Origin of the sequence: Clostridium sp. AM33-3 (assembly GCF_003480315.1) — a bacterium.
GTDB lineage: Bacteria > Bacillota > Clostridia > Lachnospirales > Lachnospiraceae > Brotaphodocola.
Map to the genome: position 1 here is coordinate 1 of NZ_QUIV01000024.1, position 46,085 is coordinate 46,085.

The 46,085-nt window shown below is 50.1% G+C and carries 47 protein-coding genes and 5 pseudogenes; 16 read left to right on the top strand and 36 right to left on the bottom strand.

Annotated elements, in window-relative coordinates:
• The first annotated feature begins 498 nt into the window (after window positions 1-498).
• The 9 genes and pseudogenes from DW819_RS12475 to DW819_RS12515 all read left to right on the top strand — a co-directional run.
• Window positions 499-1,008 carry a sigma-70 family RNA polymerase sigma factor gene (locus tag DW819_RS12475; protein ID WP_105116765.1) on the top strand — a complete coding sequence of 170 codons (510 nt, stop codon included), beginning with the start codon at window positions 499-501 and terminating at the stop codon, window positions 1,006-1,008.
• 94 nt (window positions 1,009-1,102) lie between these two features.
• Window positions 1,103-1,528 (top strand): sigma-70 family RNA polymerase sigma factor, encoded by a 426-nt coding sequence (locus DW819_RS12480; protein WP_000323895.1) that lies wholly within the window; start codon window positions 1,103-1,105, stop codon window positions 1,526-1,528.
• 83 nt (window positions 1,529-1,611) lie between these two features.
• Window positions 1,612-2,086 (top strand): annotated as a pseudogene (locus DW819_RS12485) (sigma-70 family RNA polymerase sigma factor).
• 154 nt (window positions 2,087-2,240) lie between these two features.
• Window positions 2,241-3,266: an AAA family ATPase gene (locus DW819_RS12490; RefSeq protein WP_001170964.1), complete on the top strand. Its 1,026-nt coding sequence runs from the start codon at window positions 2,241-2,243 to the stop codon at window positions 3,264-3,266.
• A gap of 524 nt (window positions 3,267-3,790) precedes the next feature.
• Window positions 3,791-4,756: a MobV family relaxase gene (gene mobV / locus DW819_RS12495; protein WP_001820668.1), complete on the top strand. Its 966-nt coding sequence runs from the start codon at window positions 3,791-3,793 to the stop codon at window positions 4,754-4,756.
• An 8-nt stretch (window positions 4,757-4,764) separates the two neighbouring features.
• Window positions 4,765-5,619, top strand: coding sequence for a ParB/RepB/Spo0J family partition protein (locus DW819_RS12500; RefSeq protein WP_000743700.1), 855 nt, complete (start codon window positions 4,765-4,767; stop codon window positions 5,617-5,619).
• A gap of 45 nt (window positions 5,620-5,664) precedes the next feature.
• Window positions 5,665-5,895, top strand: coding sequence for a PC4/YdbC family ssDNA-binding protein (locus tag DW819_RS12505; RefSeq protein ID WP_001206986.1), 231 nt, complete (start codon window positions 5,665-5,667; stop codon window positions 5,893-5,895).
• A 71-nt stretch (window positions 5,896-5,966) separates the two neighbouring features.
• Window positions 5,967-6,158 carry a hypothetical protein gene (locus DW819_RS12510; RefSeq protein ID WP_001820669.1) on the top strand — a complete coding sequence of 64 codons (192 nt, stop codon included), beginning with the start codon at window positions 5,967-5,969 and terminating at the stop codon, window positions 6,156-6,158.
• A gap of 54 nt (window positions 6,159-6,212) precedes the next feature.
• Window positions 6,213-6,404: pseudogene (locus DW819_RS12515) on the top strand (recombinase family protein); the annotation flags it as partial.
• A 63-nt stretch (window positions 6,405-6,467) separates the two neighbouring features.
• Here the strand turns inward: DW819_RS12515 and DW819_RS12520 are convergent.
• From DW819_RS12520 to DW819_RS12560, 7 genes are all read right to left on the bottom strand, one after another.
• Entirely contained in the window at window positions 6,468-8,144 is a 1,677-nt protein-coding gene (locus DW819_RS12520) for a recombinase family protein (RefSeq protein WP_002569190.1), read from the bottom strand.
• A 100-nt stretch (window positions 8,145-8,244) separates the two neighbouring features.
• Window positions 8,245-8,472, bottom strand: a complete 228-nt coding sequence (locus tag DW819_RS16080) for a transposon-encoded TnpW family protein (protein WP_004613661.1) — start codon at window positions 8,470-8,472, stop codon at window positions 8,245-8,247.
• A gap of 417 nt (window positions 8,473-8,889) precedes the next feature.
• Window positions 8,890-9,150, bottom strand: a complete 261-nt coding sequence (locus DW819_RS12540; protein WP_002569189.1) for a helix-turn-helix domain-containing protein — start codon at window positions 9,148-9,150, stop codon at window positions 8,890-8,892.
• A complete protein-coding gene (locus DW819_RS12545) occupies window positions 9,131-9,571 on the bottom strand; it encodes a sigma-70 family RNA polymerase sigma factor (RefSeq protein WP_002569188.1) in 441 nt (146 codons plus the stop codon). The genes DW819_RS12540 and DW819_RS12545 overlap by 20 nt, the downstream gene beginning before the upstream one ends.
• A gap of 101 nt (window positions 9,572-9,672) precedes the next feature.
• Window positions 9,673-9,858, bottom strand: a complete 186-nt coding sequence (locus tag DW819_RS12550; RefSeq protein WP_009243795.1) for a hypothetical protein — start codon at window positions 9,856-9,858, stop codon at window positions 9,673-9,675.
• A gap of 250 nt (window positions 9,859-10,108) precedes the next feature.
• A complete protein-coding gene (gene rlmN / locus DW819_RS12555; RefSeq protein WP_002569187.1) occupies window positions 10,109-11,098 on the bottom strand; it encodes a 23S rRNA (adenine(2503)-C(2))-methyltransferase RlmN in 990 nt (329 codons plus the stop codon).
• A 23-nt stretch (window positions 11,099-11,121) separates the two neighbouring features.
• Window positions 11,122-11,301: a cysteine-rich KTR domain-containing protein gene (locus tag DW819_RS12560; protein WP_118733573.1), complete on the bottom strand. Its 180-nt coding sequence runs from the start codon at window positions 11,299-11,301 to the stop codon at window positions 11,122-11,124.
• A gap of 384 nt (window positions 11,302-11,685) precedes the next feature.
• Here DW819_RS12560 and DW819_RS12565 point away from each other — a divergent pair, with 384 nt between their 5' ends.
• From DW819_RS12565 to DW819_RS12580, 4 genes are all read left to right on the top strand, one after another.
• Window positions 11,686-12,039 (top strand): helix-turn-helix transcriptional regulator, encoded by a 354-nt coding sequence (locus DW819_RS12565; RefSeq protein ID WP_002569186.1) that lies wholly within the window; start codon window positions 11,686-11,688, stop codon window positions 12,037-12,039.
• Between the two features lie 268 nt (window positions 12,040-12,307).
• Window positions 12,308-12,637 (top strand): plasmid mobilization relaxosome protein MobC, encoded by a 330-nt coding sequence (gene mobC, locus DW819_RS12570; RefSeq protein ID WP_002569185.1) that lies wholly within the window; start codon window positions 12,308-12,310, stop codon window positions 12,635-12,637.
• On the top strand, window positions 12,598-13,944 hold the full coding sequence (locus tag DW819_RS12575) for a relaxase/mobilization nuclease domain-containing protein (RefSeq protein WP_118398072.1): 1,347 nt from the start codon (window positions 12,598-12,600) through the stop codon (window positions 13,942-13,944). Before mobC ends, DW819_RS12575 begins: the two co-directional genes overlap by 40 nt.
• A gap of 63 nt (window positions 13,945-14,007) precedes the next feature.
• On the top strand, window positions 14,008-14,259 hold the full coding sequence (locus DW819_RS12580; RefSeq protein WP_002585088.1) for a helix-turn-helix domain-containing protein: 252 nt from the start codon (window positions 14,008-14,010) through the stop codon (window positions 14,257-14,259).
• 177 nt (window positions 14,260-14,436) lie between these two features.
• Here the strand turns inward: DW819_RS12580 and DW819_RS12585 are convergent, their stop codons facing one another.
• The 29 genes and pseudogenes from DW819_RS12585 to DW819_RS12725 all read right to left on the bottom strand — a co-directional run bounded on the left by DW819_RS12585 (window position 14,437) and on the right by DW819_RS12725 (window position 42,884).
• Window positions 14,437-14,802, bottom strand: coding sequence for a cysteine-rich VLP domain-containing protein (locus tag DW819_RS12585; RefSeq protein WP_004081250.1), 366 nt, complete (start codon window positions 14,800-14,802; stop codon window positions 14,437-14,439).
• Window positions 14,799-15,005: a transposon-transfer assisting family protein gene (locus tag DW819_RS12590; protein WP_002569181.1), complete on the bottom strand. Its 207-nt coding sequence runs from the start codon at window positions 15,003-15,005 to the stop codon at window positions 14,799-14,801. Before DW819_RS12590 ends, DW819_RS12585 begins: the two co-directional genes overlap by 4 nt.
• 2 nt (window positions 15,006-15,007) lie before the next feature.
• Entirely contained in the window at window positions 15,008-15,958 is a 951-nt protein-coding gene (locus DW819_RS12595; protein ID WP_097771228.1) for a hypothetical protein, read from the bottom strand.
• Window positions 15,959-15,961: 3 nt separating this feature from the next.
• Complete coding sequence (locus tag DW819_RS12600; RefSeq protein ID WP_097771229.1) at window positions 15,962-20,248, bottom strand: antirestriction protein ArdA; 4,287 nt, start codon at window positions 20,246-20,248, stop codon at window positions 15,962-15,964.
• Window positions 20,249-20,487: 239 nt separating this feature from the next.
• Entirely contained in the window at window positions 20,488-22,578 is a 2,091-nt protein-coding gene (locus DW819_RS12605) for a DNA topoisomerase 3 (RefSeq protein WP_097771230.1), read from the bottom strand.
• Between the two features lie 16 nt (window positions 22,579-22,594).
• Window positions 22,595-22,783 (bottom strand): hypothetical protein, encoded by a 189-nt coding sequence (locus tag DW819_RS12610; RefSeq protein WP_097771231.1) that lies wholly within the window; start codon window positions 22,781-22,783, stop codon window positions 22,595-22,597.
• Window positions 22,780-23,481, bottom strand: a complete 702-nt coding sequence (locus DW819_RS12615; protein ID WP_097771232.1) for a DUF4366 domain-containing protein — start codon at window positions 23,479-23,481, stop codon at window positions 22,780-22,782. Before DW819_RS12615 ends, DW819_RS12610 begins: the two co-directional genes overlap by 4 nt.
• Window positions 23,474-23,752, bottom strand: coding sequence for a DUF4315 family protein (locus DW819_RS12620; RefSeq protein WP_016289910.1), 279 nt, complete (start codon window positions 23,750-23,752; stop codon window positions 23,474-23,476). The genes DW819_RS12615 and DW819_RS12620 overlap by 8 nt, the downstream gene beginning before the upstream one ends.
• 42 nt (window positions 23,753-23,794) lie before the next feature.
• The gene (locus DW819_RS12625) at window positions 23,795-25,864 is read right to left on the bottom strand and encodes a CHAP domain-containing protein (protein WP_097771233.1); all 2,070 of its coding nucleotides are present in this window, start codon (window positions 25,862-25,864) and stop codon (window positions 23,795-23,797) included.
• Between the two features lie 35 nt (window positions 25,865-25,899).
• Window positions 25,900-26,859 carry a site-specific DNA-methyltransferase gene (locus DW819_RS12630; protein ID WP_097771234.1) on the bottom strand — a complete coding sequence of 320 codons (960 nt, stop codon included), beginning with the start codon at window positions 26,857-26,859 and terminating at the stop codon, window positions 25,900-25,902.
• The gene (locus tag DW819_RS12635) at window positions 26,856-29,294 is read right to left on the bottom strand and encodes a VirB4-like conjugal transfer ATPase, CD1110 family (RefSeq protein WP_118398078.1); all 2,439 of its coding nucleotides are present in this window, start codon (window positions 29,292-29,294) and stop codon (window positions 26,856-26,858) included. The genes DW819_RS12630 and DW819_RS12635 overlap by 4 nt, the downstream gene beginning before the upstream one ends.
• A complete protein-coding gene (locus DW819_RS12640) occupies window positions 29,245-29,646 on the bottom strand; it encodes a PrgI family protein (RefSeq protein WP_118398081.1) in 402 nt (133 codons plus the stop codon). Before DW819_RS12640 ends, DW819_RS12635 begins: the two co-directional genes overlap by 50 nt.
• Before the next feature lie 178 nt (window positions 29,647-29,824).
• Complete coding sequence (locus DW819_RS12645; RefSeq protein WP_118398084.1) at window positions 29,825-30,694, bottom strand: VirB6/TrbL-like conjugal transfer protein, CD1112 family; 870 nt, start codon at window positions 30,692-30,694, stop codon at window positions 29,825-29,827.
• 19 nt (window positions 30,695-30,713) lie between these two features.
• Window positions 30,714-30,809: pseudogene (locus DW819_RS16140) on the bottom strand (Maff2 family protein); the annotation flags it as partial.
• An 85-nt stretch (window positions 30,810-30,894) separates the two neighbouring features.
• Complete coding sequence (locus tag DW819_RS12655; protein ID WP_002594230.1) at window positions 30,895-32,520, bottom strand: recombinase family protein; 1,626 nt, start codon at window positions 32,518-32,520, stop codon at window positions 30,895-30,897.
• A 127-nt stretch (window positions 32,521-32,647) separates the two neighbouring features.
• Entirely contained in the window at window positions 32,648-32,842 is a 195-nt protein-coding gene (locus DW819_RS12660) for a transposon-encoded TnpW family protein (protein ID WP_002594231.1), read from the bottom strand.
• Window positions 32,839-33,693, bottom strand: a complete 855-nt coding sequence (locus DW819_RS12665) for an ATP-binding protein (RefSeq protein ID WP_002594232.1) — start codon at window positions 33,691-33,693, stop codon at window positions 32,839-32,841. The genes DW819_RS12660 and DW819_RS12665 overlap by 4 nt, the downstream gene beginning before the upstream one ends.
• Entirely contained in the window at window positions 33,690-34,430 is a 741-nt protein-coding gene (locus DW819_RS12670; protein WP_002594233.1) for a replication initiator protein A, read from the bottom strand. Before DW819_RS12670 ends, DW819_RS12665 begins: the two co-directional genes overlap by 4 nt.
• A gap of 130 nt (window positions 34,431-34,560) precedes the next feature.
• Window positions 34,561-34,947, bottom strand: a complete 387-nt coding sequence (locus DW819_RS12675) for a cysteine-rich VLP domain-containing protein (protein ID WP_002594234.1) — start codon at window positions 34,945-34,947, stop codon at window positions 34,561-34,563.
• A complete protein-coding gene (locus DW819_RS12680) occupies window positions 34,937-36,562 on the bottom strand; it encodes a relaxase/mobilization nuclease domain-containing protein (RefSeq protein ID WP_002594235.1) in 1,626 nt (541 codons plus the stop codon). The genes DW819_RS12675 and DW819_RS12680 overlap by 11 nt, the downstream gene beginning before the upstream one ends.
• On the bottom strand, window positions 36,534-36,929 hold the full coding sequence (locus DW819_RS12685; protein WP_002594236.1) for a plasmid mobilization relaxosome protein MobC: 396 nt from the start codon (window positions 36,927-36,929) through the stop codon (window positions 36,534-36,536). The genes DW819_RS12680 and DW819_RS12685 overlap by 29 nt, the downstream gene beginning before the upstream one ends.
• A 627-nt stretch (window positions 36,930-37,556) precedes the next feature.
• Window positions 37,557-38,045, bottom strand: coding sequence for a hypothetical protein (locus DW819_RS12695; protein WP_002569239.1), 489 nt, complete (start codon window positions 38,043-38,045; stop codon window positions 37,557-37,559).
• Between the two features lie 224 nt (window positions 38,046-38,269).
• On the bottom strand, window positions 38,270-38,464 hold the full coding sequence (locus DW819_RS15970) for a hypothetical protein (protein ID WP_243025847.1): 195 nt from the start codon (window positions 38,462-38,464) through the stop codon (window positions 38,270-38,272).
• A gap of 175 nt (window positions 38,465-38,639) precedes the next feature.
• A pseudogene (locus tag DW819_RS12705) lies at window positions 38,640-38,768 on the bottom strand (Maff2 family protein); the annotation flags it as partial.
• 407 nt (window positions 38,769-39,175) lie between these two features.
• Window positions 39,176-39,346 (bottom strand): hypothetical protein, encoded by a 171-nt coding sequence (locus tag DW819_RS15730; protein WP_181975800.1) that lies wholly within the window; start codon window positions 39,344-39,346, stop codon window positions 39,176-39,178.
• The gene (locus tag DW819_RS12710; RefSeq protein WP_118733574.1) at window positions 39,333-41,141 is read right to left on the bottom strand and encodes a VirD4-like conjugal transfer protein, CD1115 family; all 1,809 of its coding nucleotides are present in this window, start codon (window positions 41,139-41,141) and stop codon (window positions 39,333-39,335) included. Before DW819_RS12710 ends, DW819_RS15730 begins: the two co-directional genes overlap by 14 nt.
• On the bottom strand, window positions 41,138-41,614 hold the full coding sequence (locus DW819_RS12715; RefSeq protein ID WP_118399232.1) for a PcfB family protein: 477 nt from the start codon (window positions 41,612-41,614) through the stop codon (window positions 41,138-41,140). The genes DW819_RS12710 and DW819_RS12715 overlap by 4 nt, the downstream gene beginning before the upstream one ends.
• A gap of 41 nt (window positions 41,615-41,655) precedes the next feature.
• Window positions 41,656-41,877 carry a DUF5348 domain-containing protein gene (locus tag DW819_RS12720; RefSeq protein ID WP_002569164.1) on the bottom strand — a complete coding sequence of 74 codons (222 nt, stop codon included), beginning with the start codon at window positions 41,875-41,877 and terminating at the stop codon, window positions 41,656-41,658.
• A 23-nt stretch (window positions 41,878-41,900) separates the two neighbouring features.
• Window positions 41,901-42,884 (bottom strand): DUF6017 domain-containing protein, encoded by a 984-nt coding sequence (locus tag DW819_RS12725; protein ID WP_118399233.1) that lies wholly within the window; start codon window positions 42,882-42,884, stop codon window positions 41,901-41,903.
• Between the two features lie 326 nt (window positions 42,885-43,210).
• Between DW819_RS12725 and DW819_RS12730 the strand changes: the two genes are divergently transcribed.
• The 3 genes and pseudogenes from DW819_RS12730 to DW819_RS12740 form a co-directional block, all read left to right on the top strand.
• Window positions 43,211-44,854, top strand: coding sequence for a recombinase family protein (locus tag DW819_RS12730; protein ID WP_004607528.1), 1,644 nt, complete (start codon window positions 43,211-43,213; stop codon window positions 44,852-44,854).
• A gap of 59 nt (window positions 44,855-44,913) precedes the next feature.
• Window positions 44,914-45,132, top strand: coding sequence for a macro domain-containing protein (locus tag DW819_RS12735; protein ID WP_347560204.1), 219 nt, complete (start codon window positions 44,914-44,916; stop codon window positions 45,130-45,132).
• Window positions 45,133-45,431: 299 nt separating this feature from the next.
• Window positions 45,432-45,800 (top strand): annotated as a pseudogene (locus DW819_RS12740) (hypothetical protein); the annotation flags it as partial.
• Window positions 45,801-46,085: the final 285 nt, after the last annotated feature.

The following is a 46,085-nucleotide window of genomic DNA, read 5'->3' on the forward strand; positions in this document are numbered from 1 at the left end:
CGGAGGCGGCTGTCAATTCGACATAATTTTCTTGTGATACTTTACCGTACATGAGCATTTGTTTCGTATTTGAAAGAACAAACTCACCAAATAAAAAAAACGATATTCGGGTGGGTTATTTTGTTATACCCTAAATTACCCTCTGAATTTGTTTTTAAATTTGGAGGGATTTTTTTATGTCCTTTTTTCGGGCAGTTATCTATCTGCTCATACGAAGCAAAATTTATCAATACATAGCATATCAGAGAACGGCAGGAAACCAGTTAAAAAAATTTCTGCCAGTGCAACGGTACTTCTCACCTTGAAAGTAGAAGTACAATCTCCATACAATAGAATTACTATTTCCTATAACCGTAAAGGTCACAGAGCCTTTGCGGTTTTTCTTTTGTCGATTTTTGTTGGAAAGTGCCGTAGGGCTGTTTCTGATATGCGGTGTCGTTCTCCGCCTCTCCATCTGGATTTTTTACATTTCAAAAATTCAGATGGGAGGTATTTATGGTGAAATATGCACCAAGAAAGGTATATATCAGAGAAAGTGGCGGCTATGTGGAATTATCCTACACGGAGTTCTGCCGTTGCAGGGAATCCGACCAGACCTATATGGACAAGCTGTTTATCCCCATTCAAGGCTGTCTGCTTGAAGTCGTGAGGGAGCAATACACAGACTTCTACCGTGACAAGGAACGGTGGCGTTATCTGCAAAAATTAGATACAAAGAATAGACTGCTATCTCTCGACGGATTTACGGACAGCGAGGGGAATCCTCTGGACTTTATCACTGATGAAGCGGTGGACATTGCAGAAACCGTTGTCAATGCGGTCATGGTGGACAGGCTGAAAGCCGCCCTGCCTTTGCTGTCGGATAGTGAACAGGAGCTGATACAGGCAATCTTTTTTGACGGACTTTCCGAGCGTGAAGTCGGGGCGAGGTTGGGCATAACCCAGAGCGTTGTAAACAAACGCAAAGCCAGAATCCTAATAAAACTAAGAAAGATAATAGAAAATTAAAATTTAAGGCGTTCAGCCCCCTTGTTTTTTCCTTTGGGAAGATGAGGGGGCTTTTCTCTGCCCTCTCAATCAATTCTGATTGGAGGAAGTAAGAATGGCATACAACCACGGACGGGAGGACAGGAAATGGCGTATCTGGAAAGAAGCGGAGGAAAAGCTGCTGCGTGAGTGCGGCGTTGATGAAGCGACCATTGAGCAGATACGCATGGCGGACAGGGCAGACTTCAATTCCAACAGGCGGTTTTACCGATGGACGAATGACGTTGCGGAATATCTTGAGGACATGGCAGGCAGGGAGCGGCAGGCGGAAGTGGGTACGGTTGCGGAGTTACTGGAAGAGATTGAGAGCGAAAATCTCTATCAAGTATTAGTCACGGTGGACGGGCGTACCTTGAAAATCGTCCTGCTGAAAATGCAGGGGTATTCCACAAAGGAGATTGCCCCGCTTGTGCATTTGACGACTGGTGCCATCTATGCGAGGTTAGACCATCTGCGGAAGAAGCTGCGGAAAATTTTATAGCTTCTAAAACAGCCTGCCATCCTGCGGGCTACTGGGTGAGGGATGGAAATCCCCTCACTCATTTTTTGCAGGAGGACAACAGGATGGCATACAGGGTTAAGGCATACACGCTTCGGGAGGAATCCACGGAAAGCGGCACAAGGTATTTTATCAGCTTTAAGGACGGGCAGGGCAAATCCCACGAGTTGGAAGTGTCGGAACAGTTCTTTATGGAGTTTCGGCAGATGGAGCGCAGGAACAGGAATCTTTTCTAATGGGACGAGCGGCACAGGGAGTTTAACGAGGTATGGGACGAAACCCTTTACAGACGGGCGTTGCGTGTGCCTAAGAGCCTTGATGAACGCATGGTTGAGGAAGAACGGAATGAAACGCTCTATAAGGCGGTTGGGAGCCTTCCAGAGATACAAAGGCGGCGTTTCCTGCTCTACTACGAGTATGAGTTCAATTTTTACCAAATCGCCGCTATGGAGCATTGCACCGCTTCGGCAATACAGAAATCTGTTGCGATTGCAAAGGAGAAAGTAAAGGCGGAAATTGAAGAAATATCTCCAACCGTGACCGACACCGCCCGAAAAAGAAATCTGTTTTTTATTTGTGTGGGATTGGCGGCATTACATACTCTCACTTTTTTCCGTGGGAGTAAATCTATTTTTAAGGAGGTCAACGCCTATGTGCAACGAAAACAAAGACACCGCCCGAAAGGAGGAAAGCCATGCAGAAGTTACAGACAGTCAACGCCGAAACGCTCCTTTATGAACCGCTTGAGAAACCATCCTTTGTGGTGGACAGCCTTATCCCGACAGGCTTATCGCTGTTCTGCGGCTCACAGAAGATAGGCAAAAGCTGGCTCATGCTGAAGCTATGCTTATGCGTGTCGCAGGGAATCCCTTTATGGGATATGCCGACAATGGAGGGCGATGTGCTTTACCTCTGCCTTGAGGACACGTTCTGCCGCATACAGGACAGGTTATTTCGTTTGACGGACGAAGCAAGCGGGCGGCTCCACTTTGCCGTGGCAAGCTGCAAGCTGTCAGACGGTCTTATCGTGCAGCTTGAAGATTATCTGAAAGATTACCCAGACAGCAGGCTCATTGTCATTGATACCTTGCAGAAAGTCCGTACAGCTTCAAAAGACAATGCCTATGCAAGCGACTATGGGGACATCTCCCTCATCAAAGACTTTGCCGACAGGCACTCTCTGGCGGTCATTGTCGTACACCACATCCGAAAGCAGAATGACAGCGACGTGTTCAACAAGGTGTCTGGGACGACAGGATTAACGGGGAGTGCGGACGCTACCTTTGTTCTGGAAAAGGAGAAACGTGCGTCTGACACCGCCAAGCTGTATGTGACGGGCAGGGACACGCCTTATCAGGAATACACGCTGCGTTTCCGTGATTGCCGTTGGGAGCTTGTGGAGCGGAAAACGCAGGAGCAGCTTGCGAAAGAAACGATACCAGATGTCCTTTTTCGGTTGGTGGATTTTATGAGGGATAAGGAAGAATGGATAGGCACGGCAACGGAACTGTTAGCCGCTATGGGGGAAACGGAAACCATACCCACGGTGATTACGAAATGGCTGAATGAATACCGCACCACATTTTTAAGCGAGAACCGTATCTGCTACCAGTACAGCCGCAGGAAAGACGGCAGGCGGATTGCCCTTGCAAGGAGGGCGGGTGACAGCGGTGATGGTGGTGACAGCGATATTAGGATACCCCCCTGTTACTGTCATTGACGCTTAAAGCCATGTAAAGCTGGCGGCTCTGCCCTGCGGGTGACAGCAGTGACGGTGGTGACAGTGATTTTAGGATACCCTGCCGCTGTCATCCCTACGGGAGAACACCCCGTAAACGCAAAATGCAGGCGTGAGATTTACTCGCCCTTTTCGGTCGTGTAAAACCACCCCTGCGGTCAGAAAAATCATTCCGATTTTTCCGACTGCGTTTACAGGGTGTAACACACTACACTTTGCCCTGCAAAGTCGTGTGCCAGACGTTCCCTCTGGACTCCCTTAAGGCAGGGCTGTGCCCTGCTATCCTACGCCTTACGGCTTCGGATAAAAGAATGGCGGCATGACGGTGACGGCTCTTGCGAGGGGGGTATCCCAAAAACACCGTCATCATCGACATGACCGTCATGCAGGGGGTGAGGGTGACAGTTGCGGCAGTCGGCAGGGGGTATCCCAAAACTGCTGTCACCACCGTCACCGCTGTCACCCCAAAGGACGGTCACCCGCCGAAAGAAAGGAGGAATCCGCCTATGCCTTATGCAATCCTGCGTTTCCAGAAACGAAAAGCGGGCGGCGTTGCGGCTTGTGAACGCCACAACGAGCGGAAGAAAGAAGCCTACAAAAGCAACCCAGATATAGATATGGAACGCTCTAAAAACAATTACCATCTCATAGCACCACCAAAGTACACCTACAAGAAAGAGATTAACCGCATGGTAGCCGAAGCGGGGTGCAGGACAAGGAAAGACAGCGTGATGATGGTGGAAACGCTCATCACAGCTTCACCAGAATTTATGAACCAGTTACCGCCCGAAGAACAAAAAGCGTATTTCCAGACGGCTCTTGACTTCATTTCGGAGCGTGTTGGAAAGCAGAATATCCTCTCCGCTGTCGTCCATATGGACGAGAGAACGCCCCATATGCACCTCTGCTTTGTGCCGATTACGCCAGACAATAAGCTGTCAGCGAAAGCTATCTTAGGCAACCAGAAATCATTATCCGAGTGGCAGACCGCCTACCATGAGCGGATGTCCTCACGGTGGAATCAGCTTGAACGGGGGCAGTCCTCAATGGAAACCAAGCGGAAACACGTCCCCACATGGCTCTATAAATTAGGCGGCAGGCTTGATAAACAGTATGAAGAAATCGTGTCTGCCCTATCCGACATCAACGCCTTTAACGCAGGGAAGAAAAGGGATAAAGCGTTAGATTTACTCTCTGCATGGCTGCCAGACGTGGAGAAATTCTCTAAGGAAATCGGGAAACAGCAGGCGTATATCGACAGTTTGAAAGAGAGAATTGGGCAGGAATCAGACTATGCGGGGCGTATGCGTGATGAAAAGTACGAGCAGGAACTAAAGGTGCAGAAAGCGAATCAGAAGATATTTGAATTGCAGAGAACCAACGAGCAGATGGGGCGGCTGCTGTCAAAAATACCGCCCGAAGTGTTGGAAGAATTGCAGAAAAATCATAGAAGCAGAGCGAAAGAAAGGTAGATATGTGAATGAAGAAACAGGATTTTAAGGTGTTAAAGACCAAAGACTTGTACCCGTTCCCCGACAATCCGTTTCATGTGGCAGAAGATGAAACACTGTCAGAGTTAGCGGAAAGCATCAAGGAATTTGGCATTGTCACGCCGATAATCACACGCCCGAAAGAGGACGGGGACGGTTATGAAGTGATTGCAGGACAGCGGCGTGTCCGTGCTTCTGAACTTGCAGGGATAAATACCGTGCCTGCGTTTGTCCTGCCCTTAGACCGTGACCGAGCCATCATCACCCTTGTAGACAGCAATTTGCAGCGTGAGAATATCCTGCCATCGGAGCGGGCGTTTGCTTACAAGATGAAATCCGAAGCCATGAAGCGGCAGGGTTTCCGCACAGACTTAACCTCGTCACAAGTTGTGACGAAGTTGCGGACGGACGACAAGGTGGCACAGGGCTTCGGCGTGGGCAGGATGACCGTGCAGCGTTTTATCCGCCTGACGGAACTGATACCGCCGATTTTGCAGATGGTGGACGAGGGGAAAATCGCCCTCACGCCTGCGGTGGAACTGTCCTTCTTGAAGAAAGACGAGCAGGAAAACCTCTTTGCCACGATGGAGAGCGAAGAAGCAACGCCCTCACTCTCACAGGCACAGCGGATGAAACAGTTAAGCCAGAGCGGGCGGCTTGACATGGATACGATATTTGCGATTATGACGGAGGAAAAGGGCAACCAGAAAGAAACCTTGAAAATCAACACAAGCAAGCTGAAAAAATACTTTCCGAAGAACACAACGCCGAAGCAGATGGAGGAAACCATCATCAAACTTTTGGAGCGTGAGTTGCAGAGGAAACGCAACCGTGACAGCCGCTAATCTTCTTTTTTCGGGAAGTAAATACAGAGAGTTGAGGTATGGAGAATGAGAGAAATCCAGTATGAAATCGTAAAGGAAATCGCAGTATTGTCTACGGGCGACAGTGGCTACACAAAGGAAATCAATCTCATTTCATGGAATGGGAAAGAGCCGAAGTATGACATCCGCAGCTTTTCCCCGAACCGTGAAAAGTGCGGCAAGGGAATCACGCTGAACGCTGATGAAGCGGCGGCACTCCTTAAAGCATTACAGAAAGAATTAAACAGCGAGGATTAATGGTATCTGATTGGCAGGGCGGGGACATTTCCAAACTCTTCCCTGCCCTGTCTGGAAAGGAAGATTTAAGTATGGGCGAGGATAAGAAAGCAGATAAAAAGAGAAAGCGTATCGTGCCAAAAGCACCAGTGCAGATGATAATCAGCCGTGAATATGTCGGCACACAGACCGTTACAGAAGCGTTTGTCCCGATTATCTCCGAGGATATTCGGAAGAAGATTGCCGAGGGCGACACCTTCGACAATGAGGGGCTGTCCGCTTAGAATGTACGCAATGGGACATGAAAACAGATAGGACAGATACGGAGGTTTTACAGTATGGCAGGAATCAAAGAAGAAAAGAAAATCTATTTAGTCGGCATTTATTGCCGCTTATCTAAAGACGATGGTACGGATAACGAGAGTGCGAGCATTGCGACACAGAAATCCATCCTCACGGATTATGTGAAAAAGCAGGGATGGCACATAGCAAAAACGTATGTGGACGATGGTTATTCTGGTACAAATTTTGTTGAGGTAAGATAACGATACCTTTTTTGCAGAGGGTGTTATCTTACCTCTTTTTGATGTATGTTAGATAGCATAACTCTTTACGTCGGCTCCTATCTGTCTGAAATAGGAGATACTTTCGGTAGGCTTGTCACCTGTATCAACTCTGCCGACAAAGCTATAAAAGATTTCGATTTTGCGGGTGTTCGTTTCCTTATCCAGTTCGTGAATAAGAATACGGTCAATAAATTCATGGACGTTTTCGTAGGTCAGTTCTTCAATCGCTGTGTATCTGCGTACCAGTGCGACAAACCTTTTTACGTCCGCGCTGCGCTCGGTGGCGTTGTCGATTTCCTGTGACAGCTCCGCAATCCTCCGGGTCAGCGTCTTTTTTTCTTCATCATAGCCGGAAGTCAGAAAAGCAAATTGTTCATCTGAAAGTTTCCCTAAAGCGTTGTCCTCGTAGAGCTTGCGGAATAAGATGTTCAGCTCGTTAATACGGTTCTGCGCCTTGTCAAGCTCTTTCCGCTGCTGTGTCAGCGTCTTTTGTACTGCCTTTGCGCTGCACTCGTTGGCTGTTTCGATAAACTCCTGTTCATGCTCTTTCACATAAGACGTTACTCGCTGCAAGTCTGCAAGGACAAGTTCTTTCAATACGCTTTTGCGGATATAATGCGTAGTGCAGAGCATATCATTTCTTGCCCGGTTGCGGTAGTTGCCGCAAGTGTAGGCGTGTTTCCGTTCAAGCGTCCCGGCTCCGCGTACTGCATACATTTTGTAGCCGCAGTCCCCGCAAAAGAGCAGCCCGGAAAACAGGTCAATTTCATCAACCTTTGTCGGGCGTTGCCGGGTGGCAATCCGCTTCTGTGCAAGTTCAAAGGTTTCTTCATCAATCAAAGGTTCGTGAGTGTTGGGGAAGAAATACCTTTTTTCCTCCGGGTTCTTTTTCGTCTTTTTCGACTTATAAGATACCTTGTAGGTTTTCCCGGTTATGGTATGCCCTAAATATTCTTTCCTTGTCAGAATGTCGTACAGCGTCTTATCCGGCCAGTTGTACCATGCGTTGAGCTGTGGGCGGGGGTGGCGTTTGCTCCCTGTCCTGCGGTAGCGCAGTTCCCCGACGGTCAGTATTTCATTGTCCCGCAGCCAGTTCTGGATTTCACACATACGGTCGCCCCGTACATACATTGCAAAAATCTGTTTTACGACGTGCGCCGTTTCCGGGTCGGGTATCAGATGATTGCGGTTATCCGGGTCGATAAGGTAGCCGTAAGGAGCTTCGCCGTTGACGCGCTCGCCTTTCTGCGCCTTTGCCTGTTTGACAGCCCGGATTTTCTTTGAGGTGTCGCGGGCGTAAAACTCGTTGAACCAGTTCCGCAGAGGGGTAAACTCGTTATCTTCCCTTGCTGTGTCTACACCGTCGTTAATGGCAATGTAGCGCACTTCATATTCGGGAAAGACAATCTCTATCAGCTCCCCGGTTTTCAGATAATTACGTCCCAGACGGGAAAGGTCTTTTGTTATGACGGTCGCCACGTTCCCGGCTTCAACCTCATGCAGCATGGCTTGAAGCCCCTCACGCTCAAAGCTCACGCCGGAAAATCCGTCGTCTACGAAAAAGCGCGTGTTGAAAAAGTGGTGTTCGTCAGCATACTTTTGTAAAATCAGTTTTTGGTTCTGTATGCTCTCGCTTTCCCCGGCTTGCATATCTTCCTGGCTCAATCTGCAATATAAAGCGGTAATCTTGTCTGTCTGTAACATTTTGTCCTCCTTTCCGACGACAGACAAGCATGGTATTTGTACTGTCTATATTATACCACATACCGCTGCCTGTGTCATGTATAAAATGTGAAGAAACGCCCTATTTCCGGGCGTTTGCGGGGTTCAGTTCCATGTCTTTGCGAATGAGTTTTTTTATCTTTTTATCCAGTGTGTCCGTTGCGCGTTCACTTGCGGACGAACATACAAGGTAAGTAACTTTTCCTATTTTATGCTCCGTTGTGGTAACGGGCGTTTGGTTTTGCGTCAAAGAAAATCCCCCTTTCTTTCGCAAACATATAATATAGTCTATGAATAGCAGCAAGTCCACTATTCAATAAAACAAAGGCTTTAATCGGACGGTTATTAGCATAACCTCATGGGAATTTCACCCCGGCATGGTTCTCATGCCGCCCTACCCATTGCCTGCGACGCTCTTAACGCTCGGACTGTGGCTGTAAGGAAGTATCATTGTATATTCTGCGTGTCGTCGCCCGCAAGCCGCTACACTTGCTTTCCGGCGCGGTGTTGGTCGCTCGGCTGTCCGGGCGGGGATAACCTCACCCGGATAGCGTCATGGCGCACCCGCCGTATGGCTCGGCGCAAAAGGAACGTATCCGATTTGCCCTATGCTGCGCCGCCGTTATCTTGCGCCGCTTTCTTTGTCAAGGTTCAGAATGGCTTTGCTGCCGCGTCAGCAGCGGAACGGAAAAGGGGGAGAGAGAAAGCGTCCCGCCGCCGCTGCGGTTTATTCCTCTGCCTTAAAGGTGAGGACAGCCATCATCAGTTTTGCTTGCAGCCGTTCCCGAATGTCGTGGTCTACGCCAAAATAGACGTTCCCGCGCTCGTCGTACAGCTTCCGCATGGAGAGGCGGGCTATGTAGCCGCTGAAATGCTGCAAGACAATCTTCATGGCGTCCGGGTCGCCCTTTGTCGCTGCCACAATGACAGGATAAGGAACAAGGGCATTTTCCGGGTAGCCGGGTTCGTTACCATTCGTCCCATTCATCAGCATTTTCCTCCAGATATTTTCTTAATTTCTCAAAAGAGCTTGTCCGCCTGTACTGTATCGTGCTTCTCGACGTGTTGAACAGCTCCGCAATCTCGGTATCGTTCATTCCCTCGAAGTAATACAGCAATATGGCTTTGCGCTTTTCTTCCGGCAAAGTACGGATTGCTTCAAGAAGCAGCTTTGGCGTGATTTTCTTCCCGGCTTTCTCAAAGACGGTTTCGGCGGCTTCACGTTTGAAATATTCATCAAACGTATGAAGCTGCCGCGCTTCGTCTAAGGTCATGTCGGAAAAGGTCACTTCCTTTGCCTTGTGTCTGCGAAGTTCTCTATGGGTGTCGCAAGCTTCATTGTGCAATACCGTATTACAAAACTTCTGAAAAGCACACTGTTTGTAAAACTCCCTGCTATTAGGTTCCACATTCTCACCTCCTTTCTCGTTGGAAAGTTGGTGGTGCTTCCCCCCTTTTCGCGGGGCAATACGGCGTTTTTCAAAAACGCCGAAGATTTTTTGAAATTTCTTCAAAAATTTTTTGAACGTACAAAATGCGCCCGTCCGAAAAGCCCGGACGGGCGCATAGGCATTGTAAGCAGTATCCAGATGATTAGACAGTTCATATATATAAGCGTAGTTTCCCCCGGTGGTGGGCGGGCTTTTTTTGATAAGTCAATAACTGTCGGATTTTGTCGATATGCTTTTTGCTTCATGGCGGCTACCTCCTTTAGCCGCCGATTTCAACAGTGATACCGCGTCATTTCATTAGAAGATAAAAAGAAACGGCGGCTTTGATTTTTCAAAGCTGCTGCGGAAATCAAAGAACGACAAGCAACAGTTCTGATTTTGCTCCAATATGGTTATTAGGGGCACAAATTAAAATCAAAAAAGAGCCGATAACAGCAGTATTTCAAACTGCATATTATCGGCTCTGCGTCTGTGCGTCTGGCTCTTTTAATTAAATTATTTCTGTTGTTTTTTGGCTTTATTATATGTATTAGCTAACTGTCCACAAGCTGCTTTAATCTCTCTACCATGAGAAACTCTCATGGTAACTTCAAGTCCTGTTTGCTCTAATTGATGTTTGAACGCAACCATTTCTTGTTTTTGTGGTGCTCTAATTTTTGAATTACTCGTCGGGTTGTATTGCAGCACGTTAATCATAACATTTTTGCCCTTAAACCATTTTGCAAGTTGCCTTATATCTGAGGAACGGTCATTTATACCTGGTAAAAGCAAATACGCAAATACCACTTTTCGATTATGCCTTTGAGAATAGGACAATGCTTGCTTAACAACATCTTCAATAGCGTACATGTGCATATGAGGAATGATACAGTTTCTCGCAGCCTGTGTTGCTGCATGTAAAGATATTGTCAACTGAATTTTTAGATGTTCTTCGCGCAATTTTTTTAATTGATTAACTGGACCAACTGTTGATACGGTAATGCCGTCGGTTGGAAAGTTAAGTCCATTTCTATCTCGAAGAATATGGATTGCTGCAATCAAGTTGTCGTAATTGAATAAAGGTTCTCCCATTCCCATAAAAACGATACGATTTACTTTTTGACGTATCAATACAACCTGCTGCACAATTTCAGACGGTGTTAGATTACGAACAAAACCATTGCGTCCGGACTCACAAAAAATACAGCCAACAGAACAACCAACTTGCGTACTTACGCAAACAGTCCCACCATCTCGCCGTTTAATAAAAACCGTTTCAATATACCTGTTATCTTTCAATTCATAAACATACTTTTCAGTATCGCTACTTTTATAGACTTTTTTTGTTGATATTGATAGATTTTCTTTGTGAAATGGCTGTTTATACAATTCCGTATATAAGGCTCTTGCTTTATCCTCTCCAATTACTTCCGACATTTCTTTGTAAGTAAATCCGTATGGGTCATTCAATATTTCCGTAGGTGTACTTTTAGGTAAGTGTTTCATTTAAATATCCTTCCTTTTCAAAATTAAAAAGTTTGTTTTTCAGAGTTTTTGATTATGATTTCTAGTTTTTCAACATCAACGATATGCGTTAATTTACATTTAGGGTAGAAAAGAGGAAAATTTCTTAATACCGTATTATAAAATACTTGAACCCTCGTCTTTCCGTTACAAATTGGACATTTTATCCAATATTTTTCAAGCATAATATTTCTCCTTTTGCGCAAAAAAATGCAGGTCAATTCTCAACATGAGCATTGACCTGCATTTATACATATAATACTACAACAAAATTAAGGCATAGTTTTTATACTATGTCTATACGTCGTTAGTTTTGTTGTATAGCATACGCAAAATAAGCATGACAAAAAAGCCCATATTGAAAATGGGAAAAATCTTTTTTGATTTCAATGCTTATCGAATACGCATGCTATGTAACATAAACATTCCCCCCCTTTTATATAATATTATATACAAAAGCAGCTTGTTGTCAACATATATATATATGAATTATTTTGGCTAACTGATAGAACTACGTAGACATATCCAAGAAGAAAGGGGAACAGTAAAATGTAATAGGGTGAATAACTATGGCAAAAAGACCAGTACCACGATACGACTTTAAGGCTTTTGGGGCAGCGATAAAGGCAGCGCGTGAGGGATGCAAGGAGAGCCGCAAGAAAGTAGGCGACGAAATGTTTATCTCGCCGCGCTACCTTGCGAACATTGAGAACAAGGGGCAGCACCCAAGTTTACAGATATTCTTTGAGCTGATACAGCGTTACCATATATCCGTAGACCAATTCCTTTTAGAAACGCCGCCGGAGAAGAACACGCAGCGGCGGCAGCTTGACGCGCTTCTTGACGGTATGAGCGATACAGGCATACGGATTGTAACCGCAACGGCAAAGGAGATTTCCGAAGTCGAAAAAGAGGGCGAATAGGAATGTCCGACTTAAAACTGAACAGGATTTAGAAAGCGTTGTAATCTTTTTTGAGGTTGCAGCGTTTTTCTTTTGCGTAAGTTTGGCAAAATCGCTTTTTCTCCGTAGTAGGTGATAAGAGCCTAAAGGATAAAAACATTCGTAGCAAGCATAGGAAGCGGGTACCCACTTCCGTATTTTCGCCCTCCCGCGCTGCGGCGCGTCGGTCGAAAATGGCTTGTTGGGAAGTGTCCCAAACCCTCGGAACGGAAAGGAAAGGAGCGAATACATGGACGGACGCAAAAGGACGGTGCAAATCAAATTCAGAGTGACGGAAGCGGAACGGGATTTAATACTGGAAAAAATGAAGCTCGTACCCACCCGGAACATGGCGGCATATCTGCGGAAGATTGCCATTGACGGGTATATCATTCAGATAGACCATGCCGATATAAAGGCAATGACCGCAGAGATACAGAAAATCGGTGTCAACGTCAACCAGATAGCACGCCGCGTAAACGCGACGGGGAACGCATACCAAGAGGACATAGAGGAAATAAAGGGGGTGCTTGCGGAGATATGGCGGTTACAAAGATTAAGCCTATTAAAAGCACTCTAAGCAAAGCCCTTGACTATATCGAAAACCCGGACAAGACGGACGGAAAAATGCTTGTGTCCTCTTTCGGCTGCTCCTATGAAACGGCAGATATTGAATTTGAATATACCTTGTCCCAAGCACTCCAAAAGGGGAACAATTTAGCCTTTCATCTGATACAGTCCTTTGAGCCGGGGGAAGTCGATTATCAGAAAGCCCATGAAATCGGAAAGCAGCTTGCCGACGCGGTAACAAAGGGGCAGCATGAATATGTACTCACGACGCACATTGACAAAGGACACGTCCACAATCACATTATTTTCTGCGCCGTAAATTTCGTAGACCACCACAAATACAATTCCAACAAAAGGAGCTATTACGGCATACGGAACATGAGCGACAAGCTGTGCCGGGAGAATGGCTTGTCCGTCGTCGTTCCCGGCAAGGGCAGCAAGGGAAAGAGCTATGCGGAATATCAAGCTGAAAAGACGGGTACAAGTTGGAAAGGCAAGCTGAAAACCAACCTTGACGCGCTTATCCCCCAAGTTTCCAGTTTTGAGGAATTGCTAACGCGGTTACAGGCGGCGGGCTATGAGATAAAGCCGGGGAAATATGTATCATGCCGCGCCCCCGGACAGGAACGCTTCACCCGCCTTAAAACCCTCGGCGCAGACTATACAGAGGAAGCCATAAGGGAACGGATAGCGGGCAGACGGACAAAGGCGGCGAAAGCTCCCAGAGAGCAGCGCGGCGTGTCGCTGCTTATCGACATTGAGAACAGTATCAAGGCGGCGCAGAGTAAGGGCTATGAACAGTGGGCGAAAATCCACAATCTGAAACAGGCAGCTAAAACAATGAATTTCTTGACGGAACATAAGATTGAGCAGTACGCGGATTTAGTCAGCCGGATTGAGGAAATGGCAGCGGAAAGCGGACAGGCGGCAGACGCATTGAAGAACGCCGAAAAGCGGCTTGCGGAAATGGCGGTGCTTATCAAGAATGTTTCCACCTATCAAAAGACAAAGCCTGTCTATGACGCATACCGCAAGGCAAGGAACAGGGAGAAGTACCGCGTCGGACAGGAACAGGCGATTATCCTACATGAAGCCGCCGCAAGGTCGCTGAAAGCGGCGGGCATTGCGAAGCTCCCGAACCTCGCCGCGCTGCAATCGGAATATGAAGCCCTCCAAGCGCAGAAAGAAGCCCTTTACGCCGACTATGGGAAGCTGAAAAAGAAAGTCCGGGAATACGATATTATCAAGCAGAACATTGACAGCATTTTACAGGCAGACAGGCAGCCGGAACGGGAAAAGGGAACAGAGCGCGGATAAGGATAGCAAAATCCCCGCCGCTGTGCTATGATAGGGCTATCAAAATGCAGAGGAGCGTTGAGCATGGAAAACCAGAAAATGCCGGAATATGAAACCATACGCGCCGCCGTTGCCGGGGAAAAATGGGCGGTGGAGAAAGTCGTGGAGTGCTACAAGGACGAAATAGACAGGCTATCGACGGTAGCGGTCAGACAGCCGGACGGAAGCACGAAACAGGAAATCAACGAAGATATGCGCCAGTCTATCACAAAGAAATTGATAGAAGCCCTCCCGCAGTTCCCGCTTGAAGAAATGGAAAAGGGAAATGTCAGATAGGCAAAAAAAGAACAGGACGCGGAAGCCAGTATATGACTTCCGCGCCCTGTCTTTTTGTGGGTGCTGTTTTCGTGAATGTTACGCAGTAGAACGCCATTTTCGGGGGTAAAGGTATAAAGTATCGCCTTTCTGATTTTCACGCCCGGAAAGCCCTGTAAATCAAGGGATTTTCCGCGCCTACTGCGTAACAGGGGCGCGTCTTTTCCTCATGCGCTCGGCGGCTTGTCTGCGGGTGATACGCTTCCGGCAGACGGGGCAGTATTTGACACTGTTAGAGCTTGACGCAAAGAACGCGCCGCACTCGGTACATTTCTTCTTATCCCCTGTCTGGTAAAGCTCCGCATAGAGCAGCCTGTCGGCGGGAAGCACCGCAACCCGGAACCACTTGCAGAGAAGCGAATAGGAAATGAGCTGCGGACATACGCACTCGTCCCCGTCGTCCAGTAAGATACAGTTCCCGTTATCATAATTGCAGCACGTCCGGCGCACAAGGGCGTTGACTTTCCGGCTCTGGGGCGGCGTCAGCCGCTTAACCCCGTTCATACTTCATCAGCGGCGTAAATGGGAAGCTCTGCAAATTCAGCTTCGGTCAAAGCGTCCACTTTGGAAAGGGTGCGCTTTGCAAGCTCCCGCATATCCGCGTCCATGTAGGGCAGCGCGGCGTTGACATTCTCAATCAAAGCCCGCTTTCCGCCCTCGTTGTAAATGCTCAAAAGGTTTGTTTCTTCAACAGTCAGTCTAATCATGCTCATACCTCCATATCGTGATTTTTTGTTTTCGCCGCCTTTTTCGGGGCGGTCTTTGCCTTGTCTGCTTTAAGCTGCGCCCGGATAGAGGGGCGGGGCTTCCTTATCTCCCTGTCCCGGTTCTCCCCCTTGTCAATCAGCGCATACGTCCCATGTCTGCCCTCGATTTTGGAAAAGGAAAGTGTCTTGTAGGGCAGCATGGAGAAAAGGCGGTCAGTGTCCTTTGTGGCTGCAAGCCGCATGAACGCCGGGGAAAGCTCTACCATGAAATGGGTCTTGTTCGGGCTGTTCGGTTCGTAATGCCGCTTCATTTCCCGCACAATGCGCCGCGCTTCCGTTTCAATCAGCCCGTCCCGCAAGGCTGCGATATGCGCCTTGAAGTCCCCCGGCGAAAGCTGCTCCCGGCTGCGCCGTTCTTCCTGTAAAAGAGCTTGCAGCGCGTCCGGGTCGTTGGGTACGGCTTCAAAGCGTTCAAACTTCCCAAGCTGCGGGTCTGGGGTTCCGTCAAAATATCTCCCGGCTTCCTGTACCCTTTCCCCATGCTCATAAATCAGCTTGACCGTATCGGCGGGCAGCTCCTTTTCCTTGACGCGCTCATAATGTTTAGCGTAGTCCAGTTCGTACAGATTGCCCTTGATTTTCCCGCGTTCCTTTCCTGTCAGCTCGATTGCATAGGCAAGAACGCGGTCGCTTGTCTGCTCCATGTAGAAACGCCATGTGTTGTGGGGTGCGGTATCTTTGAGGAAAACGTCGCGCTCCCGGAAACAGTGCGTCCCGGACGGGCGGCAGAACCATAAAAGGGTCTTGTCCTCCCTGTTGGGGCTTGCCGCCGCCTTTGCGATAATCTCTTTGTCAATGTCTAAGTCGCTCTGGTAAAAGCCTGTGTTCTGCTTCATAATCGCTTCAAGGGAAGCGGTCACGTCCACGTTTTCAAATTTGCTCTGTTCCGGCATGGGTCAGCTCCTTTCCAAGTCCTGCGATTTCTGCTTTGCGTTTTTCTTCTGTGCCTTTTCCTTGTCTGCTCTAAGCTGCGCCCGGATAGAGGGCTTCTTTTCCGGCTTCGCTCCCTTGCCGCGCTCCTTGTCGGCTTTGACAGCATTAGCCAGGTCAACAAGGGAAATCTGCTCGCCCGCTTTTACCTTTGCTTCCAGTTCGTCAACGGTAGGGGTGTTGTTGATGATACCGTCAATCATGTTCCCGTTCTGCTCTGTGGTCTGCTCGGCGGTTTTCAAGGGATTGTCCCGCTGCGCCTGTTCTGCGGCAACGGCAAACGCCCGCGTCCCATTCCCCATAATCAGATACTTTCCGTCGTCCGACTGGTGGTGAAAGCCATATCCGGCGGCTTCTATCTGCTCCCGGCTCATGGCGGTCACATGGAAAGTCCCCCTCGGTGTTTTGACAGTTTCGCCCGTTTCCAAGTCGTCCGGGGTAAGCTGCTTCTGCTCCTGTAAAAACTCCGGCACTTCCCGGAAACCTACACTGTCAACGAAATGCGCCGCGTCCTGTCCGTCCTGATGAAGCACTACCACGTCCGAAACGGAAAGGCTGTGTCCCTTAAAATCTTTGGGGTGGTCGATATTGAAACGGGTGTAAATATCTTCAAGGGAAGTTTCCGGCGCAAGGGGCGCGGAATAGACAAGCTCATAGTTTGCCCTGTCAACCACATTTCCCGCCGCCTGCAGGCGGTCGTAAGGCTCAAAGCGGAAATCCCTTGTTTCGTCCCCGCCTTTTATCTGGTAAATGGAAAAGGTGTCTTTGCCCTGTCCGGCGGTCTTTGCCGTTTCCTGTGCCTTTGCGTAAAGTTCTTTTACCTCTGCCTGTGTCAGTTCCCCGGCGTTCAGTTGCCCCATAAGCTCGCGGCATTTTTCGGGTGTGCCGATATACAGAACGTCGCCTATTTGGGCTTTCCCGTCCTCCTGTGGAACGTATGCTTGCAGAATAGAAAGATTTTCCCGGCTGTCGCTGCGGGGGTTCGCGTGTACTTGATAGATGTACTCCTGTGGGGGCTGCGCCTGTGCCGCTTCCTTTTGGCTGCGGATATGCGCCCGCAGTAAATCAGTGGGCTTTTCCCCGGTAAGGGGCTGAATGGATTTCACATAGTCTGCCGCATAATAGGCATTATTGGTTAGCTGCCGCTGCCATGCTTCGGCTTTGGGTGACCACCGAAAACCATTGCTTTTCAGTTCTGTCCGCGTCGCTTCGTCGGGCTTCCCGTCAAAAAAGATTTGCAGACGGTTTGCTTCGGTGTTTGCTTCCACTCTGCCGCCCTCAAACTCCCAACCGACAAAACCGATTTCTTTTGTCTGTGAGAGGGATTTAATGCGGTCTTTGACGCGCCGGATTTCTGCGTTGTTGTTGGATAACGCCCATGACGCGAAAGGCTTATCCCCCAAATGCCATTGGCTCGACATATCCGCTTTCAGCTTTTCAAGCTGCTCCGGCGGTAAATGCGGGCAACCGTCAAGGGTCTTATGCTTGCGGTAATAGGCGTTGACTGCTTTCATGGTTTCCTGTGATTTTTCCAGTCCCGCAAGTTTCTTTTGGAGTTTCTCGACTGCTTGCGGGTCGTCCGCGCTGATACCGCCCATTCCTGTACTGCGGATTTTATCAAGCAAGCCCTGTATGTCCCGGTATTCCTGCATATTCCGGTCAGTGGCGGCGTTCTGCTTTTCTTTCTTCCTTGTGGGGAAGTTGGAACCTCCGGCAATCAAGATAGAGGGAACGCGCCCCGCAATTTCATAGCCCTTGTTCATATTCGCCGCCAGTTTCCGGGCATAAGTGTCAAGCAGACTGTCAATCTTTTCATGGTACATAGGGTCAACACGTTTTTTCTGCCGTTCTGCGATTTGTACGGCTTCGTCAATGTAGCTGCGGTATTCTGCCGTTGCGCTGCCCGGTTTGTAATCGTAAAAGCTGCTCATATCCTTTGCGTGGCGGGCGGCGGTTTCGTTGATAGAATAGTAGGGGGCGGCGGCTTGCTGCGTTTCCTGTGCTGTGGCGGTTTCCTGTGGGGCTTCGCTGCGGGTTTCCTGTGCTGTGTCCGCTTGTTTCTGCGGGGCTGCTTCGGGCTGCTCCGGCGCGGGGGTTTCCGGCGGCTCTGTTACTGCTTCGGGCTGCGCCTGTGCCTGTCCTTTTGCCTGTTCCTTTTGGATTTCCGCAAAATGTCCGTCAATGGCTTCAATCAGCTTTGCAGCGGTGCTTTTGATGATTTCAAGAGAGCTTTTCAGCTCGGCAAGTTCCCGTCCGCTGCTCCACCCGGCGACATAGCCGAAAGAATAGTCCGACGTGTCAAGCCCGTAATGTTGGCAGACGGTAAAGGCGATACTTTCAGCCTGTACCTCGCGGGTGCGGCGGTCGGGGCGTTCCGGCGCGTCGATAGCGGTATCATGCAGCGTCGCATGGGCGATTTCATGGATAGCGGTCTTGATATTCTGTAATTCGCTCATGCCCTCGTTGATAATGATTTTTCTTTCCTCATAGTTGCAACGTCCCTTTATGCTGCCTGTCAGTTCGTCAAAGCCAACGGCAAAGGGCGACGTTTTTTCAAGGGCGGCGAAAAAATCCGGGTACTGTTCCACATTGCCCGTCAACTCGGCGGCAAGGGTGGGCAGCTCTTTTCCCTCGGTCTGCGCCACGTCAAAGACGGAAACGACAATAAACTTTGGTATCTTGATTTCCTGTACTTCGGTGACAGGCTTTCCGTCTGTGCCGATTATGGGCTGCTGCGTGTCCGGGTCAAGTTTTTCTACCCGCTTCCGTATGGTCTTTTCGGTAGGGGCGATAATCCGTATTCCCTTTTCATCTGCCTTTACATGGCGGTTGATAAGCGGGTCTTTCCATGCGTTGAAGCCCATGACATGGGTAGCGTCGGGGGCTTGCATGGCGATTAAGACAGTGTTCCGCAAGCTGTACGTCGGAAACTTTGACATGACGCGCAGATAGTCCGCATAGCGTTCACTGTCAAACAGTTCCGTAATGCCGCGTTCCAGGTGGGCGGCAATCTCTTTCAGCTTCCCGTCGGAAGTGTCGGCGGTAGGGATAATCGGGATAACCGGGCGCGGCTCGGCGGCAAGGGCGGGCTGCATTGCGGCAGCGTCAAAATCTTCTTTTTCCGGGTCGGGGCGTTCTGGCTGCGGGGGCTGTGGCGTTACCCGGTATTCCTGTGGAACGTCGCGCCCGTCGTACCATTCTGTAAAGGTGTTGCGGTTGTTGTAGATATAGCCCTTTTCGGTAAACATACCGTCGTCGTTAATGGAAGCGTCCCGCCCGTATTCCTCATACATGAAATACCGTTTCACTTCGTCGGATAGCTCCGGTTCTTCCAGTTCGTCAACCAGATAATGCCCGTATTCTTCTTCACTGTGGACGGACGGATAAAGCCAGTAGCAGTCAAGGTTTTGTGCAAGGTTGATGATGTCCTGTAAGCTGTCGGCATGGTCGCCGTATTCAATGGCTGCAATGAATTTCTCCCGGTCGTCGTCAAACTGCATTTCCAAGAGCTTCCCTAAATAGTTCAGCTCGTCGGGGTGGGAATACTCGCTTAAATGTTCCGTCAAGCCGGGGATAGGGGATTGAAATTCTGTGAAATGCCATTCCTCGTAGTGCTTGAAGTCAATCCCGATACGGTCAAAGACTTCTTTCAGATGTTCGGCAGTCGTGGGGAACGTCACCCATTCGCCCGCGGGTCTGCCCTCGGTGTACTTCCCAAGATTGGAAAGATAGCCGCTTAAAATCGGTTCTGCCATTTGTTCGCTCCTTTCTTCGTTCATCATGCGGTGCATAAGCTCAAAATCTTCAATGCTCATGCTCCCGTCAAATACATAGGGGTCAAAATCCTCTCCGTCCCGGTAGGGCTTTTCGGAAAAGGGAAGCCCCGCTTCATGGGCGGCGGCTCTCGCTTCCTCGATAACCTCCGGGGGAAGCCTGTCGTCATGCGCCCCGATAAAACCGTCAATGTCGTTCATGCTGTTTTCGTAGTGGTAGCGCACTCCGGCGGTCAGCTCGTCAAGGCTCATGTCCTCGCCTAAATGCCCGCAATAGTAGCCGTTTAGGATAACGGCGGCGGGGTCGGTGCTTTTGATTTCCTCTAACCGGCTCCTGTCCTCCGGGTAGAGGGTGTCGTCCATATCAAGATGAAAATATTCCGCGTTCCATGAACGCCCCTGTTTCCAGAACGCTACCCACGCGATACCGTCCCTAAGCTCGTCTTGATAGTCCTTTACGGTGTCCCGTAAACTTGCCATAAATGAAAACCTCCTTTCTCTGCGTCAGCGTCATAAGCTGCATTTTTTGGCTGCATAGCCTACTACGGTACACCCGCATTTCTGCCAAAGATTTATGAAAATTTTCAGAGGGTGAAGCCCTCCGCAAAAAGAGGGTTTGGGAAACTTCCCAACAAGCAAAATCCCCGTCCGGCGCGTCAGCGGCAGGACAGGGATTTACGGAAGTGGGTACCCGCTTCCTATGCTTGCTATTCAAGTTTTTAGTTCTTCTGTACTTCGATACGGTAGTTGACGTATTTCCCGCCAGTGTCAGCCAAAACGATAGTTCCGTCGTAGGTCTTGCCTGTTTTCGGGGAGTAGAGCTTCTTCACATTCGCCTTGCCGGATTTAAGGAGCGCGGCGGCAATCTTCGCGGAAAAAGCGGTCTTGCGTTCCTCGAAAAAGCGGTCATTCTTCCACATGGCAAAGGCACATTCTTTGTTGCTGCAATAATAGTTTTTCTTCCCCTCATGGACGGGAGAGCCGCAACGGGGGCATTTGCCGACAGAGGGCTTTTCCTCCCGGAACAAATCCTTTTTTCCGTCAAGTGCTGCGGCGTGTGTCCGCACAAGCTCCCGCGCCATAGCTTCAATGCCGGACAGAAATTCGCCGGGGTCTGCGGCTCCCTTTGCTATCTGCGTCAGATTGTTTTCCCATTCTGCGGTAAGCTGCGGGGAAGTGAGCATATCCGGCAGCACTGATATAAGGGCGGCTCCGTTCTGCGTGGGGATAAGCTGCTTCCCCTTGCGCTCTGCAAAGCCGCCCTTTACCAGTTTTTCAATGACGGCGGCGCGGGTGGCGGGAGTGCCAAGCCCCCGGCGTTCCGCGTCCGGGTCGGTGTCCCCGTTCCCGGCTCGCTCCATAGCAGAGAGAAGCGACGCTTCGCTGTGGGGCTTCGGCGGCGTTGTGGTATGCTCCGTTATTTTTGCGGGGGGATTTTCAAAGCCCTGTCCCTCGGAAAGCTCCGGCAGCGTTGCGTCTGCATTTTCTCCGTCCTCTGCTTCGGGCTTATCTTTCAGCGTCGCCCGGTATCTGCGTTCAAGCTCTTTCCAACCGTCCGCAAGTACGGTCTTTCCCCTTGCGGTGAAGTCTGTCCCGGCGCATGAGAAAACCGCCGTAACCGCTTCAAAGATATGCGGCTCGGCGGTGGCAAGGAGCAGACGCGCCCCCGCAAGGGTAAGGATATTTTTCTCGCTTTCCGGCAGCGCGTCTGGGTCAGCCTTTGCAAGCTCCATAGTGGGAATGATTGCGTGGTGGTCTGATACTTTTTTACTGTCTAATACCTTTGCAACCTCCGGCGTGAAATTTACGCCCGCCATAAAGGGGAGCTTGTCACAAAGCAGCGTGATAATGCCCGCTGCGGTGCCGCCCATGTCGTCAGTAAGAAAGCTGCTGTCCGTCCTCGGATAAGTAAGAAGCCGCTTTTCATAAAGGGATTGTGCAAGGTCAAGGGTCTGCTTTGCGGTGTAGCCGAAAATGCGGTTCGCTTCCCGCTGCAAAGAGGTAAGGTCAAAGAGCTTTGGCGGGGCTGCGGTTTTCTTCTCTCTGGTAAGGGAAACGCATACCGCCTTTCCCGCTTCGCAAGCCCCTTTCAGCGCGTCGGCTTCTGCCTTGTCCGAAATCCTTTCGCTTGCCGCGTCCGCGCCGGATAAATCAAGGCGCACATGATAATATTTTTCTTTCTGGAAATGGGAGATAGCCGCGTCCCGGTCGGTGAGCATTTTTAAGGTCGGGGTCTGGACGCGCCCCACGTTCAAGGTTTTTCCATACAGGCAGGAGAAAAGCCGGGTGGCGTTAATGCCGATAAGCCAGTCAGCCTTTGCGCGGCAGAGGGCAGACGCAAAGAGCGCGTCATAGTCCCGCCCGTCTTTGAGGGAAGCAAAGCCCGCCTTAATCGCCCCGTCCTCCATTGAGGAAATCCACAAGCGGCGCATGGGCTTCTTGCAGCCCGCCGCTTCATAGACGAAGCGGAAAATCAATTCACCCTCGCGCCCCGCGTCACACGCATTTATCACTTCGGAAACGTCGGCGCGGTGCATAAGCTCTTTTAGGGTTTTGAATTGCTTCCCCTTGTCCGGGTCAACGGTGTACTGCCATTCCTCCGGCAGAATGGGTAAGCTCTCAAAACTCCATTTTTTATATTGCTCCCCGTAGGCGGCAGCTTCCGCAAGCTGTACCAAATGCCCGACGCACCATGAAATGAGGTAGCCGCCGCCCTCGATATATCCGTCTTTCTTTTCCTTAACGCCAAGCGCGGCGGAGATAGTCTGCGCCACGCTCGGCTTTTCTGCAATCACAAGTCTAAGTGCCATGAAAAAAATCCTCCTTTCATCGTTCCGGCTCGCTTGCCTTTTTCTTCTGTACCTGTTTCAGACAGTAGCCCACACAAGGGAGCTGCCCTTTGTACGGGCAGGAAGCGCAAGCCGGGGAATGGGGAACGGGCGGCGCATTGTCACGCCGCCCGCCCTGTCTTTGTATCATCATCTTTTCAAAGGGATTGTCGGTAAACAGGGTCATGCTTCCTCGTCCTCCTGTTCTTCATCAGAAAGCCCGTCCCCCTCGTCCTCGTCGTAATCGTCAAAATCGAAATCTTCAAGGTCGGTGTCGCCCTTGACGCTCTGCTTCGGTTTCATAAACTTAAAATAGTAGAGTGCGCCCCCGCCGCCAAGAAGTGCCACGACAAGGAAAAACATAAGCCCGCCTGTATTGCCTTTTTCTTTGGGCGGCTCCGTCGGTTCCTCGGTTTCCGGCTCCGCTTCCTTGCCGCTGCAAGCGGTCATGTTGTCCTTGCAGACGGGGCAGCTCACATTTACTTTCCCGGCTTCGCATTTATCGGTGCAACTGCAAACGGCGGGCGGGGCTGCTTCGGTGCTTCCGTCCTCCATAAGTGCTAAGAGGTCGGCTTCGTCCACTTGATTAAGGAAATGTACGGTGTCCTCGCCCTCGTCGTCCCGGTCAATGAGGATATAGAAGTAATTGCCGTTTTTGGTCGTTACGGTGATAAGCTGCTTGTTGCCGCCGAAATCGTCTACAAGGGTCGCGTTCCCGTCCGGGGTAAGGGGTTCTTCCTTTTGGGGTTCCTCGTAGACAACGCCGCTGTCGTTGGTGTCGTCCTCTCCCTCCGGGGTCTGTGCAAAAGCGGTGACGGAAAAGCCGCCCATAAGTACAAGGGCGGCGCAAAGTGCGGTCAAGGTTCTAATGATTTTCTTATTCATTCTCGGTGTCCTCCATTTCTTCGTTGTCATGGTCTGCGGGTTCTGCGGGGTAGCCCGGCGCGGCTTCCATGCCCGGAATACCGCCCCCGGAAAGCATAGCGGAAAGCTCATGCGGGGAAAGGCGCATGGAGCGCACAAGCTGTACGATTTGCAGGTTTTCCGCTTCGGTTTTCTGCGCTTCAAGCCCCCTTAATCTGTTCTGGTACTCGGTGATTTTCTCGCGGGTCTTTGCAATCTCTTTGTCGATACGTTCAATCTTGTTCATAGCCATAAATAAATTTCTCCTTTCAGATTTTCAGTGTTATGTTTGTTTTTAGTTCCAGTTCATCAGCCCGTAGCCCTTGATACAGGAGTAATTGACGGGGTAGCTCTTTATCTTGCAGGCGTCGCCGGAATTGCCCTCGACGGTATAGACGCGCTCCCCGTCCGTTCCGATAACAAGCCCCACATGGTCTGCGCTCCCGTCCCCGTCCCAGTCGAAAAAGATAGCGTCGCCGGGGGCGATATTCTCATAGCCCCTCGCGCCCCATTGCCCGCGTGACTGGAACCAGGGTACGCCCTGTGACTGGCACCCGGCAAAGCGCGGCTCGCTCTTTCCGGCTTGATTGTAGCACCATGAAACGAAACAGGCGCACCATTCCACGCGGCTGTTAAATCCGTACCAACTCCAAAAGGGTCGCCCGCCCACGTTGCCGACTTGCCGCTTCGCAAGGTCTACAACGGCGGTGTTGCCGGGGCGTGTGCCGTTTACAAGCTGTACGCCGCTTAAATCCTCGGACGCGCCCATATCGGGGGAGCCGCCGCCAAAAATCAGCGGCTTGTTTCCGCTTGTTTCCAGATAGACGCGGTACATTTCAAGCTGCTGTGGCGTTAGAAGTTCCTCCGCAATCTCGGAAATGGGCTTGTTCGTCAGCTTCACGTTGAGGATATGGTACTCGTAGGGTACTTCCTCGGTGGTCGTTTCCCCTGTTTCCGGGTCGGTGCTTGTTTCTGTGCGGTAGCGGATTTCCGTTTCTTCCGTCAGCGTCAAGGTGTACTGCATGGCAAAGACGCGGTTTAGTTCTGCCTGTGCGCTCTGCGGGGTGTAGGTCTGTAAAAGGGCGGTGAGGTAGGACGCTAACTCATGGGGGTTATGCCCGATACTGTCAAGGTCATAGCGGTATTCGTCATAGCCGGGGTGGGTGCTTTCGATATTGTCAATCTGCTGCTGAAGCTCGTTTTCCTTTGCGGCGTAATTGTTCTCCGTCGCCACAAGGTCGCTGTCCTCCGACGTGTAGGAAGTCCCAAGTATGCCGTTCATCAAGCCGGAGAACATGGAACCGCAAGAGGAAAGCCCCGCCGATACCATGATGAATAAGAGCAGCGCGGCAACGGCGATACATACGCCCGCCGGGTGCCGCCCTACAAAAGCGATTGCCTTTTTTGTTTCCTCGGCGGTCTTTTTTGCCGCCTTGCGGGTGTTCTCTGCGGCTTTCTGCGCCGTTTTTGCGCCGCCTTTCCTTGCTGCCTTTGCATACTGCCGCTTGATTTGCTGCTTCTGCATGAAGCGGGAAAGGGGATTGTTCGCAATCTGCGGATTGTCATGCAGGGCTTTATGGTACTGGAAATCCACATTCGCCTTGAACGCCGCTTTCTCTGCCTTTGCCGCCGCCCGGTAGGGTTTCAGCTTGTGGCTGCGGTAGCCCTCCTTGACTTTCCGCGCCCCGTACTTTGCGCCGCGCTCCGCCAGTTCTTCGGATTTGTGCGCCCCCTCAACGCCGGAATTGTCCTTTTCAACGGAATGTATCTTGTTGTGGACGAAAATACCCGCTTCCTGTGCGGGGCGGGATAGCGGGTTATTGTGGGGCTTATTCTTTCCTATGGGCTTTTCCCGTTCCTCAAAGCGTAGGCGGGTCTTGCCTTTCCCGGTAGCTTCGTCAAAGGTGCGCTCCCGTACAAGTTTCTTTTCTTTGGGGATAGCCGCCTTTGCCGCGTCCAGACGGTCGGCTGCTTTGTCCGATTTTCGGATATACTTTTCAAGCTCCGGTGTTGCCCGTTCCTCGTCGGTAAACTGCAAGCGGGAAGATTTTTCTTTTGCTGTGGCTTCTGCCTGTGCTTTCCTTGCCGCCTTTTTGCTCGCCTTTCTGGTACGCGCCCCGTCGATACGCTCCAAGACGCGCTCGGCTGCTGCGGTGTCCTGTTCCCGTTCTGCCCCCGGCGCATGGGGAAGCGGCGGCGTGTCGGTTAAGGGCGGGGGAGCTGTGCCGCCCGGTAGGGGCTGCGCTGCCTGTTCCGGCTGCTGCGGTGCTTCGGTCTTTGCAAAGTCCGCGTCCCTTATCCGCTTGCTGATACGTTTCTTTTTCCCGGTGGCGGCGTTTACCTCGACAGCCCCCTCGCGGGTCATTTTCTGCGTGACTTTCTCACGCGCTTTATACTGTTTTATTTTTCTGTCCCTCCAATCCGCGCCCTTGCAAGGGCGCAATACTCGGTGTTTATCTCAATGCCTATATAATGCCTGTGAAGCTGCCTTGCGGCTGCCCCCGTCGTGCCGCTGCCGAAAAAGGGGTCAAGCACAATGCCGCCTTTCGGACAGCCCGCCTTGATACAGGTTTCGGCTAACTTCGGCGGGAACGCGGCGAAATGCCCGCCCTTGTAGGGAACGGTATTGATAAGCCACACGTCCCGCCTGTTCCGCATGGTCGGCATGAGGGCTTCGTCGTAGTAGCTGCCGCTTCGCGCCCGGTTCAATCCTTGTACGTTCCCCTGTCCGGGTACTTCGTCCGCATATTTCTGTCCCGCGCTGCGCCCGGTGCGGTACCGCGCCGCCGTTGTGGGGGCTAACGGCTCGGCTATGGCGGCTGCGTCATAGAAATATTTCTTTGACTTCGTAAGCAGAAAGATATGTTCATAGCAACGGGTAGGGCGGTCTTTCACGCTCTCCGGCATGGGGTTTTCTTTCTGCCAGATAATGTCGCTCCGTAAATACCACCCGTCAGCGCGTAGGGCAAAAGCTAAAAGCCAAGGGATACCGATTAAGTCCTTTTGTTTGCAGCCGGAAACGCGGTTGTTTCTTGCAATCTGCTGTCCGTTTCTGCCTTTCGGGTTCTTCGGGTCTGCATGGTAGCCTTTATTTCCTGTGCCGCAGTAGGTGTCCGCGATATTCAGCCAGAGCGTACCGTCAGAACGCAGTACCCGGCGCAGTTCGCGGAAAACCTCGGTCAGCCTGTCAATGTACTGCTCCGGCGTGTCCTCCCGCCCAATCTGCATATCAAGCCCGTAATCCCTAAGCGCATAGTAGGGCGGGCTTGTGACGCAACAGTGTACGCTTTCCTCTGGAAGCTCCCGCAAGGCATAGAGCGCGTCCCGGTTGATGATTGTGTCAGTTTTCAGCCCGTTCATGCTTCGCCCACTTCCTCCGGCTTCGTCGTCATTACCCGGTATAGCTCGGTGTCTTTCGGGAAGCGGTCTACAAAGGGCAGCACCACGTTCCCGTAGAAGATAAGCCCCTCGCCCGCTTCGGTGTGGGTGACATACTTCATCTGCTGCGGGGAGATATTGAGCTGCTTCGCAAGGATAGCCCGGTCGCCCGCCGCCTGATTGAGCATGAGGACAAAATCAGAGTTTTCAAAGATATTTTCCACTTCGCGGGAAGCAAGCAAATCTTTGACGTTCTGCGTAATGGCTGTGGGTATGCCGCCCCATTTGCGGAAACGCTTCCAGATTTCAACGGAATAGGCGGCGGTCTGTTCCTCTTTCAAGAGAAGATGAAATTCGTCCATAAAATACCGGGTGGATTTCCTTTCTGCCCGGTTGACGGTGACGCGGTTCCATACCTGGTCCTGCACAATGAGCATACCTAACTTTTTGAGCTGCTTCCCAAGCTGCCTGATGTCAAAGCAGACAAGGCGGTTTGAAAGCTCTACATTCGTCCTGTGGTTAAAGACGTTAAGGCTCCCGGAAACATACAGCTCCAACGCCGCCGCGATACGCGCCGCTTCCGGCTCCGGCTGCTTCAAAAGCTCGTCGTAGAGGTCGCCCAAAATCGGCATTTTCTCCGGGGCGGGGTCTGCAAGGAAAGGGCGGTACACGTTCCTAACGGCGCGGTCAATGACGGTCTTATCGACGGGCTGCAAGCCCTCCTTGCCGCCTATGACAAGCTCGCAGAGGGAGAGGATAAAGTCGGATTTCAGCGCAAGGGGGCTGTCGTCCTCGCTGTAATTAAGGTTAATATCCATAGGGTTCACATACTGGGGCTTCCCGTCAATGCCCTTGCCCGTAGGCGACAAGCGTATCACTTGCCCGTCAAGCCGCTGCACAAGGGAAAAATACTCTGCTTCCGGGTCGCAGATGATTATGTCGTCGTCGGTAATGAGGAAAGCGTTTGTCATTTCCCGTTTGGCTGCAAAGGATTTCCCGCTTCCCGGCGTACCCAAGATTAAGCCGTTGGGGTTCTTTAGCTGCTTGCGGTCGCAGAGTATCATATTGTTAGACAGGGCGTTTAAGCCGTAGTACAAAGCCGCGCCCGTCTGGAAAAGCTCCTGTGTGATAAAGGGGATAAAGATAGCGGTGCTTGACGTGGTAAGCCCCCTTTGAATGGGGATAAGGTTCTCCCCAAGCGGTACAGAGGACATAAGCCCCGCTTCCTGTTGGTAGTCAAGGCGGGTTAGGGCGCAGTTGTTCTTCTGTGCTATGCCCGCCGCCGCGAACACGTCATTTTCCAGTTTCCTTTTTGTGTCTGCCATGTTCACCACAAGGAACGTCAAGAGGAACATTCTTTCATTCCGGCTCTGCAAGTCCTGTAAGAGATTTTTTGCTTCGCTGCCGAAAGTGGCAAGGTCGGACGGGATAATATCCATGTCATAGCCGCTGCGCACCGCTTTTTTCTGTTCCTCGATTTTCATTTTGTCAAGGTCGGTTATCTTCCGCTTGATTGTCTTTATGGCTTCGGTCTGGTCGATACTGTGGATATGCAGATTGACGATAACGCCCGTTTCCAAATCCAGAATATCCGATAAGATACGGTCGTTTAATTCCGGCGCAAGGATTTCAAGGAATGAAACCGCGCCGATTTTGCGCCCCATGCGGAAATAACGCCCCTCGCCAAAACGGAAAGAGGACGGGGCGATAAAGTCCTTTGTGGAAAGCCCGGACGGGGCAAGCCATGAAAAATCAAAGGCAAACTGCCCGCCCTCCGGGTGGAAAATGCCATGCAGCATTTTAAGGCGTTCATAGCCTGTCATGGGGCGGGCAGCTACGCCCAAGAGCTTAAAGTTGTTCAGTACGTCCGTTTCGATACGGGCAAGGCGGGATTTCGCCGCGCCCAGACTGTCGGCTTCAATGGCAAAGGTGATATATTTTGCCTTGACAAGCCCGTTGTTGCCCTTTGCAAGCTGGTTTTTCAGCATATCCCGGTATTCTGTGCGGATAGAGTTGAAAGCGTCCTCCTGTGCCGGGATATTGACCGCTTTTTCCGCTTCGCCCCGCTGCGTCCCCTGATTGATGAAAGAGAGCTGCACCGAAACGGAAGCGTCAAAGTAGTTGAGGAAATCGCACCAGTTCTCAAAAATGGCGGTCTTGTCGTCCGCCTGTGCAAGCTGATAGTTAATATCTTCAAAGGCGACGGTCTTTGAGTATTTGCGCTCCGTAACCTTGCAGATACCGTCCGGGTACATCTGGATATAGGGGATTGTCTGCTGCGCGGTGTGGGCTTTCCCGTCGCCCTTTGCCTGTCTGATGATTTCCGCAATCTGCTTTTTCTCGGCGCGGGTGAGCTTGCGGGGCGGGTTAGGCTTTGCGCTTCCCGCCGCGCTGTTTCTTCGTGTTTCCTTTTGCAATCGCTGATACCTCCTTTTCAAGTTTTCTCTGCCGTTCTAAGACGGAATAAAGGTTGTCTGTCCTGTATGGTCGTTCTTTGGGGGCTATGAATTTCGTCTGAATGATGTTCTTCACCACCACTTCAAGGGGCTGTCCATGCTTTTCATACATGGCGAACAGGAAACAGGGCAGCATGACGGCAATCATAGCCATAGACGCAAGGCTTGTGCCTGTGCTGTCTTTGAGCAGAAAGAAAAGCGGCAAGCCGAACAGGAGAGCCGCCGCAAAACATACAATCTGCCGTTTGGTAAGGTTGAACGCTACTTTTGTCTTGACTTTGGATAAGTCTTTGGGTACGGGTACATACGCCAAGTGAAAACCTCCTTTCTCTGGGTTTGGTGTTGCTGTAACTTCCCATAAAGGGTAATCAAGGCAAAGGTCAATCTATGCCCTTTGCCCGCCCGTATTATATGGGGGTTATCCGCGTCAAGGTCGGGTCGTATTTTCGCCGCTTCGCTCTGAAAATCTCCACCCTCCCCTTGACACGCCGCTAATGCGCGGAGAATATCGACTTCGCCAGTGCGCCGGATTTGAACAGGGAAAAACAGAGGATAACGGTATAGGCTGCAAGGGAGAATATCGCGCTGTGCAGGTTGTCCGCTATTACCATGTTGTTCACCAGTACGGCGTAAATGCCGACGCATATCATTATGAGGAAGCCTTGAAAACCGATAGCGAACAGGGATTTTAGGTAGTTGTTTCCTATCTGCCCCCATTCCCGGTTCGTCATTGTTGCAAACGGGATAGGCGATACCGAACAGTAAAGGTAAATCTCTATCATGCGCCCGTAGAGAATAACGGTTATCAGTACGGACATGATTTTCATGCACAAGCTCACAAGGCTTGTTTCCATGACAAGTAAGAGCAGTTCGGGGATTTCCATAGCGTCAAGCCCGCTCTGCATGGAAGCAAGGGCGGCGGCAACATCAATCTCTGTGTTGCCGCCGATTACCCCCGCCGCGCCGGAAACAACGTGCTGCGCCATATCGAACACCGCCATAGTGATGTCAAAGGTGTGAGTCACAAGGTAGACTGCCACAAACGCCTTGAACACCCACTTGAAGAACATGGAAGTGTCAACGTCGTGCATATTGTTCTTTTCCGTTACCATGCTGATAAGCTCATAGCATAGGACGTAGGTAATGACAAGCCCCGCAATGGGTACGATTACATTCTCACTAAGCGTCTGTATCATGGAGAATATATTTGCGTTCCACCCTTGCGGGGTCTGCCCTACCTCTGCGGCGATAGTGCCGACTTTTTCGTTCACGTCCCCGAACATAGTTGACAGATTACCGTTTATGGCTCCTATGAGGATTTCCTTTATCCATTCGTTAATCGCGTCAAGTATGCTCTGCATAAGCCTTTACCCGCGCTTCTTAACCGAACAGCCCGGAAAGCAGCGGTACAAGGGTCATGCCGATAAGGGCAACGCCGCCGCCCGCCATAAGCTGCTTCATGCCCTGGCTTTTTGCTTATGTGTGATAAAGAAGTAATAGAAGTGTAAAAAATTTTGCCGTTCCTATCCGGCACATGAGGTATGTCGGATAGGTCGGGCGGTTAGGTGTCGGGCAGTTCTACCTTGCCGACAAAAGAATAATAGATTTCGATTTCCTGTCTGCGTAACTTGCCCCGGCGTTTCCCGTCAAGGGCAACGCTTTCATGGACAACGATTTTCTCCACAAACTCCCGCAGCAGAGTAGGGGTAAGTTCTTCAATGGTAGTGTGCCTGCGTACCACATTCATAAACTTTTCAGCGTTTGCGGTGGCTTCCTGCGCTTTGGAAAGTTCTTCCCGCAGTCTGGCGGCACGTTCTTTCAGTTCTTTCTGCTCGGCTTCATAGTCTGCCGACAGCTCTGTGAAACGCTCGTCCGATATGCGCCCGGTTACGCTGTCCTCATACAGCCGCTTGAAGATAGCAGATAACTCGGCTATGCGTTTCTCGGCGGCTTCCAGCTCCTTTTTCTTGGCGGCGTTCCTGCGTCTGTCCCCGTCCTCATTCTGCTCGATTAAAAGCTTCATAAACCGGGCTTCATGCTTTGCCGCATAGCTGGTAACTTTCCGCAGATTGGAGAGTACGCCAGCGGTCAAGAGGTCAGTGCGGATAAAGTGCGCTGTGCAGTCGGCGGTGCGTTTCTTGTAGCTTCCGCAGATATAACAGTCCTGCTTGCGCTTGTCCGTCTGGTATCGCTGCTGGTACATGACGCTGCCGCAGTCGGCACAAAAGAGTATGCCGGAGAACAAGCCCACTTCGTCATAACGGTTGGGGCGTTTGCGCTGCTTGCGTAACTCCTGCACCCGTTCCCACGTTTCCCGGTCAATGATAGGCTCATGGTGGTTCTCAAAAACCGCCTGCTTTTCCGGGGGATTTTCTATGCTGTGTTTCAGCTTGTAGGACGGCTTCTCGGTCTTAAAGTTTACCAGACAGCCCGTATATTCCCGGTTTTCCAGCAGATGAACCACGGTATTGGTCGCCCACTTGCACTCATAGCCGGGGTGGTAGCGGCGGGTGCTGCCCGTCCTGCGGTATTCCAGCGTCCCCGGCGTGGGGATTTGCTGCTCGGTCAGCATACGGGCTATCTTGGTCGGACCGTTCCCGGCAAGGCAAAGGCTGTAAATCTGCCGTACCACCGGGGCGGCTTCCTCGTCAATGATAAAGTTTTCGTCCTCGTCCATGAGGTAGCCATAGACGGGCTTGCTTGTGATGGGCTTTCCGCTCATGCCCTTAGAGCGTTTTACTGCCTTGATTTTCTTGCTCGTATCTCTCACCAGCCATTCGTTAAAAATGTTCCGCAGCGGGGCAAAATCATTTTCCCCCTGTGCGCTGTCCACTCCGTCATTGATAGCGATGAAGCGGACACCTTTCTGTGGGAAAATCATTTCTGTGTACATTCCCACCTGTAAGTAGTTTCGCCCTAACCTCGACATATCCTTGACGATAACTGTCCCGACTTTCCCTGCTTCAATGTCTGCAAGCATGGCTTGAAATCCGGGTCTTTGAAAGTTCGCACCGGAATAACCGTCGTCGGTGTACCAGCGCAGATTAGAAAATCCATTCTGTTTGGCATAGGTTTCCAAAATCCTCTTTTGGTTGGAAATGGAATTGCTCTCGCCTTGCAGCTCGTCCTCATGGGACAGTCTTGGGTAAAGGGCGGTAATGAGTTGCTGGGTGGTCTGTCTTAACATAAATTCCTCCGTTTCCGACAGCCAGCCCCACTATTCCGTACCTTGATTGTACCACATGGGGCGGCTGTCTGTATAGCGGCAAAAGCGTCAAATCTGCTTCTTTACGGTCGGTAAAAATGACGGTTTTTCAATCAGGCTTATCACAGGTCAAATATCCGGCGGCGGCTTCTGCTTCCAGCACTTTCATCATCTTGTCAGCGGCGGTGTCGGTCGCCCCCTCCTTGAAAAAGCCAGACACCACAAGGATTGTGTTGCCTATCCTCGTTTCGGTCACGCAGTCCGGGCGGCGGGCAGGGCGTTTGTTTCTCTGGGTGTCGGTCATAGGCAAATCTCCTTTCCGGCAAGCAGCCGTTTCAGCTGTTCCATTTTTCCCTGTGCGGCGGCTTTCCTCAAATTCTCCCCGGTAAAGCAGAGAGGGGAACACATTTCAAGCAGGCGGTCATAAATCCGGGCGTGGGCGGTGTCCTCCGGGTGCTGCAATTCCTCCAGCGTGAGGTTGGTCGTCACAATCAGCGGCTTCCTGCTCCGGTAGCGGCTGTCAATCACATTGTAGACCTGTTCCAGACCGTATTCTGTGCCACGCTCCATTCCAAAATCGTCAATGATGAGCAGGGGGAAGCTGCAAAGGCGGGAAATATATTCGTTCCTGCCCGCAAAGCTGGCGGCAAGGTCGTTTAATATTGCTGCAAAGTTTGTCATGCACACCGGGACTTCCTGCTCCATGAGGGCGTTTGCAATACACCCGGCAAAATAGCTTTTCCCAGTGCCTACCCTGCCCCACAAGAGCAGCCCGTAGTTCCCGTCCTTTATCTGTTCCCAGCGTGCCACATATCCGGCGGCGTTCTTCATCTGCGGGCAGCTGCCGTTATCGTTGGCAAATGTCCAGTCCTGCATGGTCTTGTCTGTAAAGCCCTGCCGTTTCAGCCGTTCCACCGTTTCAAGGTGGCTGCGCCGCTTCTCGGCGGCTTCCCGTTCCTTACGGGCTGCCCGCTGGCAGTCGCACTCTGACGGGTGGCGGTCACGCCCGAAAAAGGTCTTGCCCTCCGGGAAATAGGCTTCTTTGGGTTTCCGGCATTTGCCGCAGTATAAAAGCCCGTCCTCCCCGGTGTAATCCTCCGGCTCGGCTGTGGTGTCGGTCATAGGCAGTATGGTGTTGTGGATTGTATCGGTCATAGGCTTTCTCCCTCCTTGAATGAATAGTCCGGTATGCCTTTCTTTGGCTTCTCTTTGGCAGCGTCCTCCTGCGCCCACTTGTAAATGGTGGCTGCATGGCTCTGGTACTGCTTCCCGGTGGAAGCGATGTGGCAGGAAAGGCGGTCAAGGTAATACTCCCACTTGCCGGGGAAGTCCTGTTCCAGCTCCAAAAGTTCTGTGTCAGAAAGAAATACATTTTTATATCTGCCATAAGCGGCGGGGGGCTGCCCCTCACTCGCTCCTTTTGTTTGGCTCTCTATTAGGTTGTTTATATTAGTTTGGTTAGGGGACGGTTTTCCGACCGTCATAAGGTCAGTTTTCCGGCTGTCAGTTGGTCGGTTTCCCGCCCTTATGAGGGGCGGTTTTCCGTCCGTCAGTTGGTCGGAAAACTGTACCACTGGGATAGGCGGCACTTTCACATACAGACGGTTGGCGGCAGAAAAGCCCGTCCGTCTGCGTTCCAGCAGCCCGGCAGCGTCCAGTTCGTTCAGTGCGCCCTTTATGGTGGTGCAGCCTTTATCCAGCATTTCCGCTATCTCTGCTATGGGGTAGACAATGTATGTCCGTCCCTCGCTGTCCTGCCAGCCGTTCTTCTGCGAAAGGGTGGAACGGTCTAACAGCAGCGCATATAACTCTCTTGCGGTGTGGGATAGGTCTGTTTCCAGCAGGAAACGGGGGTAAGGCAGGTAAGCGGGCAGCTCCGTTCCTGCGGTCATATAATCAGCGATAGGGTTCACCTCCTTGTGGTGTCTGTCTGTGGGTTCTGTTACGCTTTTAGGGGGCGTTTTTAAGGGAAAAGGATAAATGTATCACGCACCCTTTGACACCCTCCAAAAAAGCCTTGATTTATGCGGGTTTGAAATGCCCTAAAGCGTGACATTTCTCCCTTTGTTTCCGCTTCCGTTTGGCGGCGTTTATCCGCTTCATGCGTCCGGCGCAGTCCGGGCAGTATTTCCCCCGGTTGGATTTTGGGAAGAAGAACGCCCCGCAGACAGCGCAGCGTTTCCGGCTTCCCCGGCGCAAGAGGGCGGCTTCCAGTGCTTCATCAAGGGGCAGGACAGCGGCGGTAAACCAGCGGCAGAGCAGCGAATAGCTGATACTCTGTACACACACGCAAGGCTCGCCGTCCTCCAACAGCAGGCAGTTCCCGCTGTCATAGTTGCAGCACTCATGCACAAGGCGGCGGGCTGCCCGGTACTGGCGGTAGTCCATGCGGGGGATATTACCGTTCATGGCTCTGCTCCTTTCTGCGCTGCGGCTCGCTCCGGCGTAAAATCTGGTCGATATTGCCCTTGACAGTCTGCAAGCGGCGGTACTCCTCCCGTTTTGCCCGGTAATCGTTGTAGCCGCTGTTTTTCTCTTTGATAAGGCTTTCAATCTCTGCTTGCAGGGATTTATAGCTCGGCAGCTTGGAAATGCCGTTCTCCCTGAAATAGCGGGCGGCTGCGTCTGCTATGATAAAGTCACTTTCATGCTTCTGACGGTAGGCTGCTTTTGCTTTGGCGTTTTTCTGCTGTTTCAGCCCGTCCCGGACAGGGCGGGTCTTGGAATAGGCAAGCACCTGCCGTTGCAGCTCCTTTTTCCCGTTCAGCGTCTTTTCCACCTGCTTCAACCACGCAAGGCTTTCCTGCATGGCGGCATAGGCGGCAGAACAGGCTTCGTCCAGTTCCTCCGGGGAGGAAAAGCCGTACTGCTGATAGGCGGTAACGGTAGCTGCCATTTGCTTTAGGTTGTGCTTTGCCGCCCAGCGGTCATAGCCCACGCCCTTGCCCTCGGCTCGCTTGGCTTCCCGGTCAACCATGCGCTGCAAGGTGTTGTCTGCCGGGGTGGTTTTTGCAGCTTTTTCCCCTTGTAACGGCTTTTTAACTGCGGCAGGGTATTCGGGTATGGCTTTGGTCTGTTCGGCAGCTCTGTGGGCGTTCTGCGTGAGCAGGGCAAGGACAGCAGCCTTGTCAAAATCGTCCCCCAGCTTTCGGGCTGTGATAGGCTTTGTCCTGTCCGGCGTGAGGTAGGAAAGCCGCCCCCGGCTCTCCTTGACGGTCACACCCTCCCGCAGCAAAAGGGAAGAAAACTCGTCAAAGCTGCCAGCTTGGGAAAGTGCCTGCCGTATCGTCCGGCGCAGCTTCGCCTTGTCCGTTTCAAACTTGGTGGGCTTGGTCGGCTGTCCGGCGGCTTCTCTGGCGGCGTTCTCTTTGTCAAGGGCAAGCTGCCCTTTCTTTGCCGCCCAGTATTCCCGTTCGGTTATCCGTTCCTTGCTGCCGTTCAAGAGGTCGATTTGGTAAAGCCCCTCCCGGTGGCACATTTCCATGACTTCGCTCTTGAAATATTCCATAGCGGCGTTGGTGCAGCGGTGCTTGCAGCCCTCCAGCGTGTCGGCTGGTCTGTCCATGTAGGGCAGAAGCGGGACTTCGTAAATCCGCAGGGAGTTGATGACGATATGCACATGGATATTCCCGCTGTGGTTATGCCCGTCCGGGTGGGTGCAGATTAGGGCTTGGTGTCCGGGGAAATGCTCCTTGCAGAACTGCTCGCCCAGCTCCTGCGCCCGGTCTACGGTCAAGCCGTTGTCTGTCCCGTCCCGTGGGTCAAAGCTGATGATATAGTGGTGGCTTTTCACATCTTCCCGTTTTTGGTTTTTCTCATAGCGGAGATTGGCTCGCATACAGGCAACAGCGAAATCCTCGCCCCCGCAGTTGAGGGAAGAAATGCGGTAATCCTCCCTCGGTATCAGCCGCCCGTTTTCATCAAGGGTGGCTTTCATGGTAAACTCGTCATGCTCAAATGTGAGATAGGCTTCCGCTGCGCCATAGTCGGCGTTTTTAGAGCTGATATGTTTGAATGTTGCCAACAGCGTCACCCACTTTCTGCAAGACTTCAAACTTTAGGGCAGCAAGGTCGGAAACCGCCGCCCGTACCTCCCCGGCAAGCTGCGGATAGGGACTGTGCCACTCGTTCAGCGTCCGGGCTATCTGGTTTAAGTTGCCGCCGATCCTCCCGTATTCGGCGGTCAGCTTCCCGACAGCGGCAAGCAGCTCGTCATTGATGGGGGAAACGGTTATGATGGGGCGTATGGCTGCCCCGGTTATGGCTTGCCGGATAAACTCGGCTTGGCTCATGTGGTAAGCAGAAAGCCGCTGGGCAAACTCGGCGTATTCTTCCTCGGTCATGCGTGTTTTGACTACCCGGCTGCGGTGCGGCGTGTTGTATCGTTTCATAGGTGGTTGACCTCCTTTCTGTGCGTGGTGTCCTCTCACTAATAGGAGAAAAACAGGGTGTGAAGCGGAACTGTTTTTGAAAAATCCGAAAAATATTTTGAGGGGTTTTTCAGCGGCGCAAGCCGCATAAGCAGGGTTTGGGGAAGGCACTCCCCAACAAGATTCCCGCAGGGGCAAAATGAGCGATAAGCGAATTTTGGCACCTCGGTAGAATCTTGCTCTAAGAAACTGCCGGCCTGCCGTTCACTTGCTACTGCCACTTTTTCAGAAAATCTATAACCAGCTTTTTTTATAAAAGGCTGCGGGCTGGCGTTTTTCCCTTACTCCCTACAAACCACAAAAGAGCAGAATGGACGGACTTTCCGGCAAGAACTTTTCCGGCGGCTCGGTCTTTCCCGACAATAAGGCGTTTCGGAAGCTGCGTTTTGCCCGCTGTCTGAAAAAAATGGCAGCCTTTTTTGGTTTCACTGTCTAATACGGAACTTTTGGAAATTTGCCAAAAATGGACGCAAAAAAAGCAGCAAATCTTTTTCGGATTTACTGCTTCATGTGCCGCTGCGGTGCGGCGGGATGGATATTCAGTTGAAATAAAAGAGGATGGTGGTACTTTAGTCTATCGACTCTTTACTAACTATTAGGTAATCTTGAAAGATTTTCCTTGAATTTATCTAAAGAATGTTCATTGTTTCCCGCAAAAATAAGTGGAATTGTATATTCATATGATATGCCATTTTCATAGTCCGATAATTGTATTTTTATAGTATCATCCCTCTCATCTTTAGGTGCTATATATATGAATGAATTTTTATTTATATCAGATATTTTCCCTTTTTCAGAAGAAACAGTATAACCCCAGTCTGTTAAATTTGTCTTTATTGTAACTTCTGTTTCTGTTTCTTTTCTAGTCTGCAATGCTGTTTTATCGATTTGGATATCAAAAGGAGTCGAACCTAACAATTCACTGTTTATATTTACAAGTTCTTCTCCATTTGTTTTAGAAATATTAGATTCATCTTCATAATTTTGTTGAGATTCATCTTTTGGTGTTTCTCTGTTACATCCTAATAAAAAGCATAAAATAATTAGTACTAATACAGAAAGTTGTTTTTTTTGCATTTATTTCTCCTTTCATATTATCAAAGAAAGCACTGAGAGTACTTTCAAGAAATTTTGAAATATTCTCAATGCTTTCTATTTTTTGATCATAAACTTGCCGGTAATGATACTATGTTAATTTATCTCTTTCGCGTAACCTTTGTTGCAATATACACATGCACCATTCACCCATTTGTGAGACATTTCAATCGTCTCAACTTCATAAATGCTTACTTCTCCACAAATTAAACATTGTTTGTAATTATATACATGACGTGTCGCACATTTATCCCAGTCATCATATATACCAGGCATTCATCTTCATATCCATAGTACTGGGGAGAACCCCAACTATGAGTATGAGCGGCAAATACAGTCATTGGAGCAGCTACAATTCCAACTACTACTGAAAGTGCTAAAATAGATTTTCTTAAATTCATAAGTTCCTCCCTTTCCTTAAAAATACATAGCTCTTTGTTACATTGTCATTTTAACATAATAATTGGTAAAATGCAATAATTTATTTTCTATTTACGAGAAAATACTGTGCATATTATCTTATTTAGGAATAGTTAAGGCGGCTACCTAAATCTTTTTATTACTTTACCGCACATGAGCATTCGCGCCCGGATTGTCGTTGCCGTAGCCCTCCATAAGGTTAATCACGCCCCAGATACCAAGCCCGGCTCCAAGTGCTACAACAAGGGTCTGCAAAACGTCTACTGCGCTATTGAAAAATGCCATAAATATATCCTTTCTGCCGCGTCTGCGGCTGTCCGGCAAGCGGACAAAAGGCGGTCAGCGTATGCCGCCGCACAAAAAAACCGCCCTCTGGTAAAGGCGGCTGTCCCCGCGCTGCGTAAGCTCTGCGGCGCGGCGGTATTCAGTTGTAGGGGGTGCGGCTCCTGCCGCTGTGTACTGCGCCGGAAAGTAGGGGCGCGTATCATGTAGCCGATATTGATATATGTGATTGCTTCCATTCCTCCTTTCGGTGTCCCGCTGTGCTGCCGGACGGGTATTATTCAGACTTGCGGGAAGTGAATAGCTTGCATAGCAAGGTGTTCGCTTCCCGCAAGTTCACAAAGGGGTAGCTGCCGCAAGGCAGCGTAGGGGAAGTGTAGCTTCCCCTGTCCCGGCGGTCTGCCATGCTGTCACTGTTGCGGGATAAGCCCCCGGCGCGTGACATACTCCGTTGCAAAACAGCGGTGTTCCGCTTCCTTTTCCCGCCAATACTCCCATAATGCAGCGTCGGCGGCTTCCGCAACATTCATTAAAAACCGTTCAAGCTGCTTTTGTTTTTCCTCTGCTCTACGTTTCCTCATAGTCTGCGTCCTCCTGTAAGTCTGCTGCGTCAATCTCGTAATAGTCAAAAACCTCGTCGGGCTTGACAATGGCGGGGCGGCGTTTAAGGTGCTTTTCCATGTCAAAGACGTTCTTCGGGTCTGCGTCGGACAGGTACTTGTATTTCGGGTGCTTCGTTATGTCGAATTTGTCCGAAAAGAACGGGCGCACCCCGCGTAGCTGCAAGATACATTTCCCTCCGTCCATGACTGCGATTTCATCTTCCGTCATAAGCTGCTTTCCCAATTTCTGATAGTTCAGCCCATGCGAAAGCTCCCGCCCTCTGGTTTCGGAAGTGTTGAAGCTGTCAATGGTTTCTTTGCCTAAAATCTCCGATATTTCTTTGAGCGTCGTTTTTTCCTTGCCGCCCAAGAAAAGCGTGGTGTCGCAGTTGCCGACTATGGTATCGGCGTTGTCCTTGTAGATTGCCTTTAGCTGTGACTGGCTCTGCAAGATGATTGACGCGGAGATTTCCCGGCTCCGTATGGTTGCGATTAGCTTCTCAAATTTGGGGATTTGCCCAATATTCGCAAATTCATCTAACAGGCAGCGCACATGGACGGGAAGCCGCCCGCCGTATTCATCATCTGCTTTGTCGCACAAAAGGTTGAATAGCTGTGTGTAGAGAATACTCACGACAAAGTTAAAGGTGTCGTCGGTGTCGCTGATAATGACGAAAAGGGCGGTCTTTCTGTCCCCTATGGTGTCAAGCTCCATTTCGTCGGTTTCCATAAGCTCGCGCAGCTCCTTAATGTCGAATGGGGCTAACCTCGCGCCGCATGAGATAAGTATACTTTTTGCGGTCTTGCCCGCCGCAAGTTTGTATTTTTTGTACTGCTTGACTGCAAAATGTTCCGGGTCTTTTTCTTCCAGACGTTCAAACATAAGGTCAACCGGGTTCTGGAAATCCTCGTCGTCCTCGCGGGCTTCCGACGCATTTATCATTTCAAGCAGCGTCGTGAAGTTCTTCTCGTCCTCCGGGGCTTCATACCAGATATAGCCGATTAGCGCGGTGTAGTAGAGCTTTTCCGCTTTCACCCAGAAATCCTCGCCGGATTTTTCCCCGTCGCCTTTGGTATTGGCGATAATGGTATTGACTAACTTCAAAATGTCCTTTTCGCTCCGCAAATAGGCAAAGGGATTGTATTTCATGGATTTTTTGAAGTTAATCGTATTTAACACTTTGATACGGTATTTGTACCGCTGTAACATTTTCCCGGTTTCCAAAATCAGTGTTCCTTTCGGGTCTGTGACAATATACGAAGTCGGAAAATCCTTTGACGTACATTGCATGAGCGACGGTTTCACAAAGAACCGGGTCTTGCCGCTGCCAGAACCGCCGATTACAAGGATATTTTTGTTTCTTGCGTATTTCGGCTGCTTCGGGCGGCTGTTCATGGTAAGCCGTTCCGTCTGTGTTAAAGGGATATTGTTTTCAAATACCGGGTCTGTGTACGGCTTTATATCGTCAGCTCCGCCCCAACGCGCCGAACCGTATTCTGTCCCGCGGCGGTATTTCTTCGCGTTCTTGCCTTTGGTGTAGATAATCAGCCGGACAATGACCGCCCCCGCAATGCCGATAAGTAAATCTGCCGGGTGGAAGCTCGGTGCGATATTGGAAAAGGCGGCGGTAAAACCGTCCCTAAGATGTAGCAGCTTTGCGCTTGCGTCCGCGCCGGGGGAGAGCCGGACAGCCGCGCCCACTTTATCAAAGAGCCAGACAAAGAGCAGATACGGGAGATTTAGGATAAGCAGCTTCTTGATTTCCGGCTTCATAGCGATACCTCCCTGTCCTTGTTCTTGACTTTCGCCCGTTCCGCGTTTCTGCCTTGTGCAGCTTCTTTGAGCGTAGAGAGCAGTTTTCGGATTGAGGGCTTTTTCTCCTGTGTCAGCTTCTTTGCGGAAAACTCCTTAAAGGCTGCGGTCAGCACGTCCGCGTCCCGTCCCTTGAAGAAAACCAGATAGCGGGGCGGGCTTTCCGTCGCGTCCTTTTTCAGCGCAAAGTCGATACCGTACTTTTTCGCCGTACCCTCAAAGGCTTTGATATTGCCCTCGGTAATCTCAATGTTGGAAACGCCCGCGTTCTGCTTCATAAGCTGCTTTAGGCTCTGCTTGCCCTGTGGCTGTTTCGTAAGCTGCTTTTTGCCCTTTGACAGAATGGCTTTCATTGCCTTTTGGAGCGTCTGCGCGGTCAGCTTCCCGGTCTTGATGTAAAGGGCTATGGTCTTTTCGTTTACTTCGTCCTGCAATTTCTCGCGTCCTCCTTTCGCGTTTCTTTATGGGGCGGCGGTCAGATACGCACCCGCAAGCCGTTCAAGTCCTCGGCTCTGATACCCACAAGATACCAGTTATCGCCGTATTCAATCCGGGTAGGCTTCCACTTGCCCCGCACGAACACGTCAAAGCACTCTCCGCAATGCAGCCCGCCATAGTAGCTGTTTAAGTCAAAGCGAATGTCGTAGCGGTCGGTGCGCTCGTCAAATACCAATGCTCCTGTCATTTTCTGTGCCATAATAAAATCCTCCTTTTGTTGTTTTACAGGCTTTCGCCCTCGTTGTATGAATAATAGTCCGGGTCGCCGTACTGCGGCTTTTTCGGTGACAGTGCGCCGCTTGCCATGTCATGGGCGACAAGGGAAGTGTAGTAGTTGCCGATTGTGGACGGGGCATTGAAAAGGGCGGCTTTCAGATATTGCTTGATGTTGCGGATTTTCGTTGTGTTCTCCCGCATACAGTCAAGCACAAAGCGGATATGTTCGCCGTCCAGTTTCATAAACTTTGACTTCACAAGCTCTGCCGGGTAGTCGTCCCCCGCAATCCGTACCCGCTTTCTGGCGGTGCATACGGTTTCAAGCATGAGGTCTACAATCTCGTCCAGCCTGTCCCCGTCAAACTTCATGTCCTGTTTGAGAATGTGGTAGTCGATATTGTCCTTGATGATTTCCCGGTATATCTCTACTGCGCTCTGTGCTGCCGCTTCCGTTCCTTTCCGTTCCGGCGGCGTAGCCGCTTCACCGCAAGGAGAGGGGTTAGGGGAAAGGATAGGAATGGAATGGGTACTTGATAAATCTGTATTTGATTTTTCTTTTTTTGGTAAGTCAGTTCTTTGTATATCTTTATTTAATTGCGTTGGATTTTCCAACGTAGGTTTTTCCAATGTTGGTTTTTCCTGCGTTGGATTATCCAATGTTGGATTTTCCAATGTAGGTAAATCCGGCGTAGGCGGCTGCGGCTGCTCGAATATCACATAGTCCGCGCCCCGCAAGCGTCCTTTCTCGTCGCGCTCCCTTGACCGGACGATATACCCGGCACGTTCAAGCTCCTTAATGGCTTCGCGGATAGCGTCTATCTTCTCCCGGTTGATAAGGGATAAGCCTTTCAAGGTGTAGTCCCAATCTTCGGGGAGTGACAGCATTTGCGACAACAGCCCTTTTGCTTTTAGGGATAGCTCCTTGTTGCGTAGGTGGTGGTTGCTCATAACGGTGTAGCCCTTGTTTCGTTCCACCCGGAAAACTGCCATAGTAAATCACTCCTTTTGCTGTGGATTTTGTTACGCAGTAGAAGCGCGGTTTCGGGGGATAAGGTATAAATCCCTTGCCGCGCCATATACGCACCCGGAAAACCGCTTGTAGCAAGGCTTTTTCTGCCCCTACTGCGTAACAAAGGGCATGAAAAAAGCGGCGTTCCTGTTCTCCCGTATAGAGAGTAAGAAACGCCGCTTCTGCGTCGTATTCAGTTTTTAGTACAATACCCTGCTTGTCCGTCGCTCGAAAAACCTTGATTTTCCAGTGTTTTCAAAAGTATCGTTATCTAACGTCAGCTTTCCAAAGACCAAGTTTCCAGAATATGATAAAAGACATTGAAAGCGGTCTGATAAACTGCGTGATTACGAAAGATTTATCCCGTCTGGGGAGAAACTATCTTGATTGTGGGTTATATCTGGAAGTTTTCTTCCCAGAGCATAACGTGAGGTATATAGCGGTCAATGACGGCGTAGATACCTTGAATAAATCTGCTATGGACATCACGCCTTTCCGCAACATTTTAAACGAAATGTATGCCGCTGACATATCTGTTAAGATAAAATCGGCATATCGGGCGAGGTTTCAACAGGGGAAATTCATGGGAACTACCGCCCCTTATGGCTATATCAAAGACCCTGCCGACCACAACCATCTGCTGATAGATGATAAAGTGGCACATGTTGTAAAAGAGATATTCGACCTTGCATTAAAAGGGAATGGAGTTGCCAAAATTTGCAGACATCTTAATAAACAGCATATCCTACGCCCTGCCGCTTATGCGGCGGAGCGTGGCGAAACAGGCTTTGAACGTCATTTTGAGGGGAACGAGGACAAACGCTATATTTGGAGTGGGAACAGCGTGAGGAGCATTTTAAGAAGCCCGATATATGCGGGAAATCTTGTAGGCTACAAACGGATTGCCGCCAATATGAAAAGCAAGAAACGCCCCTCTAAGCTGCCCGAAGAATGGGAAGTGATACCCAATACCCATGAGGGAATAGTCACGCAGGAGGAATTTGATATTGTCCAACAGCTTATTACAAGTCGTAGGCTTCCACAGAACAAGGGAGGATTTGTAAATATTTTTGCAGGCGTTATCAAGTGTGTGGACTGCGGATGTGCTCTGCGGGCAATGAACGTACACAGGAGGAAACGCCCAGAGATTATCGACTGTGTACAGTATTCATGTAATAATTATGCAAGAAACGGAAGAAGCGAGTGTAGTGCCCACAATATAGAAGCAAGGGATTTATTCAATGCCGTTCTTGCCGACATCAACTGTTTTGCGGATATGGCAGTGAATGATGAAAAGGCGGTCAGGGCCATAGAAAAGCGGCTCACGGAAACAGACCAGAGCAGGGCGAAAGCATTAGAGAAAGAACGTAAGAAGCTGAACAAACGCCTTGCGGAACTGGACAGGCTGTTTTCCTCTCTCTACGAGGATAAGGTCATGGAGCGTATTACCGAGCGGAATTTTGAGATGATGTCGGGGAAATACCAGAAAGAGCAGCTTGAAATTGAAGCAAGGCTGAAAGAGGTGACGGAAACTCTTAATGAAAGCTACGAGAAATCACGGGGAATCCGTGACTTCCTCGCCCTTATCCGAAATTATCAAGGCTTAAAAGAACTGGATGCAACAGTTATAAACGCACTCATAGACAAGATACTTGTTTCGGAGCGTGAGAAGATGGCAGACGGAACAGTGAAGCAGGAAATCAAGATTTACTATAAATTCATCGGCTTTGTCGATGAATTACATATCATACCTACAAAACGGTGGGCAGCAATGCCCGCTAAAAATTGTACGGTGTGCGGCGTTGAATATGTCCCGGGCTCTGGTGCATCAAGGTATTGTCCTGCTTGTGCCAAGAAGATACGGAGGGAGAAATCAAACGAGAGCAAACGCAGGAGCAGAGAACAGAAAAGGATAGCATGTATGAACTGTCCGCAAAAAATGACCGACTAATATGGAATGGTGGAAGGAATAGAGAAGAGGAACTTCTTGCTAACTGCTATTTTAATTCCATGAAGCTGGCAATGGATAATGGAATCAGGTCTATTGCATTTCCTTCTATATCAACGGGAGTATATAGTTTTCCGGTTGAGTTGGCAGCAAAGATTGCAGTACATACAGTAAATAGGTTTTTGCAGGATAAACCGGATTGGTTTGATCTGGTGGAGTGGGTGCTATTTGATACTCATACTGAATCGGTGTATGAATCTGAGGTTGATAAAATATATTAAAGATTAATCGGTTTAAGATTGGTTAGATCTCTTTGTTTAAACTGATTATTAAACCAATTAGTACTCCAAACTGCTATATAATAGGGGTTATGATTGGTTAAATAGGGTCAAATTCAACCAATTTGAAAAAAATGTCCTATTTCGTCCATAAATAGTATGTATATGGTATACTAGCTAATAGTAATGCGGTTTCAACCGACATTACATATTATTATGAGAAATTAATGCAAAGGAGTTACAATCAAATGGATAACAATGAAGTAGTAACAGAAGAAGTGGCAGCAGTTGTTGAAAATAATACAGGGATTGAGATTGAGCCATTATTTGAGGAATATGTTGATTTTGACACATTTTCAAAGTCAGACTTCCGTGTTGTAAAGGTAAAAAATTGTGAGGCAGTACCTAAGAGTAAGAAACTTCTTAGATTTACACTTGATGATGGTACAGAGAATGAAAGAACTATTCTTTCAGGAGTACATGCATTTTACGAGCCGGAGGAACTTGTAGGTAAAACTTTACTTGCAATCGTAAATCTTCCACCACGTTCTATGATGGGAATAGATTCATGTGGTATGCTTCTTTCTGCAATTCACAATGTAAATGGAGAAGAAAAACTGAATCTGGTAATGTTAGATGACGCAATCCCAGCAGGTGCAAAATTGTATTAGGATTTGCACAGTTTTACATATAACTTAGTGGATAATTATATGTGATTTTTAAATTTATGTTGAAAGTAGATAGTAAAAGAGCTGGGTATCATGTGCCCAGCTCAATCGCTGCTACATGGAAGCCAATAAACCATGCAACAGCGGTTCTTTTATTCGCCAGTATATGCAATTTCTATCTCATAGCCGCCGTTCTCATAGTAGGCGTGGGAAAAATAGTATCTTATTGTGGGAGTATCCCAAAGTTTGTGTAAACCTCCAAACTGATGTAAGATAAAATTACTCAGT

What these genes read in the sequence shown, in the direction of transcription:
- DW819_RS12480 (WP_000323895.1), top strand. Translation starts at nt 1,103, where the DNA reads ATGGCATACAACCACGGACGGGAGGACAGGAAATGGCGTATCTGGAAA.
- DW819_RS12490 (WP_001170964.1), top strand. Translation starts at nt 2,241, where the DNA reads ATGCAGAAGTTACAGACAGTCAACGCCGAAACGCTCCTTTATGAACCG.
- mobV (WP_001820668.1), top strand. Translation starts at nt 3,791, where the DNA reads ATGCCTTATGCAATCCTGCGTTTCCAGAAACGAAAAGCGGGCGGCGTT.
- DW819_RS12500 (WP_000743700.1), top strand. Translation starts at nt 4,765, where the DNA reads ATGAAGAAACAGGATTTTAAGGTGTTAAAGACCAAAGACTTGTACCCG.
- DW819_RS12505 (WP_001206986.1), top strand. Translation starts at nt 5,665, where the DNA reads ATGAGAGAAATCCAGTATGAAATCGTAAAGGAAATCGCAGTATTGTCT.
- DW819_RS12510 (WP_001820669.1), top strand. Translation starts at nt 5,967, where the DNA reads ATGGGCGAGGATAAGAAAGCAGATAAAAAGAGAAAGCGTATCGTGCCA.
- DW819_RS12520 (WP_002569190.1), bottom strand. Translation starts at nt 8,144, where the DNA reads ATGTTACAGACAGACAAGATTACCGCTTTATATTGCAGATTGAGCCAG.
- DW819_RS12540 (WP_002569189.1), bottom strand. Translation starts at nt 9,150, where the DNA reads ATGAATGGGACGAATGGTAACGAACCCGGCTACCCGGAAAATGCCCTT.
- DW819_RS12550 (WP_009243795.1), bottom strand. Translation starts at nt 9,858, where the DNA reads ATGAAGCAAAAAGCATATCGACAAAATCCGACAGTTATTGACTTATCA.
- rlmN (WP_002569187.1), bottom strand. Translation starts at nt 11,098, where the DNA reads ATGAAACACTTACCTAAAAGTACACCTACGGAAATATTGAATGACCCA.
- DW819_RS12560 (WP_118733573.1), bottom strand. Translation starts at nt 11,301, where the DNA reads ATGCTTGAAAAATATTGGATAAAATGTCCAATTTGTAACGGAAAGACG.
- DW819_RS12565 (WP_002569186.1), top strand. Translation starts at nt 11,686, where the DNA reads ATGGCAAAAAGACCAGTACCACGATACGACTTTAAGGCTTTTGGGGCA.
- mobC (WP_002569185.1), top strand. Translation starts at nt 12,308, where the DNA reads ATGGACGGACGCAAAAGGACGGTGCAAATCAAATTCAGAGTGACGGAA.
- DW819_RS12575 (WP_118398072.1), top strand. Translation starts at nt 12,598, where the DNA reads ATGGCGGTTACAAAGATTAAGCCTATTAAAAGCACTCTAAGCAAAGCC.
- DW819_RS12580 (WP_002585088.1), top strand. Translation starts at nt 14,008, where the DNA reads ATGGAAAACCAGAAAATGCCGGAATATGAAACCATACGCGCCGCCGTT.
- DW819_RS12585 (WP_004081250.1), bottom strand. Translation starts at nt 14,802, where the DNA reads ATGAACGGGGTTAAGCGGCTGACGCCGCCCCAGAGCCGGAAAGTCAAC.
- DW819_RS12590 (WP_002569181.1), bottom strand. Translation starts at nt 15,005, where the DNA reads ATGATTAGACTGACTGTTGAAGAAACAAACCTTTTGAGCATTTACAAC.
- DW819_RS12595 (WP_097771228.1), bottom strand. Translation starts at nt 15,958, where the DNA reads ATGCCGGAACAGAGCAAATTTGAAAACGTGGACGTGACCGCTTCCCTT.
- DW819_RS12600 (WP_097771229.1), bottom strand. Translation starts at nt 20,248, where the DNA reads ATGGCAAGTTTACGGGACACCGTAAAGGACTATCAAGACGAGCTTAGG.
- DW819_RS12605 (WP_097771230.1), bottom strand. Translation starts at nt 22,578, where the DNA reads ATGGCACTTAGACTTGTGATTGCAGAAAAGCCGAGCGTGGCGCAGACT.
- DW819_RS12610 (WP_097771231.1), bottom strand. Translation starts at nt 22,783, where the DNA reads ATGACCCTGTTTACCGACAATCCCTTTGAAAAGATGATGATACAAAGA.
- DW819_RS12615 (WP_097771232.1), bottom strand. Translation starts at nt 23,481, where the DNA reads ATGAATAAGAAAATCATTAGAACCTTGACCGCACTTTGCGCCGCCCTT.
- DW819_RS12620 (WP_016289910.1), bottom strand. Translation starts at nt 23,752, where the DNA reads ATGGCTATGAACAAGATTGAACGTATCGACAAAGAGATTGCAAAGACC.
- DW819_RS12625 (WP_097771233.1), bottom strand. Translation starts at nt 25,864, where the DNA reads ATGACCCGCGAGGGGGCTGTCGAGGTAAACGCCGCCACCGGGAAAAAG.
- DW819_RS12630 (WP_097771234.1), bottom strand. Translation starts at nt 26,859, where the DNA reads ATGAACGGGCTGAAAACTGACACAATCATCAACCGGGACGCGCTCTAT.
- DW819_RS12645 (WP_118398084.1), bottom strand. Translation starts at nt 30,694, where the DNA reads ATGCAGAGCATACTTGACGCGATTAACGAATGGATAAAGGAAATCCTC.
- DW819_RS12655 (WP_002594230.1), bottom strand. Translation starts at nt 32,520, where the DNA reads ATGTTAAGACAGACCACCCAGCAACTCATTACCGCCCTTTACCCAAGA.
- DW819_RS12660 (WP_002594231.1), bottom strand. Translation starts at nt 32,842, where the DNA reads ATGACCGACACCCAGAGAAACAAACGCCCTGCCCGCCGCCCGGACTGC.
- DW819_RS12665 (WP_002594232.1), bottom strand. Translation starts at nt 33,693, where the DNA reads ATGACCGATACAATCCACAACACCATACTGCCTATGACCGACACCACA.
- DW819_RS12670 (WP_002594233.1), bottom strand. Translation starts at nt 34,430, where the DNA reads ATGACCGCAGGAACGGAGCTGCCCGCTTACCTGCCTTACCCCCGTTTC.
- DW819_RS12675 (WP_002594234.1), bottom strand. Translation starts at nt 34,947, where the DNA reads ATGAACGGTAATATCCCCCGCATGGACTACCGCCAGTACCGGGCAGCC.
- DW819_RS12685 (WP_002594236.1), bottom strand. Translation starts at nt 36,929, where the DNA reads ATGAAACGATACAACACGCCGCACCGCAGCCGGGTAGTCAAAACACGC.
- DW819_RS12695 (WP_002569239.1), bottom strand. Translation starts at nt 38,045, where the DNA reads ATGCAAAAAAAACAACTTTCTGTATTAGTACTAATTATTTTATGCTTT.
- DW819_RS15970 (WP_243025847.1), bottom strand. Translation starts at nt 38,464, where the DNA reads ATGAATTTAAGAAAATCTATTTTAGCACTTTCAGTAGTAGTTGGAATT.
- DW819_RS15730 (WP_181975800.1), bottom strand. Translation starts at nt 39,346, where the DNA reads ATGAGGAAACGTAGAGCAGAGGAAAAACAAAAGCAGCTTGAACGGTTT.
- DW819_RS12710 (WP_118733574.1), bottom strand. Translation starts at nt 41,141, where the DNA reads ATGAAGCCGGAAATCAAGAAGCTGCTTATCCTAAATCTCCCGTATCTG.
- DW819_RS12720 (WP_002569164.1), bottom strand. Translation starts at nt 41,877, where the DNA reads ATGGCACAGAAAATGACAGGAGCATTGGTATTTGACGAGCGCACCGAC.
- DW819_RS12725 (WP_118399233.1), bottom strand. Translation starts at nt 42,884, where the DNA reads ATGGCAGTTTTCCGGGTGGAACGAAACAAGGGCTACACCGTTATGAGC.
- DW819_RS12730 (WP_004607528.1), top strand. Translation starts at nt 43,211, where the DNA reads ATGATAAAAGACATTGAAAGCGGTCTGATAAACTGCGTGATTACGAAA.
- DW819_RS12735 (WP_347560204.1), top strand. Translation starts at nt 44,914, where the DNA reads ATGAAGCTGGCAATGGATAATGGAATCAGGTCTATTGCATTTCCTTCT.